The sequence below is a fragment of the Limnohabitans sp. T6-20 genome, assembly GCF_003063505.1.
GTDB lineage: Bacteria > Pseudomonadota > Gammaproteobacteria > Burkholderiales > Burkholderiaceae_C > Limnohabitans_A.
On sequence record NZ_NERW01000001.1, the window covers coordinates 302,501 to 360,171 of the forward strand.

General features: G+C 60.7%; 48 protein-coding genes, 2 tRNA genes and 2 rRNA genes (2 of these 52 running past the window's edge). 26 read left to right on the plus strand and 26 right to left on the minus strand.

Annotated features, from left to right (window positions below; all coding sequences use genetic code 11):
* The 4 genes from B9Z33_RS01505 to B9Z33_RS01520 all read right to left on the minus strand — a co-directional run.
* Window positions 1-2,530, minus strand: a 23S ribosomal RNA gene (locus B9Z33_RS01505) (it extends 350 nt beyond the left edge of the window).
* A gap of 429 nt (window positions 2,531-2,959) precedes the next feature.
* A tRNA-Ala gene (locus B9Z33_RS01510) sits at window positions 2,960-3,035 on the minus strand.
* Between the two features lie 45 nt (window positions 3,036-3,080).
* Window positions 3,081-3,157: transfer RNA gene (locus B9Z33_RS01515), tRNA-Ile, on the minus strand.
* A 101-nt stretch (window positions 3,158-3,258) separates the two neighbouring features.
* Window positions 3,259-4,789, minus strand: a 16S ribosomal RNA gene (locus B9Z33_RS01520).
* Together the 16S and 23S rRNA genes with 2 tRNA genes alongside form the textbook arrangement of a ribosomal RNA operon.
* Window positions 4,790-5,240: 451 nt before the next feature.
* Here B9Z33_RS01520 and B9Z33_RS01525 point away from each other — a divergent pair.
* Entirely contained in the window at window positions 5,241-7,163 is a 1,923-nt protein-coding gene (locus B9Z33_RS01525) for an ATP-binding cassette domain-containing protein (protein ID WP_108285263.1), read from the plus strand.
* A gap of 49 nt (window positions 7,164-7,212) precedes the next feature.
* On the opposite strand, the gene B9Z33_RS01530 is transcribed toward B9Z33_RS01525, so the two are convergent.
* Window positions 7,213-8,619 (minus strand): PLP-dependent aminotransferase family protein, encoded by a 1,407-nt coding sequence (locus B9Z33_RS01530; RefSeq protein ID WP_199220292.1) that lies wholly within the window; start codon window positions 8,617-8,619, stop codon window positions 7,213-7,215.
* A gap of 114 nt (window positions 8,620-8,733) precedes the next feature.
* On the opposite strand from B9Z33_RS01530, the gene B9Z33_RS01535 reads away from it, so the two are divergent.
* From B9Z33_RS01535 to B9Z33_RS01565, 7 genes are all read left to right on the plus strand, one after another.
* Entirely contained in the window at window positions 8,734-9,351 is a 618-nt protein-coding gene (locus B9Z33_RS01535) for a LysE family translocator (protein ID WP_108285265.1), read from the plus strand.
* Between the two features lie 10 nt (window positions 9,352-9,361).
* Window positions 9,362-10,285, plus strand: coding sequence for a DMT family transporter (locus B9Z33_RS01540; RefSeq protein WP_108286079.1), 924 nt, complete (start codon window positions 9,362-9,364; stop codon window positions 10,283-10,285).
* 22 nt (window positions 10,286-10,307) lie between these two features.
* Complete coding sequence (locus tag B9Z33_RS01545; protein ID WP_108285266.1) at window positions 10,308-11,501, plus strand: PLP-dependent aminotransferase family protein; 1,194 nt, start codon at window positions 10,308-10,310, stop codon at window positions 11,499-11,501.
* Between the two features lie 2 nt (window positions 11,502-11,503).
* A complete protein-coding gene (locus B9Z33_RS01550; protein ID WP_108285267.1) occupies window positions 11,504-12,118 on the plus strand; it encodes a glutathione S-transferase family protein in 615 nt (204 codons plus the stop codon).
* 14 nt (window positions 12,119-12,132) lie between these two features.
* Entirely contained in the window at window positions 12,133-13,056 is a 924-nt protein-coding gene (locus B9Z33_RS01555; protein ID WP_108285268.1) for a PhzF family phenazine biosynthesis protein, read from the plus strand.
* 49 nt (window positions 13,057-13,105) lie between these two features.
* The gene (locus B9Z33_RS01560) at window positions 13,106-13,780 is read left to right on the plus strand and encodes a histidine phosphatase family protein (RefSeq protein WP_108285269.1); all 675 of its coding nucleotides are present in this window, start codon (window positions 13,106-13,108) and stop codon (window positions 13,778-13,780) included.
* 78 nt (window positions 13,781-13,858) lie between these two features.
* On the plus strand, window positions 13,859-15,106 hold the full coding sequence (locus B9Z33_RS01565; RefSeq protein WP_233252690.1) for a hypothetical protein: 1,248 nt from the start codon (window positions 13,859-13,861) through the stop codon (window positions 15,104-15,106).
* Here the strand turns inward: B9Z33_RS01565 and B9Z33_RS01570 are convergent.
* Window positions 15,029-15,856 carry a creatininase family protein gene (locus B9Z33_RS01570; protein WP_108285270.1) on the minus strand — a complete coding sequence of 276 codons (828 nt, stop codon included), beginning with the start codon at window positions 15,854-15,856 and terminating at the stop codon, window positions 15,029-15,031. The two genes, B9Z33_RS01565 and B9Z33_RS01570, sit on opposite strands and share 78 nt — an antisense overlap.
* Window positions 15,857-15,951: 95 nt before the next feature.
* Between B9Z33_RS01570 and B9Z33_RS01575 the strand changes: the two genes are divergently transcribed.
* The 3 genes from B9Z33_RS01575 (at window position 15,952) to priA (ending at window position 21,977) form a co-directional block, all read left to right on the plus strand.
* Window positions 15,952-18,204 (plus strand): thioredoxin family protein, encoded by a 2,253-nt coding sequence (locus B9Z33_RS01575; RefSeq protein ID WP_108285271.1) that lies wholly within the window; start codon window positions 15,952-15,954, stop codon window positions 18,202-18,204.
* Window positions 18,205-18,352: 148 nt separating this feature from the next.
* Entirely contained in the window at window positions 18,353-19,471 is a 1,119-nt protein-coding gene (gene hemE / locus B9Z33_RS01580) for a uroporphyrinogen decarboxylase (RefSeq protein ID WP_108286080.1), read from the plus strand.
* Between the two features lie 400 nt (window positions 19,472-19,871).
* Window positions 19,872-21,977: a primosomal protein N' gene (gene priA / locus B9Z33_RS01585; RefSeq protein ID WP_108285272.1), complete on the plus strand. Its 2,106-nt coding sequence runs from the start codon at window positions 19,872-19,874 to the stop codon at window positions 21,975-21,977.
* Window positions 21,978-22,202: 225 nt separating this feature from the next.
* Here priA and B9Z33_RS01590 read toward each other — a convergent pair whose 3' ends face one another.
* Window positions 22,203-23,171 (minus strand): AEC family transporter, encoded by a 969-nt coding sequence (locus tag B9Z33_RS01590; protein ID WP_108286081.1) that lies wholly within the window; start codon window positions 23,169-23,171, stop codon window positions 22,203-22,205.
* A 396-nt stretch (window positions 23,172-23,567) separates the two neighbouring features.
* Here B9Z33_RS01590 and cas2 point away from each other — a divergent pair, with 396 nt between their 5' ends.
* The 7 genes from cas2 to B9Z33_RS01625 all read left to right on the plus strand — a co-directional run bounded on the left by cas2 (window position 23,568) and on the right by B9Z33_RS01625 (window position 29,369).
* Window positions 23,568-23,873 carry a CRISPR-associated endonuclease Cas2 gene (gene cas2, locus B9Z33_RS01595; RefSeq protein WP_108285273.1) on the plus strand — a complete coding sequence of 102 codons (306 nt, stop codon included), beginning with the start codon at window positions 23,568-23,570 and terminating at the stop codon, window positions 23,871-23,873.
* Window positions 23,874-24,304: 431 nt separating this feature from the next.
* Complete coding sequence (locus B9Z33_RS01600; protein WP_108285274.1) at window positions 24,305-26,392, plus strand: ATP-dependent helicase; 2,088 nt, start codon at window positions 24,305-24,307, stop codon at window positions 26,390-26,392.
* Window positions 26,389-26,811 carry a hypothetical protein gene (locus B9Z33_RS01605; protein ID WP_108285275.1) on the plus strand — a complete coding sequence of 141 codons (423 nt, stop codon included), beginning with the start codon at window positions 26,389-26,391 and terminating at the stop codon, window positions 26,809-26,811. Before B9Z33_RS01600 ends, B9Z33_RS01605 begins: the two co-directional genes overlap by 4 nt.
* Before the next feature lie 92 nt (window positions 26,812-26,903).
* Window positions 26,904-27,572: an energy transducer TonB gene (locus B9Z33_RS01610; RefSeq protein ID WP_108285276.1), complete on the plus strand. Its 669-nt coding sequence runs from the start codon at window positions 26,904-26,906 to the stop codon at window positions 27,570-27,572.
* Window positions 27,573-27,637: 65 nt separating this feature from the next.
* A complete protein-coding gene (locus tag B9Z33_RS01615) occupies window positions 27,638-28,462 on the plus strand; it encodes a MotA/TolQ/ExbB proton channel family protein (RefSeq protein ID WP_108285277.1) in 825 nt (274 codons plus the stop codon).
* A 31-nt stretch (window positions 28,463-28,493) separates the two neighbouring features.
* Complete coding sequence (locus B9Z33_RS01620) at window positions 28,494-28,922, plus strand: biopolymer transporter ExbD (protein WP_108285278.1); 429 nt, start codon at window positions 28,494-28,496, stop codon at window positions 28,920-28,922.
* A gap of 18 nt (window positions 28,923-28,940) precedes the next feature.
* Window positions 28,941-29,369, plus strand: coding sequence for a biopolymer transporter ExbD (locus B9Z33_RS01625; RefSeq protein ID WP_108285279.1), 429 nt, complete (start codon window positions 28,941-28,943; stop codon window positions 29,367-29,369).
* Between the two features lie 122 nt (window positions 29,370-29,491).
* Here B9Z33_RS01625 and B9Z33_RS01630 read toward each other — a convergent pair whose 3' ends face one another.
* The 8 genes from B9Z33_RS01630 to B9Z33_RS01665 all read right to left on the minus strand — a co-directional run bounded on the left by B9Z33_RS01630 (window position 29,492) and on the right by B9Z33_RS01665 (window position 39,084).
* Window positions 29,492-30,478, minus strand: a complete 987-nt coding sequence (locus B9Z33_RS01630; protein WP_108285280.1) for a tripartite tricarboxylate transporter substrate-binding protein — start codon at window positions 30,476-30,478, stop codon at window positions 29,492-29,494.
* Between the two features lie 172 nt (window positions 30,479-30,650).
* Window positions 30,651-31,904: a phenylacetate--CoA ligase family protein gene (locus tag B9Z33_RS01635; protein ID WP_108285281.1), complete on the minus strand. Its 1,254-nt coding sequence runs from the start codon at window positions 31,902-31,904 to the stop codon at window positions 30,651-30,653.
* 120 nt (window positions 31,905-32,024) lie between these two features.
* Window positions 32,025-32,834 (minus strand): ABC transporter ATP-binding protein, encoded by an 810-nt coding sequence (locus B9Z33_RS01640; RefSeq protein ID WP_108285282.1) that lies wholly within the window; start codon window positions 32,832-32,834, stop codon window positions 32,025-32,027.
* 108 nt (window positions 32,835-32,942) lie between these two features.
* Window positions 32,943-34,274: an ABC transporter substrate-binding protein gene (locus tag B9Z33_RS01645; RefSeq protein WP_108285283.1), complete on the minus strand. Its 1,332-nt coding sequence runs from the start codon at window positions 34,272-34,274 to the stop codon at window positions 32,943-32,945.
* Window positions 34,275-34,315: 41 nt separating this feature from the next.
* Complete coding sequence (locus B9Z33_RS01650) at window positions 34,316-35,392, minus strand: branched-chain amino acid ABC transporter permease (RefSeq protein WP_108285284.1); 1,077 nt, start codon at window positions 35,390-35,392, stop codon at window positions 34,316-34,318.
* A gap of 9 nt (window positions 35,393-35,401) precedes the next feature.
* Window positions 35,402-36,331 carry a branched-chain amino acid ABC transporter permease gene (locus tag B9Z33_RS01655; protein ID WP_108285285.1) on the minus strand — a complete coding sequence of 310 codons (930 nt, stop codon included), beginning with the start codon at window positions 36,329-36,331 and terminating at the stop codon, window positions 35,402-35,404.
* 27 nt (window positions 36,332-36,358) lie between these two features.
* A complete protein-coding gene (locus B9Z33_RS01660; RefSeq protein WP_108285286.1) occupies window positions 36,359-37,141 on the minus strand; it encodes an ABC transporter ATP-binding protein in 783 nt (260 codons plus the stop codon).
* Window positions 37,138-39,084: a long-chain fatty acid--CoA ligase gene (locus tag B9Z33_RS01665; RefSeq protein ID WP_108285287.1), complete on the minus strand. Its 1,947-nt coding sequence runs from the start codon at window positions 39,082-39,084 to the stop codon at window positions 37,138-37,140. The genes B9Z33_RS01660 and B9Z33_RS01665 overlap by 4 nt, the downstream gene beginning before the upstream one ends.
* Before the next feature lie 167 nt (window positions 39,085-39,251).
* Here B9Z33_RS01665 and B9Z33_RS01670 point away from each other — a divergent pair, with 167 nt between their 5' ends.
* From B9Z33_RS01670 to htpG, 4 genes are all read left to right on the plus strand, one after another.
* Window positions 39,252-39,962 carry a Crp/Fnr family transcriptional regulator gene (locus B9Z33_RS01670; protein WP_108285288.1) on the plus strand — a complete coding sequence of 237 codons (711 nt, stop codon included), beginning with the start codon at window positions 39,252-39,254 and terminating at the stop codon, window positions 39,960-39,962.
* Window positions 39,963-40,115: 153 nt separating this feature from the next.
* Window positions 40,116-41,024 (plus strand): pseudouridine synthase, encoded by a 909-nt coding sequence (locus B9Z33_RS01675; protein ID WP_108285289.1) that lies wholly within the window; start codon window positions 40,116-40,118, stop codon window positions 41,022-41,024.
* 12 nt (window positions 41,025-41,036) lie between these two features.
* Window positions 41,037-42,062 (plus strand): ABC transporter substrate-binding protein, encoded by a 1,026-nt coding sequence (locus B9Z33_RS01680; RefSeq protein ID WP_108285290.1) that lies wholly within the window; start codon window positions 41,037-41,039, stop codon window positions 42,060-42,062.
* An 83-nt stretch (window positions 42,063-42,145) separates the two neighbouring features.
* Complete coding sequence (gene htpG, locus B9Z33_RS01685) at window positions 42,146-44,113, plus strand: molecular chaperone HtpG (protein ID WP_108285291.1); 1,968 nt, start codon at window positions 42,146-42,148, stop codon at window positions 44,111-44,113.
* Between the two features lie 71 nt (window positions 44,114-44,184).
* Here htpG and B9Z33_RS01690 read toward each other — a convergent pair whose 3' ends face one another.
* The gene (locus tag B9Z33_RS01690; RefSeq protein WP_108285292.1) at window positions 44,185-44,763 is read right to left on the minus strand and encodes an HD domain-containing protein; all 579 of its coding nucleotides are present in this window, start codon (window positions 44,761-44,763) and stop codon (window positions 44,185-44,187) included.
* A gap of 130 nt (window positions 44,764-44,893) precedes the next feature.
* Here B9Z33_RS01690 and B9Z33_RS01695 point away from each other — a divergent pair, with 130 nt between their 5' ends.
* Window positions 44,894-46,138 carry an MFS transporter gene (locus B9Z33_RS01695; RefSeq protein WP_108285293.1) on the plus strand — a complete coding sequence of 415 codons (1,245 nt, stop codon included), beginning with the start codon at window positions 44,894-44,896 and terminating at the stop codon, window positions 46,136-46,138.
* 243 nt (window positions 46,139-46,381) lie between these two features.
* On the opposite strand, the gene B9Z33_RS01700 is transcribed toward B9Z33_RS01695, so the two are convergent.
* The 4 genes from B9Z33_RS01700 to B9Z33_RS01715 form a co-directional block, all read right to left on the minus strand.
* On the minus strand, window positions 46,382-47,449 hold the full coding sequence (locus B9Z33_RS01700; RefSeq protein WP_108285294.1) for an ABC transporter ATP-binding protein: 1,068 nt from the start codon (window positions 47,447-47,449) through the stop codon (window positions 46,382-46,384).
* An 11-nt stretch (window positions 47,450-47,460) separates the two neighbouring features.
* Window positions 47,461-48,276 carry a carbohydrate ABC transporter permease gene (locus B9Z33_RS01705; protein ID WP_369916502.1) on the minus strand — a complete coding sequence of 272 codons (816 nt, stop codon included), beginning with the start codon at window positions 48,274-48,276 and terminating at the stop codon, window positions 47,461-47,463.
* Between the two features lie 50 nt (window positions 48,277-48,326).
* Window positions 48,327-49,205, minus strand: coding sequence for a carbohydrate ABC transporter permease (locus B9Z33_RS01710; RefSeq protein ID WP_108285296.1), 879 nt, complete (start codon window positions 49,203-49,205; stop codon window positions 48,327-48,329).
* Between the two features lie 116 nt (window positions 49,206-49,321).
* Window positions 49,322-50,569, minus strand: coding sequence for an ABC transporter substrate-binding protein (locus tag B9Z33_RS01715; RefSeq protein WP_108285297.1), 1,248 nt, complete (start codon window positions 50,567-50,569; stop codon window positions 49,322-49,324).
* A gap of 197 nt (window positions 50,570-50,766) precedes the next feature.
* Between B9Z33_RS01715 and B9Z33_RS01720 the strand changes: the two genes are divergently transcribed.
* Genes B9Z33_RS01720 through B9Z33_RS01730 form a run of 3 tightly spaced genes read left to right on the plus strand, consistent with a single transcriptional unit; the run spans window position 50,767 to window position 53,958 of the window.
* On the plus strand, window positions 50,767-51,435 hold the full coding sequence (locus B9Z33_RS01720; protein WP_108285298.1) for a response regulator transcription factor: 669 nt from the start codon (window positions 50,767-50,769) through the stop codon (window positions 51,433-51,435).
* A 30-nt stretch (window positions 51,436-51,465) separates the two neighbouring features.
* On the plus strand, window positions 51,466-52,965 hold the full coding sequence (locus B9Z33_RS01725) for a sensor histidine kinase (RefSeq protein ID WP_108285299.1): 1,500 nt from the start codon (window positions 51,466-51,468) through the stop codon (window positions 52,963-52,965).
* 9 nt (window positions 52,966-52,974) lie between these two features.
* On the plus strand, window positions 52,975-53,958 hold the full coding sequence (locus B9Z33_RS01730) for a glucokinase (protein WP_108285300.1): 984 nt from the start codon (window positions 52,975-52,977) through the stop codon (window positions 53,956-53,958).
* Between the two features lie 122 nt (window positions 53,959-54,080).
* Here B9Z33_RS01730 and B9Z33_RS01735 read toward each other — a convergent pair whose 3' ends face one another.
* From B9Z33_RS01735 to B9Z33_RS01760, 6 genes are all read right to left on the minus strand, one after another.
* A complete protein-coding gene (locus B9Z33_RS01735) occupies window positions 54,081-55,100 on the minus strand; it encodes a serine/threonine protein kinase (protein ID WP_108285301.1) in 1,020 nt (339 codons plus the stop codon).
* A gap of 31 nt (window positions 55,101-55,131) precedes the next feature.
* Window positions 55,132-55,938, minus strand: a complete 807-nt coding sequence (locus tag B9Z33_RS01740) for a crotonase/enoyl-CoA hydratase family protein (RefSeq protein ID WP_108285302.1) — start codon at window positions 55,936-55,938, stop codon at window positions 55,132-55,134.
* A gap of 120 nt (window positions 55,939-56,058) precedes the next feature.
* Window positions 56,059-56,724: a microcompartment protein gene (locus tag B9Z33_RS01745; protein ID WP_108285303.1), complete on the minus strand. Its 666-nt coding sequence runs from the start codon at window positions 56,722-56,724 to the stop codon at window positions 56,059-56,061.
* Window positions 56,725-56,753: 29 nt separating this feature from the next.
* Window positions 56,754-57,026 carry a BMC domain-containing protein gene (locus B9Z33_RS01750; protein ID WP_019427480.1) on the minus strand — a complete coding sequence of 91 codons (273 nt, stop codon included), beginning with the start codon at window positions 57,024-57,026 and terminating at the stop codon, window positions 56,754-56,756.
* Between the two features lie 80 nt (window positions 57,027-57,106).
* Window positions 57,107-57,376 (minus strand): EutN/CcmL family microcompartment protein, encoded by a 270-nt coding sequence (locus B9Z33_RS01755; protein ID WP_108285304.1) that lies wholly within the window; start codon window positions 57,374-57,376, stop codon window positions 57,107-57,109.
* Window positions 57,373-57,671, minus strand: the 3' portion of a protein-coding gene (locus B9Z33_RS01760; protein WP_108285305.1) for a nuclear transport factor 2 family protein. 658 nt of this gene lie beyond the right edge of the window; only the last 299 of its 957 coding nucleotides appear in the window; its start codon lies off the right edge, out of view; its stop codon occupies window positions 57,373-57,375. The genes B9Z33_RS01755 and B9Z33_RS01760 overlap by 4 nt, the downstream gene beginning before the upstream one ends.

The following is a 57,671-nucleotide window of genomic DNA, read 5'->3' on the forward strand; positions in this document are numbered from 1 at the left end:
CAGCCATACCCTTGGGACCGGCTACAGCCCCAGGATGAGATGAGCCGACATCGAGGTGCCAAACACCGCCGTCGATATGAACTCTTGGGCGGTATCAGCCTGTTATCCCCAGAGTACCTTTTATCCGTTGAGCGATGGCCCTTCCATACAGAACCACCGGATCACTATGTCCTACTTTCGTATCTGCTCGACTTGTCAGTCTCGCAGTTAAGCACGCTTATGCCATTGCACTATTATCACGATGTCCGACCGTAACTAGCGTACCTTCGAACTCCTCCGTTACGCTTTGGGAGGAGACCGCCCCAGTCAAACTGCCTACCATGCACTGTCCCCGATCCAGATAATGGACCTAGGTTAGAACCTCAAACACACCAGGGTGGTATTTCAACGTTGGCTCCACCGAGACTAGCGTCCCGGCTTCAAAGCCTCCCACCTATCCTACACAGATCTGTTCAAAGTCCAATACAAAGCTACAGTAAAGGTTCATGGGGTCTTTCCGTCTTTCCGCGGGGAGATTGCATCATCACAAACATTTCAACTTCGCTGAGTCTCAGGAGGAGACAGTGTGGCCATCGTTACGCCATTCGTGCAGGTCGGAACTTACCCGACAAGGAATTTCGCTACCTTAGGACCGTTATAGTTACGGCCGCCGTTTACTGGGACTTCAATCAAGAGCTTGCACCCCATCATTTAATCTTCCAGCACCGGGCAGGCGTCACACCCTATACGTCCACTTTCGTGTTTGCAGAGTGCTGTGTTTTTATTAAACAGTCGCAGCCACCGATTTTTTGCAACCCCGTTCGGCTCCCTTTGTTCAAGTTCACCTAATAGGGGCATACCTTCTCCCGAAGTTACGGTATCAATTTGCCGAGTTCCTTCTCCTGAGTTCTCTCAAGCGCCTTAGAATACTCATCTCGCGCACCAGTGTCGGTTTGCGGTACGGTCAATGACAAGCTGAAGCTTAGTGGCTTTTCCTGGAAGCAGGGTATCACTCACTTCGTGTGCAAGCACACTCGTTATCACCCCTCATCTAAGCCCGGCGGATTTGCCTACCGAGCACGACTACAGGCTTGAACCAACATATCCAACAGTTGGCTGAGCTAACCTTCTCCGTCCCCACATCGCACTTGTCATCGGTACAGGAATATTGACCTGTTTCCCATCAGCTACGCATCTCTGCCTCGCCTTAGGGGCCGACTCACTCTACGCCGATGAACGTTGCGTAGAAAACCTTGCGCTTACGGCGAGGGGGCTTTTCACCCCCTTTAACGCTACTCATGTCAGCATTCGCACTTCTGATACCTCCAGCAGGGTTTACACCACCACCTTCACAGGCCTACAGAACGCTCTCCTACCACTTGCAATAAATTGCAAATCCGCAGCTTCGGTAACTGGCTTAGCCCCGTTACATCTTCCGCGCAGGACGACTCGATCAGTGAGCTATTACGCTTTCTTTAAATGATGGCTGCTTCTAAGCCAACATCCTGACTGTTTTAGCCTTCCCACTTCGTTTCCCACTTAGCCAATTTTAGGGACCTTAGCTGGCGGTCTGGGTTGTTTCCCTCTTGAGTCCGGACGTTAGCACCCGGTGCTCTGTCTCCCAAGCTGTACTCATCGGTATTCGGAGTTTGCCTTGGTTTGGTAAGTCGCCATGACCCCCTAGCCAAAACAGTGCTCTACCCCCGATGGTAATACTTGAGGCACTACCTAAATAGTTTTCGGAGAGAACCAGCTATTTCCAAGTTTGTTTAGCCTTTCACCCCTATCCACAGGTCATCCGCTAATTTTGCAACATTAGTCGGTTCGGACCTCCAGTACCTGTTACGGCACCTTCATCCTGCCCATGGATAGATCACTTGGTTTCGGGTCTACACCCAGCGACTGATCGCCCTATTCGGACTCGATTTCTCTACGGCTTCCCTATTCGGTTAACCTTGCCACTGAATGTAAGTCGCTGACCCATTATACAAAAGGTACGCAGTCACCCCTTTCGAGGCTCCTACTTTTTGTAAGCATGCGGTTTCAGGATCTATTTCACTCCCCTCCCGGGGTTCTTTTCGCCTTTCCCTCACGGTACTTGTTCACTATCGGTCAATGATGAGTATTTAGCCTTGGAGGATGGTCCCCCCATATTCAGACAGGATTTCTCGTGTCCCGCCCTACTTGTCGTTAGCTCAGTACCACACATTTGTTTTCGCATACGGGACTATCACCCACTATGGTCGGCCTTTCCATGCCGCTTTGCTAACAATTGTGCTATCACTAACAGGCTCTTCCGATTTCGCTCGCCACTACTTTCGGAATCTCGGTTGATGTCTTTTCCTCGAGCTACTGAGATGTTTCAGTTCACCCGGTTCGCCTCGCATGACTATGTATTCATCATGCGATACCCCTAAGGGTGGGTTTCCCCATTCAGAAATCTCCGGATCAAAGCTTATTTGCCAGCTCCCCGAAGCTTATCGCAGGCTTTCACGTCTTTCGTCGCCTATCATTGCCAAGGCATCCACCACATGCTCTTATTCACTTGACCCTATAACTTTGAACTCTCTTGCGAGAACCCATCGTTATTTTCAAGGAATGTCTGTCAGGTCTTTCACCTGACGCGTTATGCCGTAAATGAATAATTCCTCAACACCGGATGTCTCCATCCAATATCAAAAGAACAATTCGTCTTTACTTGAATTTCAAACGTAGTTTGAATATTCGTTTTGACGCAATCAAAAAATTGTCACCAGGGGCACGGTCCGCACTAAACCTTTACGAATGTGCGGTTTCCCCTGGCAACTCTGATTCGACTCTATGAATTTTTAAAGAACAGCCGTGTGCCTTTCGACACTTGTTAATCGATCAATATCAATCAACACAAAAACAGCCTTCACAATCTTCTTGCAAAGCAGCTTTTGTTTTGAATGATTAATCTCTGGAGCCTTTTCAGACACCATTAACACTCGATAAGTGATGGTGGAGGATGACGGGATCGAACCGACGACCCCCTGCTTGCAAAGCAGGTGCTCTCCCAGCTGAGCTAATCCCCCGTTGTCTTACCCTTGGCACCTTTCAGCACCTGTCTTCAGAAGGATTGGTGGGTCTGGTTGGTCTCGAACCAACGACCCCTGCGTTATCAACACAGTGCTCTAACCAACTGAGCTACAGACCCAAGTCGTTGCTCAACAAACCAGGCTTTATGCCCAAGCCGTCAGCGACTTGCCTTCCAACAACCGATAAGTGTGAGCGTTCAATTTAGATTGCAGTTTCCAGAAAGGAGGTGATCCAGCCGCACCTTCCGATACGGCTACCTTGTTACGACTTCACCCCAGTCACGAACCCCGCCGTGGTAATCGCCCTCCTTGCGGTTAGGCTAACTACTTCTGGCGAGACCCGCTCCCATGGTGTGACGGGCGGTGTGTACAAGACCCGGGAACGTATTCACCGTGACATTCTGATCCACGATTACTAGCGATTCCGACTTCACGCAGTCGAGTTGCAGACTGCGATCCGGACTACGACTGGTTTTATGGGATTAGCTCCCCCTCGCGGGTTGGCAACCCTTTGTACCAGCCATTGTATGACGTGTGTAGCCCCACCTATAAGGGCCATGAGGACTTGACGTCATCCCCACCTTCCTCCGGTTTGTCACCGGCAGTCTCATTAGAGTGCCCAACTGAATGTAGCAACTAATGACAAGGGTTGCGCTCGTTGCGGGACTTAACCCAACATCTCACGACACGAGCTGACGACAGCCATGCAGCACCTGTGTTACGGTTCTCTTTCGAGCACGAAGCTATCTCTAGCGACTTCCGTACATGTCAAAGGTGGGTAAGGTTTTTCGCGTTGCATCGAATTAAACCACATCATCCACCGCTTGTGCGGGTCCCCGTCAATTCCTTTGAGTTTCAACCTTGCGGCCGTACTCCCCAGGCGGTCAACTTCACGCGTTAGCTTCGTTACTGAGTCAGTGAAGACCCAACAACCAGTTGACATCGTTTAGGGCGTGGACTACCAGGGTATCTAATCCTGTTTGCTCCCCACGCTTTCGTGCATGAGCGTCAGTACAGGTCCAGGGGATTGCCTTCGCCATCGGTGTTCCTCCGCATATCTACGCATTTCACTGCTACACGCGGAATTCCATCCCCCTCTACCGTACTCTAGCTATACAGTCACAAATGCAGTTCCCAGGTTGAGCCCGGGGATTTCACATCTGTCTTATATAACCGCCTGCGCACGCTTTACGCCCAGTAATTCCGATTAACGCTTGCACCCTACGTATTACCGCGGCTGCTGGCACGTAGTTAGCCGGTGCTTATTCTTACGGTACCGTCATGAGCTCCTAGTATTAATAGAAACCTTTTCGTTCCGTACAAAAGCAGTTTACAACCCGAGGGCCTTCATCCTGCACGCGGAATGGCTGGATCAGACTTTCGTCCATTGTCCAAAATTCCCCACTGCTGCCTCCCGTAGGAGTCTGGACCGTGTCTCAGTTCCAGTGTGGCTGGTCGTCCTCTCAGACCAGCTACAGATCGTTGGCTTGGTGAGCCTTTACCCCACCAACTACCTAATCTGATATCGGCCGCTCCAATCGCGCGAGGTCTTGCGATCCCCCGCTTTCATCCTTAGATCGTATGCGGTATTAGCGTAACTTTCGCTACGTTATCCCCCACGACTGGGCACGTTCCGATATATTACTCACCCGTTCGCCACTCTCGAGGGGTTGCCCCCTCTACCGTTCGACTTGCATGTGTAAAGCATTCCGCCAGCGTTCAATCTGAGCCAGGATCAAACTCTATAGTTCGATCTTGATTTTTTTCGCTCTTTCGAGCAACTCATAAATTGGAATCGACGCGAACATCATTTCTGATATCCACATCTTTTTTACTTCATGAGCGTTTGTTAGCTAATTAAAGCTAAGTTCCGAAGAACTTGGCAATCACCATCAAACGCCCACGCTTATCGGCTGTATATTTTTAAAGAACCTAGGCAACTCTCATCACCTTATCTTGCTACGCTGCGATCAGCGAAGCCTTGAATTATGACACAGTTTTCAGCGCTGCGTCAAGTTTTTGAAAATTTCTTAGATCACCAAGATCATTTCATCAACCTCTTCGCTGTGCTTGTTTGGCCTCTTTCGAGAGCCTCACTTGTGTGCAGCGAAGCCCTCGATTATGGCACAGCTTTTTAGACCTTGGCAAGTTTTTTGAAGTCTTTGTGGAAGTTTCGTGCTTCCTCACCCGGATAATGGGCCCATGGCTTTACTCACACTCTTGAACGCTTCTCTGGCTTTTGGCCATGTCGCACTCCTCGATCACGCCGACTTCTCTTTGGAGACGTCCGAGCGCATCGGCTTGATTGGTCGCAACGGCACGGGCAAATCGTCGCTGCTCAAGATATTGGCAGGCATGGAGCGGCCGGACGACGGCAACCTGCACCTGCAGCAAGGCGTTCGCATCGCTTATGTGGCTCAGGAGCCCATCCTGGTGCCTGAACATACTATTTTCGAATCCGTTCGCGAAGGCTTGGCCGAAGTGGTGCAATGGATCGACGATTACACACACAGCAGGGGTGACCTTGACACTTTGCAAGGACAAATCGAATCTCGCGATGGTTGGGGCTGGGAGCAGCGACTGGATGAGACTCTGCAACGCCTGCAACTGGACCCGACTGCGGTGGTGCAATCGCTGTCTGGCGGCATGCGCAAGCGTGTGGCCTTGGCACAAGCCTTAGTGACCCGACCTGACGTGCTCTTATTAGACGAGCCGACCAACCACCTGGACCTGAACGCCATCACCTGGCTGGAAGACCTGCTGATCGACTTCAAGGGCAGCGTGATCGCCATCACCCACGACCGGGCGTTTCTGGACCGCATTGCAACCCGGATCGTCGAACTGGACCGCGGCAAGCTGCGCCCTTATCCGGGCAACTACGCCGCCTACCAAGTGCAAAAAGAAGAGCAACTCGCTCAAGAAGCCGTGATTCAGGCCAAGGCCGACAAACTGCTGGCCCAAGAAGAGATCTGGATTCGCAAAGGCGTGGAAGCGCGCCGCACCCGCAGCCAAAGCCGGATCACCCGGCTGCAAAACCTGCGCGGCGAACGTGCGGCACGCCGTGAAAAAGTGGGCAACGTGAAGATGGAAGTCGCCTCGGGCGTGCCAAGTGGCAAGCTGGTGGCCGAGCTGACCGATGTGAGCAAGAGCTTCACCCAACCCGACGGCACGGTGCGCACCGTGATCCAGAAATTCACGGGCACCTTGCTGCGTGGCGACAAGATCGGCCTGTTGGGCCCCAACGGCGCAGGCAAAACCACCTTGCTCAAACTGATTTTGGGCGAACTCGAAGCCGACAGCGGTGAAGTGCGCCGCGGCAGCAAGCTCGAAGTGGCCTACTTCGACCAGATGCGCGACGCCCTGGACCTGAATGCCACGCTGGAAGACTTCATCAGCCCCGGCAGCGAATGGATTGAGATTGGCAACAAGCGCCAGCACGTCAAGAGCTATCTGGGCGACTTTTTGTTCTCGCCCGCACGCGCCACATCGCCTGTGCGGTCTTTGTCGGGTGGCGAGCGCAACCGTCTGCTGCTGGCCCGCTTGTTTGCCCGTCCGGCCAACGTGCTGGTGCTCGACGAACCGACCAACGATCTGGACATCGAAACCCTGGAGCTGCTCGAAGAGCTGCTGCAAACCTACGAAGGCACCGTGTTCCTGGTCAGCCACGACCGCGCCTTCATGGACAACGTGGTCACGGGCATCATTGCCTGCGAGAGCGCCCCGGACCAGCCCGGCTTCTGGCGCGAATACGAAGGTTCAGTGCAAGACTGGCTGATCCAGTCGCAACGCAGCCAGGCCATCCGCGCCCAGGCTGCGCAGCGCAGTGGCACGCCGTCTGCTGCCGTCGCCTCTACAGCCCATGCAGCCCCTGTTGTCGCCACACCCGCTGCTGCGACCCCAGCACGCAGCAAGCTCAGCTACAAAGAGCAGCGCGAGCTGGCCGAATTGCCCGCCAGGATCGAGGCGCTGGAAAAAGAACAGGCCGAAGCCCGTGCGCAACTGGCGGACGGCAGCATCTACCAACGCGATCCGGGACTGGCGCAGCAACTGTTCAAGCGCGACGCCGAGATTGACGACCTGTTGCTGGCCGCCATGGAGCGCTGGGAAATCCTGTCCGCACGCTGAGCCAGCCCAAGGGCTGAACACGCACCGGGACAGTTCTGCCCATGGACAGCTACAACAAAGCCTGACGCGTGCTGGCCAGGGCTCGCCAGAATTTGTCATCTTGCGTGCTGGCAAAGTTCACCCGCATGAACGAACCCGGCCGCCGATCGGCATGGAACAGCGAACCGGGGGCCAGCAGGTAACCGGCATCGTGCATGCGCAGTGCCAACAGATCGGTGTCCACCCCCGCATCCACCCAGCCAAACAGGCCCTGCGGCGGCGCCACGAACTGGCAGCCGTGTGTCAGCGCCAGCTTCACGCTGCGGCTGCGGGCGGCGTCCAGCAACTGCGACAAGCGCTCGGTGTGCCGCCGGATGGCACCTTGCTCCAGGCACAGCGCCAGCGCCTTTTCAAACAAGACAGGCGTGGTGAGCGTGGACAAAAGCTTGGTGTCCAAAAACGCGTCTTTCAAATCCGCCGGGGCCGCCATGTAGCCCACGCGCCAACTGGGCGCGAGGATCTTGGCGTAGCCGCTGACGTAAATGGTTTTTTGCAGGCCATCGAGCACCGACAAGCGCACCGCATGCGCCGGGGCCATGTGCCCATAGGTGTCGTCTTCGACCACATGAAAGTTGTAGCGGTGCGCAAGGTTCACCAGCTGGTGGGCAACGGGTAACGACAAGCCGTAACCCGTGGGGTTGTGCAAGACCGACACGCTGACCATCATCTTGGGCGCATGCAACTGCGCATAGCGCTCCACCACGTCGAGGTCAGGCCCAGTATCCAGACGCGGCACAGGCAAGATGCGCACGCCCAGGTTTTGCAGCCGGGCAAATTCGATCGCCCAGCCGGGCTCCTCCACCATCACGCAGTCACCGGGGCGCAACAAGGTGCGGCTGATGATGTCGAGCGCATGGGTTGCCCCCACGGTGGTGATCAGTTGGCCAGGCGTCGCATGCAGCCCCAAACTCGCGAGCTTGGACGACAAAACTTCGCGCAGACTGGTGTCGCCCTGCGGCTCGCCGTAACGCAAAGACGACTCGCGCAAAGCCGGGCTGGCCACCACTTTGCGCAAAGCCGCCGACAAAAAATCGGCGTCCAGCCAGTCGGGTGGAAACACGCCCATGCCCGGCTGCGGCTCGGCGCTGGGCTGATGAAACATGCCACGAATCAGGCTGGAGGCATTCACCGGCGGCGGGTTGGACACCACACCCCCGGCAGCGGCAGATGTGGGCGGCGTGCGTTGCACCCGGTCACGCACAAAAAAGCCCCGGTTCGGGCGCGCCTCGACCCAGCCCTGCGCCACCAGCCAGTCGTAGGCGGCCACCACAGTCGAGGCACTCACACCATGCATCTGGGCGCATTGCCGCACCGACGGCAAGCGTGCGCCCGAGACCAGCAACTGGTCACGCATGCGTGTCGCAAAACGCTGCGCGAGCTGTTCGGTCAGGGGCTGGCTGGATTCGCGGCTGAGCAAGGACATGGGCGGCCTTCAAACAAAAGTGTGCGGTCAAACGGGGCAATACAGTTTTCAAAATGATCTTGCAAACTGTACCGATACTGTACTCATTTCAGCACTACATTCAAGGGCATGACCTCTTCCGAACTCAGCGCGTTGTTGGTGCTGGCCACCGTGAGCAGCTTCACGCCCGGGCCGAACACCACCTTGTCCACCGCCATGGCCGCCAACCACGGCTTGCGGCGGGCCATGCGCTTTGTGCTGGCGGTGCCGGTGGGCTGGGGCATTTTGTTCACCCTGTGCGCGACGGGGCTGGGCGGCTTGGTGGTGGCCTGGCCACCGCTGCGCTGGGGCATCGTGGTGCTGGGCAATGCTTATTTGCTGTGGCTGGCCTCGCGACTGTGGGGCAGCGGCAGCTTGCAACAAGCCGACAGCGCCAAGCTGCAAGTGGGTTTTGTGCAGGGTGTGAGCTTGCAGTTCCTCAACATCAAGGCCTGGATGTTGGCGCTCGCCATCGTGGCCGGATGGGTCGCCGGGCGCGAAGACGCCGCCGAGCGCACGCTGATGCTGCTGCCCATCATGGTGGCCTATGGCTTCGTGAGCAACCTGACTTATGCGGTGGCAGGCTCGATGCTGCGCCACTGGCTGGCACACGGCCGCCGTTTGCTGGTGTTCAACCGTTGTATGGCCGGAGCGCTGTTGGCCACGGTGGTGTGGCTGTTGAACGGCTTGCGCGCCACGGGTGCATGAAGGCGCACGCATGCACGACATGAAAGCCGAAACCAAGGGCCTGTGGCTCGGTCTGCTGGGCGTGGCGATCTTTGCGCTCACCTTGCCCATGACGAGGCTGGCCATCGGCACGGTGGAAGCCCCGCAGCTGTCGCCCTGGTTTGTCACGTTCGCACGCGCTGCGCTGGCGGGCGGTTTGTCTGCCGTCTATCTCCTGGCGGTTCGTGCGCCTTGGCCGCATGCAACACAACGCAACTCACTGTGGCTTTCACTGGCAGGCAACGCCATCGGTTACCCCTTGCTGCTGGGCTGGGCCCTGCGGCACGTCACGGCCAGCCACGCGGCCGTCATCACCGCTTTGCTGCCCCTGGCCACCGCTGCGGCTGCCGCCTGGCTCATGCACCAGCGTGCACGTCTGGGGTTTTGGGTGTTTGCGGGTTTGGGCAGCGCATTGGTGGCGGTCTACAGCGTGCTGCGGGCGATGCAAATGGGAAATGACTTGGGGCACGGCTTTGGCCTGGCCTGGGCCGACACCTTGCTGCTGGGCGCGGTGGTCGCCGCCTCGCTGGGCTATGTGGCCGGGGCAAAAGTCACCGCCAGCCTGGGCGCTGAAAAAGTCATCAGCTGGGTCTGCGTCATGGCGCTGCCCATCACTTTGCCCGGTGCCTGGCTCACCTGGCCGGAGCACGCCATTGCCCCGTCATCGTGGCTGGCCTTGCTGTACGTCGGGGTGTTCTCGATGTGGGCCGGGTTTTTCGCCTGGTTTCGGGGCCTATCGCTGGGTGGGCCGCTGCGCGTGAGCCAAACCCAATTGCTGCAGCCCTTCATGTCCATTCTGGCAGCCGTCCCTTTGCTGGGAGAATCGCTGGATGCGATGACGCTGGGCTTTGCCTTGCTGGTGGTGCTGACCGTCTTCATGGGGCGGCGCATGGCCAACGCCCCAGCCACCCGATAAACACACATCACGGAGCAAAAACATGAACTGGACCCTGGCCCAACGCGCCGAAAAAATGAATCCCTCAGTGATCCGCGAGATCCTCAAGGTCACCGAAAAGCCCGGGATCATCAGCTTTGCGGGCGGCCTGCCCTCGCCCCAGACCTTCCCGATCGACGCCATGCGCGAAGCCAGCGAACGCGTGCTGCGGGATGACGGCAAAGCTGCCCTGCAATACGCCGCCAGCGAAGGCTACGCCCCCTTGCGCGAATGGGTCGCACAAGACCTGCTCAAACAAGGCATGAAGGTCAGCCCCGACCAAGTGCTGATCACCACCGGCAGCCAGCAAGGCCTGGACCTGGTCGCCAAGATCCTGATCGACGCGGGCAGCCGCATCTTGGTGGAAACGCCCACCTACCTGGGCGCACTGCAAGCTTTCACCCCGATGGAGCCGGTGGCTGTGGCCGTGAACAGCGATGACCACGGCGTGGACCCCGATGACCTCCGCGCCAAAGTGGGCACCGGGGCTGACAAAGCCCGCTTTGTGTATTTGTTGCCCAACTTCCAGAACCCCACCGGCCGCACCATGACCGAAGAACGCCGCGCCGCCGTGGCCCAGGTGGCCATCGAAACCGGCCTGCCGATCATCGAAGACAACCCCTACGGCGACCTGTGGTTTGACGCACCCCCCGCACCCTCGCTCAGTTCGCGCCACCCCGAAGGCAGCGTGTACCTCGGCTCCTTCTCGAAGATCCTGGCCCCCGGTTTGCGCCTGGGCTATCTGGTCGCGCCCAAGGCGCTGTACCCCAAGCTGCTGCAGGCCAAACAAGCGGCCGACCTGCACACGCCCAGCTTCAACCAGCGCGTGGTGGCCGAAGTGCTCAAAGACGGCTTCATCGAGCGCCATGTGCCCACCATCCGCGCTCTGTACAAACAGCAATGCGAAGCCATGCTGGCGGCGATGGACCGTGAAATGGCGGGCCTGGGCCTGAGCTGGAACCGCCCGGTTGGCGGCATGTTCTTATGGGTGCAGCTGCCCCAAGGTCTCAAAGCCGTGCCCCTGCTGGAAAAGGCAGTGGCCAAAGGCGTGGCCTTTGTGCCCGGCTTCGCCTTCTACGCGCAGGGCGCCAACGAAAGCACGCTGCGCCTGTCGTTTGTGACCGCCACCGTCGACCAGATCAACACCGGTATGGCCGCGCTGGCCGCAGCGATCCGGGAATCTTTGCCCGGCCAATAAGCATGCTCAAGATTTGGGGGCGCATCAGTTCCATCAATGTGCGAAAAGTGGTGCTCTGTGCACAAATGCTGAACATCCCTTTTCAGCGCATGGACGCTGGCATGAGTTTTGGTGTGGTCAACACACCAGACTATTTGATGCTCAACCCCAATGCCATGGTGCCCACCATCCAAGATGGCTCATACACACTGTGGGAATCCAACGTGATCGTGCGCTACCTTTGCGCACGGGAAAATCGGCTCTACCCTTCAGATTTACACACCCGCTTCACGGCAGAGCAATGGATGGACTGGCAGCAAACAAGCCTCAATCGCGCCAGCGGGCCTGCCTTCGTGCAATGGATTCGAACGCCTGAAGCCCAACGCAACCACGACCTGATTGCACAATCGGTCGCGGCCACAGAGCCCTTGCTGGACTTGCTCGATCAAAGGCTGCAAAAGCAAGCTTTTGTTGCAGGTGAGCAAATGAGCATGGCTGACTTGCCCATCGCGTGCGAAGTGCACCGCTGGTGGGGCCTGCCGCAAAACCGTCCCCATTGGCCACATTTGGAACGCTGGTACGCACACATGCGCCAGCATGAAGGCGCAGTGGGTGTGTTGGATTTACTTTTGTCCTGAAAGACTTGTCCGCCATGAAAACCCGCTCTTTCCAACAAGTCGACGTCTTCACCGACACGGCCTTTCTAGGCAACCCGCTGGCCGTGGTGCTGGACGGCGAAGGCCTGAGCGATGCACAAATGCAGGCCTTTGCCCGCTGGACACAGCTGAGCGAAACCACCTTTGTACTACCCCCCACGCCCGAAGGGGCCGCTGGCGGTGCCGACTACCGGGTGCGCATCTTCACGCCCGGCGCTGAGCTGCCGTTTGCAGGCCACCCCACGCTGGGCACCGCCCACGCCTGGCTGAACGCAGGCGGAAAGCCTCGCCAAAGCGGCCAGCTGGTGCAGGAATGCGGTGTCGGTCTGGTCAGCTTGAAATCGGTCGACGGCCGCTGGGCATTTGCAGCGCCCCCCTTGCAACGCCAAACACCTGCGCCAGCCCTGCTGGCCGAGGTGCTGGCGGCGTTGGGCCTGCACGCCGACGAGGTGCTGGCCGCGCAAGACCTGAACAACGGCCCGCACTGGCTGGGCCTTTTGATCGACTCGGTGGACAGCCTGCTCGCGCTGGAACCTGACCACGCGGCGCTCAAGCGCCTGAACACCAAGGTCGGCGTGGCGGCCAAACGTGAGACGAATCCCAGCGGCCTGATCCGCCGCGCCAACCGCGAAGCCCGCGCATTTGCGTCTTCCACCCGCATCGCCAACGACCCCACCGACCTGGAGGTGCGCGCATTCGCTGCCCCGGTCGGCATCGCCGAAGACCCGGTCACTGGCAGCCTGAACGCGTCGCTGGCGCAATGGCTGATGGCCGAAGGCCACATGCCTTCGCGCTACAGCGCCCGCCAGGGCACGGTGCTGGGCCGAGCAGGCCAGGTGTTCTTGTCGCAAGACGCGCAAGGCCAAGTCTGGGTGGGTGGCGACGTGGTCGGCTGCATCCAGGGTTCCGTGACCCTCTGATCACCCCAGCGACAGGCGGCAAGCCCCGGGCTGCGCACAATCGCCGCCTATGGGAACACTTTATTTGGTCCGCCACGGACAAGCCTCTTTCGGGGCCGATGACTACGATCAACTCAGCCCGCTGGGCCGCCAGCAGGCGGTGCGCCTGGGAGAATATTTGCGCCCCAAGCTGCAGAACAAACCCCTTGAAGCCGTGCTCATGGGCAGCTTGAAGCGCCACCGCCAAACCTGGGAAGGCATTGCCGAAGGCGCGGGCCTGCCGCACACCCCATCGGTGTGGCCTGGCTTGAACGAATACGACAGCCACGCGCTGATCGAAGCCATCCACCCCGAACCGCTGGCCAAGCCGGACACACCCGAGCTGTACCGACATCACTTCAGGCTGCTGCGCGACGCCTTGCAAGCCTGGATGGCGGGCAAGACCCAACCGCGCGACATGCCCAGCTATGCCGACTTTGTCGGCGGCATCGAGGCGGCGCTCGACCATGTGCGGCAAAACCACTCGGGCGATGTGATGATCGTCTCCAGTGGCGGCCCCATCTCGACGGCGGTGGGCCGCGTGCTGGGCACCCCACCAGAGACCACCATTGAGCTGAACCTGCGCATCCGCAACACCGCCCTGACCGAGTTCGTGTTCAACCCGAAGCGGCACATGATGCTGACCTACAACACACTGCCGCACCTGGACAGCGACGCGCACAAAGACTGGGTCACTTTCGCCTGAACCAGCCCTGAGGTTTTTGCACAATCTTGGTGCAATCCCTGACATGAAGTGCGGTCCATCTCCTTCAGAATGGTTGGCATGAATTGTTCTGCCGCACGCGCGGCGTGTCTGTCGTCACTGGGCGGCATACAGGTCGTCCTTTCTGCTTTCGCCAACACGACACAAGTCCTGAAAGACTTGTCCGATCTGCTGGCGCAACACCAATTGGCCTCTGTCTGCACGGTCACAGCAAACCCGGGGGCGCAGGCCACCATCGTTCAGGGCCGCTTGAATGCCGAGGCCATGAACACCTGGGTTCCCGGCCATGACACCCTGGGCTTGCACCAGCGGCTCCCGCCTTCGGGTCTGAGCGCGGACAAGGCGCTGATGCAAGAGATTTTGGTGGCGCTGCTGGCCTCTCCCGCCGGACTCGCCTTTCCCAGCGTCGCAGCGCTGGCCTCGCACATCCGGGTTCGTCGGCACATCGCCCAGGCCGCACAAAAGACCGCGCTGGCCTTCAAGACCGAAGCCGCCGAGCGCCCGCAAAACTATTGGCGCGACGGCGGCGACGAAGCTGGTTTCATCCTGCAGCCCGGGCGGTGCCTGGTGGATGCGCTGATCGCCGCCACCCAACCCGATGCCACAGGCAAGCTTTACGACTTTTCCTGCTACCGGGCCACTGAGTACGTGATTTTGCTGGGCATCGCCCAAGAGCTCAAAACACACCACCCCGAATTGCTGGCCCAGCTGCAAAGCCTCAACGAAGTCCACGCCGTTCGCTCGGGCCAGTTCCACGAGGTCTACCTGGTCGAGTACGGCAGCATGGAAACCCCCTTGCCCGCCCGTTTTTATGTCCCCGGTGACCGCCTGTGGTTTCGCAACCCCGACGAGCGCTCATCGGATGTGACCGGCTACGAAGGCTCTTGGGTCATCTACATGGGGGGCGGCTTGTTCAGCAACTTCTGGCAAATTGAACGGCCTTACACCCTTGAATCCAAAGCCATCGAGATCTTTCACTGGAAAGATGGCGTCTACACCGATGCCCAAGGTGAGTTGCAAATGGACGAATCGGTGGTTGAAGCGCACGTGGCGCAAACCCTGTCCGATCCGAAGGTCACCGCCCAAGTGCTGGAGCGCATGCTGCGCATGCGCGACCCGAAAGGCGTTTACGCGGAAGGCGGCTGCATTGACACCACCCGTGAATACCACCGCAACGTGAGCCGAGGCCAGTGCGAACTGGCGCTGCCCCAATTCGAAAGGGCTGCCAACTCAGGCCACTTGATCGGTCAGGGTGTCGGCTGGCAAGCGGTCGATTTCGGCCAACAACTGCGCCAGCGCGCGGCCTGACGCGTCCAGCAAAGCCTGCCCCTTGGCCACTGTGGCCGCCGCCGCATGGCCCGCTGCGCCGTGGCGGTTGTAGTCCTGCATTTGCCAGCCCAGCTTGGCGCTTTTGCCATTGCCCAAAATCGCAAAACGCTCGGCGCGGTCTTGCGCGGTGGAGCGGAAGTTTTGCGCCTTGTCCATGCGCACGTTGTCTGGCCGCAGCGCCAGCATCATTGAGGTTTCGGTGTCCCCCGCGTGCACGCCAAAGCGGTGCTCTTCGGCGCTGAACAACGCGTTCACATCGCGGCCTTGCGCATCGACCAAAGGCAGGTTGAACCAGCTCACGCTGTACACCAGCATGCCCAGCCGGGTGCGCAGGTCACGCGCCACGATGTCCATCACGCTCACTTGTCCGCCGTGGGCATTGAGCAGCACCAGTTTTTTGATGCCGCTTGCCGCGACCGACTCGCCGATGTCGGTCCACAAGCGGATCACGGTTTCGGCCTTGAGCGTCAGGGTGCCTGCAAAGCGGGCGTGCTCGGGGCTCAGGCCCACGGTTTGGGTGGGCAAAAACAAAGCCGGCACATCGGCGGGCAAGTGGGGCACACAAGCGGCCACCACGCCATTGACCAGATCGGTGTCCACCGACAGCGGCAGGTGCGGGCCGTGTTGCTCGGTGGCGGCCACTGGCAAGACCGCGATGGTGCGGGCCAGGTCCAGACCGGCAAAGTCGGTGGTGCTCAGATCGGCCCAGAAGCGGACAGGTGTGTTCATGTCCGGCATCTTAATGGAGCGCCGTGCCTGGGGGTTTGGGTGCGGGTGTACAGTGCCAGCTGTTTTTGACCGGTTCATTGAAACTATTGCACTGCATGCCGACCTCGTTCATCCGTTTTGCCCTGACCGCCCTGCTGCTGACGCTGGGCCTGACCAGCCATGCCCAGATCGGTGGGGCCACCGTCAAAACCGAGCAGGTGCGCGCAGAACTGATGGCCCACGCCCCGCAAGGCGTGCAAGCGGGCCAGACCTTTTGGCTGGGCTTGCAGATTGCGCACCAGCCGCACTGGCACACCTATTGGCAAAACCCGGGCGATTCGGGCCTGCCCACCCAGCTGCACTGGACCTTGCCCGCAGGCCTGAGCGCAGGCGACATCGCCTGGCCGCTGCCCAAAAAGATCCCGATCGGCACCTTGGCCAATTACGGCTACGAGGGCACGGTGCTGTTGAGCGTGCCCATCGCGGTGGGGCCGGACTTCAAGCCCCCGGTGGTCGGTCCCCTCAAAATTGCGCTGCAAGCCGAATGGCTGGTCTGCCGCCAGGAATGCATCCCGCAAGAAGGCCAGTTCAGCCTGAGCTTGCCTGTGCAAAGCGCCACCGCACTGGATGGTGGCGCTTTTGAAGCTGCGCACCAGCTCACCCCCCCAAAACTGCCGCAACTGCAGCAAGCAGGCACTTGGATCACCGGGGGCCAAACCCGTTTGAGCGAGGACGGCAAGCAACTGCATTTGCGACTGCACGGGCTGCCCGTGAAGTGGCGAGGCCAAACGCTCAGCGCCTTTCCAATCACGGCAGGGGTGGTCAACAACGCCGCCGCCCAAGGCCAAGGGTGGACGCAAAACTGGCAAGGGGCGGTTTGGAATGCCAACATCCCGGTGTCTGAAGAACGCACCGAATCCCCCCAAAACATGCGCTGGGTGATCGCCACGGGCCCCGAATCGTCCCCCCAAGCCCCGGCTTTTGAAATTGAATCCCCCGTCCAGGGCACCTGGCCCGCGCTGACGCAAGCAGCGCCTGCGGGTGTGTCGCCCGAGCTGGCCAAAGCGCTGGCCCTCAATGCCGAAAACGCCTCAACCGTGCCCATGCCCGCCGCCAGCGCCAGCCCGCTGAACATCTTGCTGGCCGTGTTGGGCGCGTTTTTGGGTGGGCTGCTGCTCAACCTCATGCCGTGCGTGTTTCCGGTGCTGGCCATCAAGGTGATGGGTTTTGCGCAAGGTGGCCATGACCGCGAACACCGCGCCGCAGGCCTGGCTTACACCGCAGGTGTGGTGCTGTCTTTCTTGCTGCTGGGCGGCCTGATGCTGGGCTTGCGGGCCGCTGGTGAGCAACTCGGTTGGGGCTTCCAGTTGCAATCGCCGCCCGTGGTGGCGGGTCTGGCGCTGCTGTTCACCCTGCTTGGCTTGAACCTGGCGGGCGTTTTTGAATTTGGCCAAATGCTGCCCAGCCGACTGGCATCCTGGCAAAGCAGCCACCCCACCGTGAACGCCGGCTTGTCGGGCGTGCTGGCCGTGGCCGTGGCATCGCCCTGCACCGCCCCCTTCATGGGCGCATCACTGGGGCTGGCGATTGCGCTGCCGGTTTGGCAAGCCCTCATGGTGTTTGCGGCCATGGGCTTGGGCATGGCCTTGCCATATCTGGCCGCCAGCGCGTGGCCGGGCATCGCGCGCGCGCTGCCGCGCCCAGGGGCGTGGATGGTGGTGTTCCGCCAGGCCATGGCCTTCCCCATGTTCGCCACCGTCATCTGGCTGTTGTGGGTGTTGGGGCAACAAACCGGCATCGACGGTGCCAGCGGCTTGCTGGCCATGTTGTTGACCGTGGCCGCGCTGGCTTGGGCGCTGGGGCTGTCCGGCCGTGCCCGGTGGGTATTCAGCAGCTTGAGCCTCGCGGGGCTGTTCTGGCTGGGTGCCAACGTGTTGCCCGGGGCCTTGCACGAAGCACCAGCCGAAACACCCGTTGCAACCACCAACTCCCCAACAAACCAGCCCGCCAGCCACACACCGCGCTGGCAAGCGTGGAGCGCGGCTGCCCAGCAAACCCAGCTGGCCGCTGGCCGCCCGGTGTTTGTGGACTTCACCGCCGCCTGGTGCGTGACCTGCCAATACAACAAGAAAACCACCCTGGCCAATGCGCAAGTCCTGGCCGACTTTGACACCCGCCAGGTCGTGCTGATGCGCGCCGACTGGACGCGCCGCGACCCGGCCATCACCCAAGCGCTCACGGCCCTGGGCCGCAGCGGCGTGCCGGTGTATGCGCTGTACGCGCCAGGCCAGGCCCCGGTGCTGCTGTCCGAGCTGCCCAGCGTGGCCGAAGTGCAAGCGGCTTTGCAAAAACTCCCGACCGCCAAATAAGGGCCCCATGTGGGAGGCCGCCCCTGCGGCCGAATGCGCGCAGTAGCGCGTCGCCCTTCGCGAGCAGGGGCTCGCTCCCACAAAAAGCCTCTGCCTGTGGCAAGCTCACCGCTCGCAAATGCCCGGTTCGGCCTGCGACAATCGGGGCATGAGCACCTCTTCTTTTGCCCCCCTTCAAAACGACACCTTCTTGCGCGCCTGCCTGCGCCAAGCCACCGACTACACCCCCTTGTGGCTGATGCGCCAAGCGGGCCGCTACCTGCCCGAATACCGCGACACGCGAGCCAAGGCCGGCAGCTTCATGGGCCTGGCCACCAACGTGGATTACGCGACCGAAGTGACTTTGCAGCCGCTGGAGCGCTACCCGCTGGACGCCGCCATTTTGTTCAGCGACATCCTGACGGTGCCCGACGCGATGGGCCTGGGTTTGTCGTTCGCGCTGGGCGAAGGCCCCAAGTTCGCCAAGAACGTGCGCGACGAAGCAGCCGTCAACGCGCTGGCCGTGCCCGACATGGACAAGCTGCGCTACGTGTTCGACGCCGTCACCAGCATCCGCAAGGCGCTGAACGGCCGTGTGCCCTTGATCGGCTTTTCAGGCAGCCCCTGGACGCTCGCGTGCTACATGGTCGAAGGCGCGGGCTCGGACGACTACCGCCAGGTCAAGAGCCTCATGTACAGCCGCCCCGACCTGATGCACCGCATTCTGGAAATCAACGCCGACGCGGTCGCGCAGTATCTGAACGCGCAGATCGAAGCCGGTGCCCAGGCGGTGATGATTTTTGACAGCTGGGGCGGCGTGCTGGCCGATGGCGCGTTCCAGCAGTTCAGCCTGGCCTACACCGCCCGCGTGCTGGCCCAACTCAAAACCGAGCACGAGGGTGCCCGCATCCCGCGCATCGTCTTCACCAAAGGCGGTGGCCTGTGGCTGCCAGAAATGAACGGTCTGGACTGCGAAGTGCTGGGCCTGGACTGGACGATGAATCTGGGCAAGGCCCGTGCGCTGGTGGGCGGCCAGGTCGGCGGCCCCGGCAAGGCGCTGCAAGGCAACATCGACCCCAACGTGCTGTTTGCCCCGCCAGACCAGATCGCCAAAGAAACCCGCCGCGTGCTGGACAGTTTTGGCCAACCCCACACCGACCGGGCCACCACCGGCCCGACCCACATTTTCAACCTGGGCCACGGCATCAGCCAGTTCACGCCACCCGAGCATGTCTCGGCCCTGGTCGAAACGGTGCACAGCCATTCACGCGCCCTGCGCCAAAAATGAGCCGATGGGCCTGGGGTCGTCAAGGCCTTTAGCATAAAAAAGCGGCGTGCCAAGCACTTTTTTTTGCAAAAAATAGGCTTCAAGGCGCTTGACTTATGCACAAAAGTAAATCTCCACCCAAGCCTGCTCCGCTTGTTGCAAAGCAGCAAAACCGGTGTATCACCCATTTTGCAAGTCATTGATTTCATTGAACTTTTTAACTTGCACATTGGATGGGCAATTTAGCGGAAGGCTTGATTTTCAAGGCTTCCAGCCCATCCAGACCGAGTTTTCAACAAAGTTATCCACAGATTTTCTGAATCAAGCTCAAAGTACTGTGAAATCAACAACTTACATCTTGTTTCAAGATTTCAGCTAACCTCTAAAACTGGTAATTTCTCCCAAAAATCCCGGAAACAATGTGAGCACCCACCACTGGATCGATGTTGCCGTCCAGACCCCGGCCCACAGCCAAGTGGGGGGGCTGCTGAGCTACCGCAGCCCTTTTGAGGTGCAGCCGGGGCAACTGGTGCGCGTGCCCCTAGGCAAGCGGGATGTGCTGGGCGTGGTCTGGGCGCTGCACGATGCGGCCCCCTCCGACATGCCCGAATCGGCGGTGCGCGACGTGCTGGGCGTGCTCGAAGGCCTGCCGCCGCTGGATGCGGCATGGCGGCAACTGGTGCAGTTTTCGGCCCAGTATTACCAGCGCTCTTTGGGCGAGGTGGCTTTGTCGGCCCTGCCACCGCAACTGCGCGACCTGAGCAACGAACAACTGGCCCGCCGCCTCAAAAAGCAAAACACCGAGCGCACCGTCCACACCACGCCCGGCCCCGCCCTTTCGGACGAGCAAAGCGCCGTGTTGGCGCAAATGGCCAGCGGCACCGGGCCATTTTTGCTGTTTGGCAGCACCGGGAGCGGCAAGACCGAGGTGTATTTGCAGGCGGTGGAGCGCATGCTGGCCTCCGATCCGCAGGCCCAGGCCCTGCTCATGGTGCCCGAGATCAACCTGACGCCCCAGCTCGAAGAGCGGGTGCAGGCCCGATTCGGGGCCGAGGCCGTGGTCTCGATGCACAGCGGCATGACGCCCGCCCAGCGACTCAAAGGCTGGCTGGCCGCCCACGCGGGCCACGCCCGCATCGTGCTGGGCACGCGCATGGCCATTTTTGCGTCCATGCCGCACCTGAAGCTGATCGTGGTCGACGAAGAACACGACCCCAGCTACAAACAACAAGAAGGCGCACGCTACTCGGCGCGCGACCTGGCCGTGTACCGGGGCCGCTTGCATAACGCCCCGGTGCTGCTGGCCTCGGCCACGCCCTCGCTCGAAAGCTGGCACCTGAGCCGCCCGGCCAATGCCGACGATGCTGGTGGCCGATACCAGCGCTTGTTCATGCCTTCGCGCATTGGCACCGGCCTGCTGCCCAAGGTACGGCGCGTGGACATGAACAAACAGCCGCGCCGCACCGTGCTGTCGGCCCCGCTGGTGGCCGCCCTGCAAGAGCGGGTGGAGCGCGGCGAGCAATGCATGCTGCTGCTCAACCGGCGCGGCTACGCTCCGGTGCTGCACTGCGCCGACTGCGGCTGGAAAAGCGAATGCAAGCACTGCAGCGCCTTTCGGGTGTTCCACAAGATTGACCGCACCCTGCGCTGCCACCACTGCGGCCTGACCGAGCGTGTGCCCCGGGCCTGCCCCGAGTGCGGCAACGCCGACATTGCCCCGATTGGACGGGGGACAGAACAACTGGAAGAACATTTGGGCGAACTGCTGGCCCATGTGAAGCGCCCCGATGGCGGCCCCATCCGCATCGCCCGCATTGACGCCGACACCACGCGCCTGAAAGGTGCGCTGGAAAGCCAATTGGCGTCCGTGCATTCGGGTGAGGTGGACATTTTGGTGGGCACACAAATGATTGCCAAGGGGCACGACTTCCGGCGCATCACGCTGGTGGCGGCCGTCAACCCCGACACGGCGCTGTTTTCGAGTGACTTCCGTGCGCCCGAGCGGCTGTTTGCCCTGCTCATGCAAGCCGCAGGCCGCGCCGGGCGCGACGCCGCCCAAAGCGCCAGCAGCGAGATGTGGGTGCAAACCTTTCACCCGCAACATGCGCTGTTTGAAGCGCTCAAAAAACACGACTACCCGGCATTTGCCGCCAGCGAACTGGCCGAGCGCACCGCCGCCGACCTGCCGCCCATCAGCCACCAGGCCCTGCTGCGCGCCGACGCCCGCACCCAAGAAGCCGCCCAGGCGCTGCTGAACGCCGCCCGCGAAACGCTCGAAGCGCAACTGAGCGCCGACCCCGCCACCGCGGACTTGGTGATGCAAGTGAGCGTGTACCCCGCCGTGCCCATGAGCATGCAGCGCGTGGCCGATGTGGAACGCGCCCAAATGCTGCTGGAAAGCCCCAGCCGCATGGCGCTGCAAAAAATGCTGTGGCACCTGCACAGCGTGCTGCACCAGGTGCGCAGCCAGCCTGAACACAAAGGCGTGATCCGCTGGCTGGTGGACGTGGACCCGCAGGCCATCTGACATTGGCTGGCAGGTTTCCTGTGGGAACGAGCCCCCGCTCGCAAATCTACGCACTGCCACCGCCACCATTCGGCTGCAGGGGCAGCCTCCCACAGAGAAAATGACGCAGCGATTCAGCGTCCGGGCATTTGTAGGAGCGAGCCCCTGCTCGCGAATCTGTACAGGGGCGCCGCAAACATTCGGCCGCAGGGGCAGCCTCCCACAGAGACTCCCCAGCACCCGCCCTCAGGGCTTGAGCAAGGCCACCGCGCCAGAGAAGGTCAAAAACGCGGTCGACGTGGTGACCAAAATGATGCGCGCAATGCGCCCGTTGTCGGCCCCCAAACGCTCGGCCAGCAGCGAGACATTGCTGGCACTGGGCAGTGCCGCCACCAGCACCATCACCATCAAAGCAAACCGGTCGATGGGCACCCCCATTTGCACCGCTGCGCCACCCAACAGCAGCACCAGCAGCGGGTGCAGCAACAGTTTGATGAACGAGATCGGCAAAAAATCAACCCAGCGCAGCGGCCCATGCGGCCGTTCGTGGGCCAGCATTTGCGACCGGGCCAACACCGCACCGATGGTGAACAAGGCCACAGGTGAAGCCGCATCGGCCAGCAAACCCACGGTTTTGGCCACGGGGCCGACCAAGGCCAAATTCCAGAAAGAAAAAACGCCCCCAAAAGAAATGGCCCAGGGCATGGGGTTGCGCACCACGCCCGCCAAGGCCTTGCGTGCGGCCACAGCCGCGCCGTGCTCACCCGCAGCGTCCATGCGCGACAAAGCCACGCAAAGCGAGGTGGTGATGACCATGTCCACGAGGATGGTGACGATGGTCGGACCTGCGGCCTCCGGCCCCAGCAAGGCCACCAAAAGCGGCACCCCCATGAAACCCGTGTTGGGAAAAGCCGCAACCAAGGCCCCCAAAGAAGCATCGTTCCACCGGATGCGCTCGTTCAGGCTGATGGCGATGCTGAACGCCACCATGACCATCGCACACAAGGAATAGGTGAAGAACACGCCCGCATCCAGCAACTGGGCAATCGGCGTGCTGGCCCCAAAGCGGAACAACATGCACGGCAAGGCAAAAAACAGCACAAACCCGTTCAAGCCTGGAATGGCCTCCAGCGGCAACAGCCGTTTGCGGGCTGCCGCGTAGCCACACAAAACCAAAGCAAAGAAGGGAAAAGTGACACGCAAAACTTCAAGCATGGGTGGATTGTCGTGGCATTTGGGGCGGGTAGCAGGTCGCAGCGCAGACAAAACCATCGGCGACTCCGCATGAACTCGGTGGTTCGGTCATGCGCTGGACAACGCGCAGTCAGGACGGAGAAAAGACGAAAGGCCGCATATAGCGGCCTTTCCATTTGGTGCATCTTTCTGCTTGTTAGCGTCCAGAGCGCATTTCCCAATCGTCGAAATGTGGCGCAAATATAGCACAATGGTATTCACCGAAAGATATAGAAATGACAGGAAATACTGTGTCAACCATGCGCTACCGATTGGCCCTTGATTTGGGCTCCACCTCCTTGGGCTGGGCGATGGTCAGACTCAACCCGCAAGACGAACCCTGCGCGGTGATCAAGGCTGGGGTGCGGATTTTCAGCGATGGGCGCAACCCCAAAGACGGATCATCCTTGGCCGTCACCCGAGCGTGCGGCGGCCACGCAGTTCAGACTGAGTTTGCTCGACATGGGTTTCAGCCGCGCCCAGCTCAGTGTGTACATGCGCTTTTGCACCAGCCATGCGCAGGTGCAAACCTATTGCCAGCGGGTGGAGGCGGCGCTGCCCAAAGGCGGGCAAGTCAACGTCCTGCAATTGACCGACAAGCAGTACGAACGGATCATCAGTTTTCAGGGCAGGCGCAAAGAGGCTGCGAAAAAAACACCCGATCAGTTCGATTTATTCGGGTAAAGCCGCGATTTTGTAGAGGCCGATTGCCAAAAAGTCCTTTTAAAACAAGGACTTGTCTTGGGTCTAGTCTAGACGATTGGGAAATGCGCTCTGACCGGAACACTGCCTGTGACGTTGACAGTTCGAGTAACAGTCTAGACGATTGGGAAATGCGCTCTGACCGGAACTCGGGGAAGCTGTCCAACGTCAAGCGGTACAGTCTAGACGATTGGGAAATGCGCTCTGAGCGGAACTATCTTGCTGACAAGGATGACAAGCAGGCCAGTCTAGACGATTGGGAAATGCGCTCCGACAAGAAACGCGCGCCCTTGCGACCAGGTGAATCGCTACAGCTTTCGTGGAGATTGGCAGATTGAACGAATGAAGCCGCCCTTTTTAAACCGCTATCATGGCCCGCTTTGCTCCGCTCCCCCGTTTTCCACACCCCCCCCATGTCAGCCGGACTCAACAACGCCCAACTCGAAGCCGTGAACTACGTCTCTGGTCCCTGCCTGGTACTGGCGGGCGCGGGTTCGGGCAAGACGCGGGTGATCACGCACAAGATCGGGCGGCTGATCGAGGCTGGGCTGGAGCCCAAGCGCATTGCGGCCATCACCTTCACCAACAAGGCCGCCGCCGAAATGCGCGAGCGCGCCAAGCAGCTGATTGGCCGCGCCGCCAAGGATGTGCTGATCTGCACCTTCCACGCTTTGGGCGTGCGCATCATGCGCGAAGACGGCCATGTGCTGGGGCTCAAGCCGCAGTTCAGCATCATGGATGCGGACGATGTGACCAGCATCTTGAAGGATTGCGGCGGCACCACCGACGCGGCCACCGCACGCCAGTGGCAGTGGGCCATCAGCCTGTGGAAGAACATGGGGCTCAATGCCGAGCAAGCTGCAGCGCAAGCGCCCGACGACAACGCGCGGGTGATCGCCCGCATCATGGCGCTCTACCAAGAGCGACTGACGGCTTACCAGAGCGTGGACTTTGACGACCTGATCGGCATGCCCCTGAAGCTGCTGGCCGACTACCCCGAGGTGCGCGAGCGCTGGCAAGCCAAGATGGGCCATGTGCTGGTGGACGAATACCAGGACACCAACGCCACCCAATACGAGGTGCTGAAACACCTGGTGGGCGAGCGTGCGCGCTTCACGGCGGTGGGCGACGACGACCAGTCGATCTACGGCTGGCGTGGTGCCACGCTGGACAACTTGAAGCGCCTGCCGCTGGATTTTCCGCAACTCAAGGTCATCAAGCTGGAGCAAAACTACCGCTCCACCAGCGCGATCTTGCGGGCCGCCAACAACGTCATCCTGCCCAACCCCAAGCTGTTCCCCAAAACCCTGTTTTCTGAATTGGGCGAGGGCGAACCGGTGCGCGTGGTCGATGCCGTGAACGAAGAACACGAGGCCGACCGGGCGATTGCGCGCATCCAGTCGATTCGCGGTGGCCAAGTCAACCCATCCAAGCACCGCGAGTTCAAGGACTTTGCCATCCTTTACCGCGCCAACCACATGGCCCGCCCGTTTGAGCAAGCCCTGCGCCGCGCCAACATCCCCTACAAGGTCTCGGGCGGACAGAGCTTTTTTGACAAGGCCGAGATCAAGGACTTGTGCGCCTGGTTTCGCCTGTGGATCAACAACGATGACGACCCGGCATTTTTGCGCGCCATCACCAGCCCCAAACGCGGCATCGGCCACCAAACTTTGGGCCAACTGGGCACTTTTGCCACGCAATACAAATTGAGCCTGTTTGAGGCCCTGTTTGCGGGCAGCTTGCCCAGCGCGGTGAACAGCCGCGCCCTGGATGGCCTGCACGAATTTGGCCGCTACATCAACGACCTGGAGCACCGCGCCCGCCACACCTTGGGCAAAACGGATGCGCTGGCGTTTTTGCTGGAATGGCTCAAAGAAATTGGCTACGAGTCGCACCTGTACGACGGCGAAGACAACGAAAAAGTGGCCGCTGCCCGCTGGACCAACGTGCTGGAGTTTTGCGACTGGATGGCCGGGCGCTGCGGTGGCGAGATTGAAGACGCCACCGGTGCCCAGGCCACCGAAACCAAAAACCTGCTCGATGTGGCGCAAACCATTTCACTGATCTCCACCCTGAGCGAACGCGAAAAAGACCAGAACGTGGTCACGCTGTCGACCCTGCACGCCTCCAAGGGTCTTGAGTGGCCGCATGTGATGTTGGTGGGCGTGAACGAAGGCCTGCTGCCCTTCAAGCTGGGCGATGACGGCTCGCACTCGGGCAAAGCCGACGGCCCCATGAGCGAAGGCATTTTGCAGCGCCTGCAAGAAGAGCGCCGCCTGATGTACGTGGGCATCACCCGCGCCCAGCGCAGCCTGGCCGTGAGCTGGACCAAGCGCCGCAAAAAAGGGCGCGAAACCGTGGCCGCCCTGCCCAGCCGCTTCATCGCCGAAATGCGCCTGGACGAAAACACCATCAAAGAAGACCCGCGCGAAAAGCTCAAGGCCTTGCGCGCCGAATTTGCCAAACGTGCCGCCGATGCGGCGGCGGAGGCCAAACCATGAACACACGCCCAACACTTGCCCGGCTGTGCAGCCTGATCGCCTTGCTGGCCCTGAGCGCTTGCCAACTGCTGCCCACACGCAGCGACTGCCCATCGGGCGCAGACCTGTCTGCCGAGATGCTGCAAGGTGAGTGGGTCGTTCAGGTGGCAGGCGAGGCCCCATGGGCCCTGCACCTGGGGCCACACCCGGAACACCCAGGCAGCCTGCGCGGCGAATTGATACAAGGCCAGCAGCGCCACGCCGTGGTCGCCGATCTGGACGATGGCGAGTTCACCCTCGAAGAATCGCACGATGGCAAGCGCATTGCCGCCACTTGGCTGGGCAGCTTGCCAGCGCAGGCTTGTGGGCGGCAAATTCAAGGCCAACGGATGCTTGCCGGTCAAGCCAGCCAAAGCTTTCAGATCACCCGAACACCCTGAGGCCACCATGTGCTGAGGGATTGCCCTTCTTGACCCAAGGGCAGGGGATTTATCCCGCAAAATACAGGCCCAACACTCAGCGCATTTGACCGATGAACGCAGCCACTTACAGTCCAACCCCACCGAAGCGCAAGCTGATCGGCTTGGCTGGCGTCGTGGTTTTGCACCTTGTGTTGTTTGGCGCCATTCAGGCTGGACTGAACCGCACGGCCCCGCCCAAAATGCCCACCGTGGTGCAGACGCTTTTGCTGGAAGAAAAGCGGTCCGAACTGCCACCCTTGCCGCCCCCTCCGGCACCGCCCACGCCACCCGCACCCACGCTGCCCAAGAACAGCCCGCCTCCGCCCACGACAGTGCCGCCCATCGAAGCACCTGTAGCGCCCGCCTCGCCCAACGCCATTGCGGCGGTGACCGCGCCCCCCCAGACGCCAGCGGCCCCATCTGCCCCTGCGCCCGCAGCAGCACCCAGAGCATCGGCCCCCACCCGCACAGCAGCGGGCGTCAACATCGCGCAGTGCGAAAAACCCGAATACCCCAGCGCATCCAGGCGCATGGAAGAAGAGGGCACTGTGGCACTGCGTTTTCTGGTGGGTGCAGACGGCAAGGTCATCCAGTCCGAGGTCGAGAAAAGTTCGGGCTACAAACGCCTGGACGACGCGGCCCGCGCGGGCCTGTCCAAGTGCCAGTTCCGCCCAGCCACAGTGGACGGCAAAGCCGAGCAAGCCTGGACCACCATCCGATACGTTTGGCGTCTGGAATGAGGCCACTTGCCCATCCAGCCACCGCAACACACACGCACATGACACAGCGCAAAGGAATTTCACCCATGTTCAACGCTTTTAAACACACCCTGGCGGGTGCCGCTTTGCTGACCGGCCTTTTGCTGGCAGGTCACAGCGAGGCGGCCCCCACCAACGAGCCCGCTGCGCCGACCACCAGCGCCGTGGCTGCACCCGCAGCAACCACGCTGACACCCGAAGCCACGGCCCTCACCGAGGACAACCCCTACGGCCTGGGCGCCCTGTGGTCGCAAGGCGATGCCATTGCCAAGGGCACGCTGTTGATTCTGGTGCTCATGAGCATGGGCAGCTGGTACGTGATCATCACCAAGTTTCGTGAGCAATCGAAATTGCAACAAATGGCCAAGGCAGCCCAAGCGAACTTCTGGAACGCGGGCTCGGTTCAGCAAGCGACCGAAGCGCTGGATGCCGCCAGCCCCTTCCGTTTCATTGCCGAAAAAGGCCTGGAAGGTGCATCCAAACACGGTGGCTTGCTGGGCGCGGTGGACTTCAACACCTGGGTGACGATGAGCATCCAACGGGCCATGGGCACGGTGCAAAGCCGCATGCAAGATGGCTTGGCGGTGCTGGCCACGGTCGGATCGACCGCGCCCTTTGTCGGCTTGTTTGGCACCGTGTGGGGCATCTACCATGCGCTGGTCAAAATCGGCATGTCGGGCCAGGCCAGCATCGACAAAGTGGCAGGCCCTGTGGGCGAAGCCCTGATCATGACCGCCATTGGTCTGGCAGTAGCCGTGCCTGCGGTGCTGGGCTACAACTGGCTGGTGCGCCGCAACAAAGCGGCCATGGAAGAAGTCAATGCTTTTGGTTCTGACCTGCACGCCGTGTTGCTGGCATCGGCCACGAAGTGAAGTCCCTCATGCCTTTGAACGGAAATTCACCATGGCCATGAACCTGGGCCCCAGCCTGGGGTCAAGCGATGAAGACGAGGTGATGGGCACCATCAACACCACGCCGCTGGTGGACGTGATGTTGGTGCTGCTGATCATTTTCCTGATCACCATTCCGGTGGTGACCACCTCCATCAAGGTGGACTTGCCCAAAGAGGCGAACGTGGTGCGGGAGACCCAACCCGAGAACGTGATCATCTCGGTCAACAAGGCGGGGCAGATTTTTCTGTACGACACCCCTATCAAAAACCCGGCCGATCTGCTAGGACGCATGAAAAAATTCTCAGCCATGAAGCCGCAACCCGAGGTTCAAATCCGGGGCGATGCGCAAAGTGACTTTGAATCCGTCGGACGGGTCATGTACGCGGTGCAACGTGCAGGCATCACCAAAGTCGGCTTCATCACCGACCCGGCCCACTGAAGCCCGAAGGACAAACACATGGCCATGAATCTGGGCACCGGCAGCCAAGACGAACCCGAAGTGATGATGGACATCAACACCACGCCACTGATTGACGTGATGCTGGTGCTGCTCATCATGCTGATCATCACCATCCCGGCGCAATTGCACTCGGTCAATCTGGACATGCCCGTGGCCGCCGCCACACCCCAGAAAACCGAGCCCTTGGTGATCAAGGTCGACATCGACGCCGACTCCAGCATGCGCTGGAACGGGCAAGCACTGCCCGACCGCCAGGCGCTGACAACCCGACTCACCGAAGCCGCGGCCTTGCAGCCACAGCCCGAGCTGCACATCCGCTCACATGCCAAAGCCAAATACGAAGCGGCAGTGGCGGTGCTGGCAGGTGCCCAACGTGCGGGTCTGACCAAGCTGGGCATTGTGGGCAGTGAACGGTTCGCGTATTGAATGTGATGGGTGCCCGGCCTCACCCTGCCTCAATCTGATGGTGCACCTGAAGCACTGGAGGCATTCACGAAGCAAAGAAAAAGCCGCTCCATGGAGCGGCTTTTTCATGAGAAGCACCGGGATCAGTCGGCGTATTTGCCTGCAGCGTCCACGGCTGTCTTGATCTTGACCATCTCGGCGGCCACAAATTTCTTGTGCTCGGCCGGGTCGGTGCGGTTGTCCGTCACCACCAAGGCACCCAAGCCTTCGTTCTTTTTGATGAACTCAGGGTCTTTCAGGGCTTTCTTCAAGGCATCGTTCAATGTCTTGGTGATGGCGGGGGGTGTGCCTTTGGGGGCATACAAACCATGCCAGATAGTCAGGTTAAAGCCCTTCACGCCCATCTCTTGCAAGCTGGGGTAGTGCTTGAGCACGGGGTGAGTGGCCAAAGGCTTGGCGGTGGTCACAGCAAAAGCCTTCACACGGCCCGACTCGATTTGTTGGGTGGTGTTGGTGGTCTGGTCACACATCACGTCGACCTGGCCGCCGATCAGTGCGGTCATGGCCGGTGCCGTGCCGCTGAACGGGATGGTGGTCATCGCGTCCTTGGTCTGCAAGCTGGATTGCCACAACAAACCACAAATGTGCGAGGCAGAACCCAGACCCGCGTGGGCGATGTTCAACTTGCCGGCGTTGGCGCGGATGTAGTTTTCAAAGTCGCGGTAGGTGTTGGCAGGCAGCTGGGGCTTGCCAATCAGCGTCATGGGCACGTCGTTGACCATGCCCAAAAATTCGAAGTCTTCCAGCGGCTTGTAAGAAATTTTGCGGTACAGCGCGGGCGTGGCCGCCATGCCGATATGGAACAACAACAGGCTGTGGCCATCGGGCGCGGCTTTGGCCACTTTGGTGGCACCGATCGTGCCGCCAGCGCCTGCGGCGTTTTCGACCACGAAGTTGCTGCCGGGAATCTGTTTGCGCATGGCTTCGGCCAAGTCACGGGCCACACGGTCCGTCGGGCCACCGGCCGTGAACGGCACCACGATGGAAATCGGTTTGGTGCCAGGGTAGGTTTGGGCTTGAGCCCCCACCGAGACAGCGGCCAACGCGGCCAGAGCAATCCATTGCTTCATTCTGAAACTCCTAAAAATGACAAGGTAGTCTAAACCTTGAGGAGTGTCGTCAAATCGCGGAAAGTACTTAGCGGCTTACCCTAGTTTGCCCCTGATTTTCAGAGGGAATTGATACCGTAAAAAGCCGGAAAAGCGCATCAGCAAGCCGATGCAGCCCCTTGCGGGGCCTGCATCACTGGTAACTGCGAGCGTCCTCAATGACCTTGCCATCGTTGGCCAGACTGCCCTGCGCCACCAGATGCACTTCACCGCGCAATTTGGTCACATCGCGCACGGCTTCGGACACACGCGCCTTCAGCGCGTCATCGGCCAAACGATCGGTCTCGACGTGTAGTGCCATCTGGTCGTTGGCCATCTCGCCCGTCACCACCAGGCGAGCCTTGGTGACTTCAGGGAAGCGTTTGACGATCTCGGCCACCTGACCGGGGTGGACAAACATGCCCCGGATTTTGGTGGTCTGGTCGGCTCGGCCCATCCAGCCCTTGATGCGCTGGCCCGTGCGGCCTGTGGGGCAGGTGCCCGGCAAGATGGCCGACAAATCGCCTGTGCCAAAACGGATCAAAGGGTAATCGGGGTTGAGCGTGGTGATGACCAACTCGCCCACCTCGCCTTCGGGCACAGGGTCGCCCGTGCCGGGGCGCACGATCTCGACGATCACGCCTTCGTCCAGCACCAGGCCTTCACGCGATGCGGTCTCATAAGCGATCAGGCCCACATCGGCCGTGGCGTAACACTGGTAAGCATCGACCCCGTGCGCGGTCATCCAGTCGCGCAGGCTGGGCGGAAAGGCCTCGCCCGACACCAAGGCCTTGCGCACGCTGGGCAAGGCCACGCCCATCTCGGCGGCTTTTTCGATGATGATTTTCAGGAAGCTGGGCGTGCCGATGTAGCCTGCAGGCTGCAACTCGGCCATGGCCCCCACTTGCTGCTCGGTCTGGCCGATGCCACCCGGGAACACGGTGCAGCCCAAGGCATGCGCGCCGGTTTCCATCATCGAGCCCGCAGGCGTGAAGTGGTAGCTGAAGCAGTTGTGGATCAACTCGCCCGGACGAAAGCCCGCCGCAAACATGGTGCGCGCCATGCGCCAGTAATCGGCGCGGGTGCCTTCGGGTTCGTAGATGGTGCCGGGGCTGGCAAAGACGCGGGTCATGCCCTTGCCAAAGCCGAGGGTGCTGAAACCGCCGAACACATTGCCGCCCGCTGCGCGCGCGGCCTTCTGGCGTTCGAGCAATTCGTATTTGCGGATCACAGGCAATTGGGCCAGCGCTGCGCGGCTGTTCACGCTGGTGGCATCCACGTCTTTGAGCAAGTCGGCAAAGGCCGGGGCCTTGGCCTTGGCATGCGCGACCTGCGCGGGCAAAGCGGCCATCAAGGCGGCTTCACGGACTTCAGGAGCGCGCGTTTCAAGAGCGTCGTAGTGCTTCATGGGTGCTGGACAGATCAATGTGGGAGCGCGCCCCTGCGCGCGAAAAAACGGTTGTGCGGGTGATCCATTCGCGCGCAGGGGCGCGCTCCCACAGGGAAGAGATTTTCGGCGTCCGGAGCCTCAAGCCAACCAGCGCTTGCGGCGCTTGTAGCTCTTGACGTCTTTGAAACTCTTGCGCTCACCGCCGCCCACGCCGAGGTAAAACTCTTTCACGTCTTCGTTGGTGCGCAGGTCTTCGGCAGCGCCATCCATCACCACGCGCCCCGACTCCATGATGTAGCCGTAGTCGGCGTACTTGAGCGCCATGTTGGTGTTCTGCTCGGCAATCAGGAAGGTGACTTTTTCTTTCTCGTTCAAATCTTTCACGATGTTGAACACCTCTTCCACGATCTGCGGCGCCAGGCCCATCGAGGGCTCGTCGAGCAACACCATGTTGGGGTTGGACATCAGGGCTCGGCCAATGGCGCACATCTGCTGCTCACCGCCCGAGGTGTAGGCCGCTTGCGAGGTGCGGCGCGTTTTAAGGCGCGGAAAGTAGTTGTAGACCTTTTCCAGGTTGGCCGCGATCTCGCCCTTGTCGGTGCGGGTGTAGCTGCCGGTCATCAGGTTTTCTTCGATGGTCAAGTGGGCAAAGCAGTGGCGGCCTTCCATGACCTGCACCACACCCCGGTTCACCAGGTCGGCTGGTGACAGGTTTTCGATGCGCTCACCGCGCAGCTCGATGCTGCCTTTGGTGACCTCTCCGCGCTCACCCTTGAGCAAGTTGGAGATCGCACGCAGCGTGGTGGTTTTGCCTGCGCCGTTGCCGCCCAGCAAGGCCACAATGCCCCGCTCGGGCACTTGCAAGGAAACGCCCTTGAGCACCAGGATGACGTGGTTGTAAATGACTTCGATGCCATTGACGTTGAGAATGATGTTTGAATCGTTCATGTGCGGCCTGTTTGAATCAACTGAAAGACAAGTCACCAAGGCTGGTCTTTCAGTTGACGGCTCACGCGTCAGCGCGAGCCATCAACTTCAGTCACTGAGCGGGGTCAATCAAGACTGGCAATCCGCAGGCGTGCGGCGTGTCATTTTCTTGTCGGCCAGGTACTTGTCTGCACCAGCTTTGACCATGGGCTTCAGGATCTGCTCATCGGCTTGGATGAAGTCAGAGCTGAAGCTCCACTTGCTGCCGTCCCACGTTTGAACGCGGGCTGCAGTAGAACCCATGTGGTCAGCGCACGATGTGGACAGCGGCTGCATGATGCCGGTGAAGCCCATGGCGTCCAGACGCTTTTGGTCCAGTGCCAGGTTTTCCAGGCCCCAACGCACTTGCTCGCTGGTCATGACCTTGCCTTTGCCGAAACGCTCTTGCGCACGGCGCACAGCCTCGACGCTCAGCATCGAGATGATCACACCACGGGTGTAGAGCACTTGGCCGACTTCGTCTTTGGGGCCAGAGCCTTGGCTTTTGCCGTGCACGTGTTTCAGGATGTCCTGGATCACTTTGGGCTGTGTGCCCGATGTGTTCAAAGCCAAGGCGTTGTAGCCCTTGGCACCTTCGCCGACGTCTTTGACATCAGGCTCGGCACCCGCCCACCACACGCCATACATCTTGTCGCGGGGGTAGCCCGTGGCTTGTGCTTCTTTCAAGGCGGTGGAGTTCATCACGCCCCAGCCCCACAGCATCACGTAGTCAGGACGGCTTTGACGCACTTGCAACCAAGCCGACTTCTGCTCCACGCCAGGCGCTGTCACGGGGATCAGTTGCAGCTCGAAACCGTGCATCTTGGCGCGCTCTTGCAGCAGGGGAATCGGCTCTTTGCCAAATGGCGAGTCGTGGTACACCAAGGCAATTTTCTTACCCTTGAGCTTGTCGAGGCCGCCTTCTTTTTTGCCCAGATGCTGCACCAAAATGTCAGCGCCCGTCCAGTAGCTGCCCATCAGTGGGAAGTTCCATTTGAAGGCCATGCCGTCTTGTGCGATCGACAAGCCGTAGCCCAGCGTAACAAGAGGCACTTTGTCGGCGGTCACTTTTTCGGTCAGGGCAAAGGTGATGCCTGTGGCCTGTGGATCGAACAGGGTCACGCCAGGACGGCCTTTCAGGCGCTCGTAGCATTCGACACCGCGGTCGGTGGCGTAGCCGGTTTCGCACTCTTCAAAAGTGATCTTCACGCCATTGATGCCGCCATCGCGGGCATTGATCAGCTTGAGGTAGTCCTGCTTGCCGTTGGCCCATGGAATGCCGTTGGGGGCATAGGGACCGGTGCGGTAAGACAGCAACGGGAAAAACTGTTCTTTGGCTTGCGCCTGAACGGATGTCGCCAGCAGCGACGATGCAGCAGTTGCCACAGCGGCCACGGCCAAAATCAAATCACGCATCTTCATGTTTGTCTCCTTAGAAAAAATTAACACTCACACAAAACAACTCAATGGGGGAAGGGCCACAAGCGCAACTTCTGCTTGGCGATCGACCACAACTTGGCCAGGCCATGCGGCTCCACGATCAGGAACCACACGATCAAGCCACCAAAGATCATCAACTCGGCATGCGACACACCGGCGGTAGAAATTTCAAAACCGGCCAAGCCTGCCAAGGCTGGCAACACTTGGCTCAGGGCAATCGGCAGCAAAGTGATGAAGGCCGCGCCCAAAAAGCCACCCAGGATAGAGCCCAGACCGCCGATGATCACCATGAACAACAGGCGGAAGGAGATGTCCACCGAGAAAGCCGCTGGCTCCCAGGCACCCAGGTAAACAAAGGCCCACAGACCACCCGCCACACCCACGATGAAAGAGCTCACCGCAAAGGCGCTCAGCTTGGCGTACATCGGGCGAATGCCGATCACGGCCGCGGCCACGTCCATGTCACGGATGGCCATCCACTCGCGGCCCACGGCGCTGCGCACCAGGTTCTTGGCCAGCAAGGCGATCACCACCAGCACCCCCAGGCACAACCAGTATTTGCTCAAGGCACTGTCAATCGGCAGACCGAACACTTGCAACTCGGACACCGACACCGAGCCCGAAGGCGAATCGTTGGTCAGCCACTTGATGCGCAAGAACATCCAGTCGCTGAAGAACTGAGCGGCCAGCGTGGCCACGGCCAGGTAGAGGCCTTTGACCCGCAAGCTGGGCAAGCCAAACAAAATGCCGAACACCGTGGCGCACAAGCCGCCCAGAATCAAAGCCGGGATCAAGGGCAGACCGGGCATGCGCACAAAGAAGTTGTAAGCGCCATAAGCCCCTACCGCCATGAATGCACCTGAGCCCAGCGAAATCTGACCGCAGTAACCCACCAGGATGTTCACGCCCAGCGCGGCCAGCGACATGATCAAAAAGGGGATCAGGATCGCACGGAAAAAGTAGTCTGAGGCGAGCATGGGCACCACCGCAACGGCGAACACCAGCAGCAGAGCCATGACGATCCGGTCTTGCCGGATCGGCAGGATTTGCTGATCGGCCCGGTAAGTGGTTTTGAATTGACCGTTTTCTCTGTAAAACATATTTTTTCCTTACACGCGGTCGATGATCTTTTCGCCAAACAGCCCCTGAGGACGGATCAGCAAGAAACCCAGCGCCAGCACATAGGCAAACCAGATCTCGATACCACCGCCCACATAAGCGCCCAGATACACCTCGGAGAGTTTCTCGCCGACACCGATGATCAAGCCGCCGATGATGGCGCCCGGCACCGACGTCAAGCCACCCAAAATGACGACGGGCAAGGCGCGCAAAGCCACTGTGGCCAGCGAGAACTGCACACCCAACTTGCTGCCCCAGATCATGCCGGCCACCAAGGCCACAATGCCTGCGACACACCAAACGATCACCCAGATGCGGTTGAGCGGAATGCCAATGGATTGCGCAGCCTGGTGGTCATCGGCCACCGCACGCAAAGCGCGACCTGTCGAAGTTTTTTGGAAGAAGACGGTGAGCAAAGCGACCAGCGCCGCAGCAATCAAGGCTGCGTAGAAGTCTTCCTTGTTGACCAGTACGCCGCCCTGGAACATGCCTTCGAGAATGAAGACCGGATCCTTGGGCATGCCAATGTCGATCTTGTAGATGCTGCTGCCAAACAGGGTCTGGCCGAGGCCTTCGAGGAAATAGGCAATGCCCAAGGTGGCCATCAGCAAGGTCGCGCCTTCCTGGTTGACCAGGTGCCGCAACACCAGATACTCGACTGCCCAGGCCACAATGAACATGACCGCTGCGGCCATGATGAAGGCCAGCACGTTGGCCATCAGCAGGCTGTCCACGCCCGTCCACTGCGGAATCCATTCGGAAAACCGCGCCATCGACAAAGCGCCAAACAGCACCATCGCGCCCTGAGCGAAGTTGAAAACGCCCGAGGCTTTGAAAATGAGCACGAAGCCCAAAGCCACCAGCGAATACAACATGCCCGCCATCAGGCCGCCGAGCAATGTTTCAAGAAAGAATGCCATCTTTAAATCCTTGTTCGTGCGGGTTCGTTAGTGCGAAGTGCCCAGATAGGCACTGATCACTTCTTCGTTGTTGCGCACCTCATCGGGCGTGCCGTCGCCAATTTTCTTGCCGTAGTCCAACACCACCACACGGTCCGAGATGTCCATCACCACGCCCATGTCGTGCTCGATCAAGACCACGGTGGTGCCGAATTCGTCGTTCACATCCAGAATGAAGCGGCACATGTCCTGCTTTTCTTCCAGGTTCATACCGGCCATGGGCTCGTCGAGCAGCAACACTTGCGGCTCCATCGCCAGCGCGCGACCCAAGTCAACACGCTTTTGCAAACCGTAAGGCAACTGGCCCACGGCGGTCTTGCGGAACGCCTGAATCTCCAGAAAGTCGATGATGTGTTCGACTTTTTGACGGTGTTCTTCTTCCTCGCGCTGGGCAGGGCCGATGCGCAAGGCTTGCATCAGCAAGTTGCTTTTGATCTTGAGGTTGCGGCCCGACATGATGTTGTCGATCACGCTCATGCCCTTGAACAAGGCCAGGTTCTGGAAGGTGCGGGCAATGCCCATCTCGGCCACCTGACGGCTGTTCATGTGGTCAAAGGTCTGGCCACGGAACGTGATCGAGCCCTCTTGCGGTGTGTAGACACCGTTGATGCAGTTGAGCATCGAGCTTTTGCCTGCACCGTTGGGGCCAATGATGGCGCGCACTTCGTGCTCGCGCACATTGAACGAGATGTCGGTCAGCGCTTTCACGCCACCGAATCGCAAACTGATGTTCTTGACGTCGAGGATGACGTCGCCGATTTTCTTGGTCATGCTGCTGCCTTCACGGGTGTGAATGTCTTGGCGTCGGAAATCTTGAGCGTGGCGCTCACGCTGCCTGTACGACCATCTTCGAACTTGACGACGGTCTCGATGAACTGCTCGGCCTTGCCTTCGTACAGGCCATCGACCAGCGGTTTGTATTTTTCGGCAATGAAGCCACGGCGGACCTTGTTGGTGCGGGTCAACTCGCCATCGTCAGCGTCCAGCTCTTTGTGCAGCACCAGGAATCGGCTGACCTGGCTGCCCGCCAGCAAAGCGTCTTCGGCCAGGTCGGCGTTGACTTTTTCCACGCACTCCTTGATGAGCTGGTAGACCTCGGGCTTTTGCGCCAGATCGGTGTAACCGGCGTAAGGCAGGTTGCGGCGCTCGGCCCAGTTGCCCACGGCATCAAAGTCGATGTTGATCATCACGCAGACTTTTTCGCGCTGGTCGCCATAGGCCACCACTTCCTTGATGTACTGGAAGAACTTGAGTTTGTTCTCCACGTACTTGGGCGCGAACATCGCGCCATCGTTGGCACCGCCCTTGATGCGACCCACGTCTTTCACGCGGTCGATGATCTTGAGGTGACCATGTGAATCGATGAAGCCCGCATCGCTGGTGTGGTACCAGCCGTCGGCCGTCAGCACTTCGGCAGTGGCTTCAGGGTTCTTGTAATAGCCCTTGAGCAACCCAGGCGACTTGACCAGGATTTCACCGTTGTCAGCGACCTTGATTTCCACGCCCTTGCAAGGCACGCCCACGGTGTCGGCGCGTGCTTCGTTGTCGGGCTGCAGGCACACGAACACCGCAGTTTCGGTGGAGCCGTACAGCTGCTTGATGTTCACACCGATAGAGCGGAAGAAGGTGAACAGGTCCGGGCCAATCGCCTCACCCGCGGTGTAGGCCACGCGCACACGGCTGAAACCCATGTTGTTGCGCAAAGGGCCATAAACCATGAAGTTGCCCACGGCATAGACCAAGCGGTCCAACAGGCCCACGGGGTGACCGTCCATCAAGGCTGGACCGACCTTTTTGGCGACAGCCATGAAGGCATGGAACATCTTGCGCTTGAACGCACCCGCGTCTTCCATGCGGATCATCACGCTGGTCAGCATGCCTTCAAACACGCGAGGGGGCGCGAAATAATAAGTCGGGCCGATTTCTTTCAGGTCGATGGTCACGGTGGCTGCCGACTCGGGGCAGTTGACCACGTAGCCACACACCAGCCACTGCGCGTAGCTGAAGATGTTCTGGCCAATCCAAGCGGGGGGCATGTAGGCCAGCACGTCTTCGGTGTTGGTCAGCTTGTCAAATTCAGCGCCTGCATCGGCCCGGTCGATCAGCGAGCTGTGGGTGTGCACCACGCCCTTGGGGTTGCCTGTGGTGCCCGAAGTGAAGAACATCGCGGCCACATCGGTGTGGTCGGCTTTTTCGACTTCTTCGGAGAAAAATTGCGAATGCTGCTTGGCAAACACCGCGCCTGCAGCGATCAGCTCTTCGAGCGAGCCCAAGCCATCTTCGGTGTACTTGCGCAGACCGCGTGGATCGTCGTAGTAAATGTGGGTCAGCTGCGGGCACTTCTCGCGCACTTCCAGCATCTTGTCGACCTGCTCCTGGTCTTCGACCACGCAAAAACGCACTTCGGCATTGGTGATGGGAAACACGCACTCTGCGGCAGCGGCATCCTGGTACAGCGGCACAGGGATCGCCCCCAGCGACTGGGCGGCCAGCATGGTGGCATAAAGACGTGGGCGGTTGGAGCCCACCACGATCAGGTGCTCACCGCGCTGCAACCCCGCTTGGTGCAAGCCGCAAGCCACCGACTCGACCAAGCTGGCCAGGTCAGCCCAATTCGTGGTTTGCCAGATGCCGTATTCCTTTTCGCGCAGCGCAGGCGCACTCGGGCGCTCTGCAGCATGCTTGAGCATCAATCGGGGAAACGTTGTTTGCATGACCGGACCTGTCTCCAAAACTTGAACTGAAACGGCACACCCACACGGATGCGTCTTGATTCGAGAACGGATGCTATGGGCCAGTTTGACGTCAAGTTGTCGTTTCGACGACAATTTAGGGAAGACCCCTAGCACAACTGACCACTTCCTGACGCGAACGCCCCGCCATGACCACCGAACCCAGCGTTTACCAGCGCCGACGCGCGCCCACCCCCACCGAACTGCAAGAAATCCCCTGGTTGGCCTTGCTGCGAAGCGAGGAACGTGAGCGGATCGTGCCCCAGTTGGTGGTCAGCGACCCCCAAACGGGCGACCACGTTTGCCGCGTCGGACGCCCCGTCACGTATTGGTTTGGTGTCATCTCAGGCTTGCTGAAGATGAGCACCGACAGCGAAAGCGGCCAAACCATGACCTTCACGGGCGTGCCGCCGGGTGGCTGGTTTGGTGAGGGCACCGCCCTCAAGCGCGAGGTCTACCGCTACAACATCCAGGCCCTGCGCCCCAGCGTGGTGGCCGGACTGCCGCTGGAGACCTTTCATTGGCTGATTGACCACTCGCTGGGCTTCAACCGATTCATCATGCACCAGCTCAACGAACGCCTGGGTCAGTTCATCGCTGCCCGCGAACTGGACCGCATGAACAACCCCGAACTCCGCCTTGCGCGGCACTTGGCCACGCTGTTCAATCCGGTGCTGTTTTCGGGCGTAGGCGAAGTGCTGCGCATCACGCAGCAAGAGCTGGCCTATCTGGTGGGCCTGTCGCGCCAACGGGTCAACGAAGCGCTGCGCGTGCTCGAAGCACGCCAACTCATCCGCGTGGAATACGGCGGGCTGCGCATTCTGGATCTGAATGGGCTGCGAACCGCTCAATTTTCTTGACGCAGGTTGTGAGAGCGAGCCCCTGCTCGCGAATGCGCGCACGACACAACAACGGTTTGTCACATTCACCATTCGGCCGCAGAGGTGGCCTCCCACAAAAGAGGGACAATTGGCGACCTGCCCATTCGGCTCTTTTCTGACACCGCAAACCCCATGACCCAGCCCCCCGTTTTCAAACGCGCCCCCCGCCCTGAAGGCAAAGGCGAAGCCGCAGCCCCCAGCGGCACCTCGCGCCTGAACAAACGCATGGCCGAGTTGCGCATGTGCTCGCGCCGTGAAGCCGATGCCTGGATCGAACAAGGCTGGGTCCAGGTCAACGGCCTGCCCGCCAGCATGGGGCAACAAGTCACGCTGTCGGACCGCATCACCATCGACAAAGCGGCCGAACAACAGCAAGACCGGCAAGTGACTATTCTTTTGCACAAGCCCATGGGCTATGTGAGCGGCCAGGCCGAAGACGGGCACGAGCCCGCCATCACCCTGATCAACCCGCGCAGCCACTGGGGCGGCGACCCGTCCAAGCTGCGTTTCACACCGCCCCACCTGCGCGGCCTGGCCCCGGCGGGGCGCCTCGACATCGACTCCACCGGCCTCTTGGTGTTGACGCAAGACGGCCGCGTGGCGCGTCAGCTGATCGGCGAAGACTCGGAGATGGAAAAGGAATACCTGGTGCGCGTGGCCTACACCGGCCACGAGAACACCGCTGCGGCGTCTGCGGCGTCGGCCACCTATGGCGGCAAGGCCAACCAGCTGACAGCCATCGGTGACTTCGACCGCGTGAGCGCCAACGTGCAAGCGGTGTTTCCGGCAGCGCAACTGGAACGCCTGCGCCACGGCCTGAGCCTGGACGGCAAGCCCCTCAAGCCCGCCAAAGTGGAATGGCAAAACCCCGAGCAGTTGCGCTTTGTGCTGACCGAAGGCAAAAAGCGCCAGATCCGCCGCATGTGCGAGCAAGTTGGCCTGAAAGTCGTCGGCCTCAAACGCATCCGCATGGGCGGTGTGCAATTGGGCCAGATGCCTGCAGGGCAGTGGCGGTATTTGGGGCCGAACGAATCGTTCTGAAGGAGACATCAGATGAAGCTGAAACTCACCGCAGCCTGTTTCGTCGCAGCCGCATTGGCCACGAGCGCAGCATCGGCCCAGACTGGCACGGTCAATGCCATTTGCAGCACCGACCAGAGCTGGTGCGAAATGGCGGCCAAAGAATTCACCCAGGCCACCGGCATCACCGTCAACCAGACCCGCAAGGCCACGGGTGAAGCACTGGCCCAGATCCGGGCCGAAGCCGCCAACCCCAAGACCGACATCTGGTGGGGCGGGACAGGTGACCCGTTTTTGCAGGCGGCCGAAATCGGTTTGCTGGCCCCCTACCGCCCGGACTACCTGAACGACCTGCACGGCTGGAGCGTGCGCCAATACGCCATGACACAAAACATGGTCGGCGGCTTTTACACCAGCGCCATCGGCTTCGGCTGGAACACCGAACTGCTCAAGAAAAAGAAGCTGCCCGAACCCAAGTGCTGGTCCGATGTGGTCAAGCCCATCTACAAAGGCGAGGTAGAAATCTCGCACCCCGCATCCAGCGGCACGGCCTACACCATCCTGGCGGGTCTGGTGCAACTCATGGGCGAAGACGCCGCCTTTGAGTACATGAAAGCACTGCACAAAAACGTGACGCAATACACCCGCAGCGGCACCGCGCAAGCGCCCAACGTGGCCAAAGGCGAAGTGGCTGTCGGCATCAGCTTCATCTTTGGCTTTGACGGCTGGCGACACAACAAATACCCCGTGGCGACTGTCGCACCCTGCGAAGGCACCAGCTACGAAATCGGCGGCATTGCACTGGTCAAAGGCGCACGCAACGCCGCCAACGCCAAACGCTATTACGACTGGCTCATGAGCCCTGCAGGCCAGAGCATCGGCGGCAAAGCCGACAGCCTGCAAAGCCCGGCCAACAAAACCTTCAAGCCCGATCCGCGCATCCCGGCCATGGACAATGTGCGCCTGATCAAATACGACTTTGAAAAATACGGTAAATCGGCAGAACGCCGCCGTCTGCTGGACCGCTGGAACAAGGAAGTGGGCGCCTTGTCCAAATAAACACCTCTTGAAACTCCGCCAGACGCCCCCAACTGCGGGGCGTTTTGGTTTTTGATCTTTTGTTTTTTACCCATCGAATTGATATGAGCAAACAAACCCATGCCTTTCAGGCCGAAGTCGCGCAACTGCTGCACCTGGTCACCCACTCGCTGTATTCCAACCAGGAAATCTTCCTGCGCGAGCTGATCTCCAACGCCTCGGACGCCTGCGACAAGCTGCGCTTTGAAGCGCTCAACAACACCGCCTTGTACGAAGATGCGCCCGAGCTGCAAGTGCGCTTGTCTTTTGACAAAGCCGCCAAAACACTGACCATCACCGACAACGGCATCGGCATGACGGCGCAAGAAGCCATTGACCACCTGGGCACGATCGCCAAGAGCGGCACCAAGGACTTCATGAGCAAGCTGAGCGGCGACCAGAAGTCCGACGCGCAGCTGATCGGCCAGTTCGGTGTGGGCTTTTACTCGGGCTTCATCGTGGCCGAGAAGATCACTGTCGAGACCCGCCGTGCAAGCGCTGCCGCAGCCGATGGCGTGCGCTGGATCAGCGGCGGTACGGGCGACTTTGAGGTCGAGACCATCACCCGCGCCGAGCGCGGCACCAGCGTGATCCTGCACCTGCGCGAAGAAGCGCTGGAGTACGCCAACACCTGGAAGCTCAAGGAAATCGTCGGCAAATACTCCGACCACATCAGCCTGCCCATCCTGATGGAAAAGGAAGAGTGGCAAGACGGCGAGCTGATCGACCCCAACGATGAAAAAGCCGGTCGCAAACCCGGCGGCATGGTCAAGACCGGCGAGTGGGAAACCATCAACAAAGCCAGCGCCTTGTGGACCCGCCCCAAGAAAGACATCAGCGACGAGCAATACGCCGACTTCTACAAACAGATCAGCCGCGACTTTGAAGCCCCGCTGACCTGGACGCACAACCGCGTGGAAGGCAGCACCGAATACACGCAGCTGCTCTACATCCCGTCCAAGGCCCCACAAGACCTGTGGAACCGCGACAAGAAAGCCGGCATCAAGCTGTACGTCAAGCGCGTGTTCATCATGGACGAAGCCGAAGCGCTGATGCCCAGCTACCTGCGTTTTGTGAAGGGCGTGGTGGACTCGGCCGACCTGCCCCTGAACGTGAGCCGCGAGCTGCTGCAAGAAAGCCGCGATGTGAAAGCCATCCGCGAGGGCTGCACAAAGCGTGTGTTGTCGATGCTGGAAGACCTGGCCAAACACGATAAAGCCCCCGAGAGCACAGACGGCGTGACCGATGTCCTGAGTGACGAAGACAAAGCCAAGCTGGGCCAATACACCAAGTTGTACGCCGAGTTCGGCGCGGTGCTCAAAGAAGGCCTGGGCGAAGACTTTGGCAACAAAGACCGCCTGTCCAAGCTGCTGCGTTTCGCGTCCACCACCAGCGACACTGTGAGCGTGAGCTTTGCCGACTACAAAGCCCGCATGAAAGAAGGCCAGGACGCGATTTACTACATCACCGCCGACACCCTGGCCGCCGCCAAGAACAGCCCGCAGCTCGAAGTATTCAAGAAAAAAGGCATCGAAGTCTTGCTCATGACCGACCGCGTGGACGAGTGGGCGCTGAACTTTGTGCACGAGTTTGACGGCACGCCGCTGCAAAGCGTGGCCAAAGGCGCTTTTGACCTGGGCAAGCTGCAAGACGAAGAAGAAAAGAAAGCGGCCGAAGACGCCGCAGAAACCTTCAAGCCTGTGCTGGCCAAACTGAAAGAAGCCCTCAAAGACAAAGCCGAAGACGTGCGCGTGACCAGCCGTCTGGTGGACAGCCCCGCCTGCCTGGTGGTGACCGACGACGGCATGAGCATGCAACTGGCCCGCATGCTCAAGCAAGCTGGGCAACAAGCGCCTGAAGTCAAGCCCGTGCTGGAAGTCAATCCCGAGCACGCGCTGGTCAAAAAGCTCGACGGCTCGGTCCACTTCCACGACCTGGCCCACATCCTGTTTGACCAGGCCCTGCTGGCCGAAGGCGGTTTGCCTGCGGACCCTGCGGCCTATGTGAAGCGGGTGAATGCGTTGTTGAGCTGAACGACACACACTTCAAATAAAAAGGGGCGGCACCTGCGGGTGCCGCCCCTTTTTATTTGGCGCGCAGAGTTTTAGGCCTTCAAAGCGTCCTTGTAGACCGAGTTCACCGGCTGGGCCATCACCTTGCGCAGCATGGGCTCAAAGGTTTCGATCGGCAGCGTGTCGTAGCTCGCGTCAAACGCCGGATCGTCATAGAGCGCGATGAACTCTTCGGTGCGGACGTAGTGCGGGTGGCCTTTGAACATGTCGCGCATGTGGCGGTCCATGCCGATGTGGTGGAAGAAGTTGTAGCCCTGAAAAATTCCGTGGTTTTGCACCATCCACAAATTGGCCTCAGACACAAAGGGCTTGAGGATGGCGGCGGCGATGTCGGGGTGGTTGAAGGTGCCCAAAGTGTCGCCAATGTCGTGCAGCAATGCGCACACCACGTACTCGTCGTCGCGGCCATCCCGCAATGCCCGCGTGGCGGTTTGCAGGCAGTGGGTATAACGGTCCACCGGAAAGCCACCGTAGTCACCGTCCAGCAGTTTCAAGTGCGCGATCACCCGATCGGGCAAGGACTTGGTGAACTGCATGAACTCGCCAGCGATCAGCTTCCAGTCTTCTTGGGTGCTGTCCTTCATACGGATAAATTGGGCTCGGTCGTTCATGGGCGCTCCTGCATCACAGAACACCAGCTTACAGGTCAAGGCGCGCAAGAACTGTCCAGTAGATGACTGCCCGACGATGCGAGTAACCCATAAGACAAGCCTGCACCTGACCATCGGCTAGATTGCGGCCATGCACACCACACCCGCCGACCCATCCCTCATCGATTCCCGCCAAGCTGCCTGGCGCTTGCTGGCCACGCTGGGGCTGGTGGTGCTGGGCAACAGCAGCATGTACATCGTCTCGGTGGTGCTGCCTGCGGTGCAGACCGAGTTTGGTGTGGGCAGGGCCGACGCTTCGCTGCCCTACACCCTGATGATGATTTGCCTGGGGCTGGGTGGCCTGATCACCGGCCGCCTGGCCGATCGGCGCGGCCTGATGCCGGTGCTGTGGGTCGGGGCTTTGGCGGTGTGCGGTGGCTTTGTGTGGGCGGGTATGTCGGGCAGCATTTGGGCCTTTGGCCTGGCGCACGGGCTGATGGGCCTGATCGGCAGTTCATCTACCTTTGCGCCCCTGATGGCCGACACCGCCTTGTGGTGGAACCGCCGCCGAGGCATTGCTGTGGCCATTTGCGCCAGCGGCAACTACATCGCGGGCACGATCTGGCCACCGATTGTTCAGCACGGCGTCGAAACTTTGGGCTGGCGACAGACCTACATCCTGTTGGGCATTTTTTGCGGGGTGGGCATGTTGCTGCTGGCCACGCGCATGCGCCAGCGCCCACCACTGGTGACCCTGGCACCCGCCAACGCCAGTACCGTACAGGTGGATCGCAGCCGCCCATTTGGTTTGCAACCTGCCCATGCCCAAGGTCTGCTGTTTGTCGCCGGTGTGGCGTGCTGTGTGGCCATGTCCATGCCGCAGGTGCACATCGTGGCCTATTGTTCTGATCTGGGTTTTGGGGCGGCACGCGGGGCCGAAATGCTCTCACTCATGTTGGCCAGTGGCATCGTCAGTCGCCTGGTTTTTGGCGTGATCAGTGACCGCATTGGCGGCATCCGCACCTTGCTGCTGGGCTCGTTTTTACAAGGCGTGGCGCTGCTGATGTTTTTGCCTTTTGACGGCATGGTGCCGCTGTACATCGTCTCGGCCATGTTCGGGCTTTTTCAGGGCGGCATCGTGCCCGCCTACGCCATCATCATCCGCGAACACTTCAACCCCAAAGAGGCTGGTGCCCGCGTGGGCTCGGTGATCATGGCCACCTTGCTGGGCATGGCGCTGGGCGGCTGGATGTCGGGCTGGGTGTTTGACATGACGGGCAGTTACCACGCGGCCTTTTTGAATGGCATCGCGTGGAACCTGCTGAACCTGAGCATTGCCAGCTGGTTGTTCTGGCGGGTGAGGAAGGCGGAGCAAGGGGCGCACCGGCCGACCTGAATCTGAGGCTGACCCGAATGGGCTTGCAAGCGTCTTCGGTGGTGCGCACATTCGGCCGCAGGGGCGACCTCCTACAAAACAACGCCCCCCCGCTGAGTGTCAGACTCCGCGCAGGAGGTCTGCGCTTCGCCTGACTTCGTGGGAGCGAGCCCCTGCTCGCGAATGCCTGCCCGCAGCAAGCACCCGCCGAAACTCACACCCCCCAGGCAGGCTCGCGCCTCTGCTCAAGCTGCGCTTGCAGCATCACCCCACGCGCACGCCGCTGGCCCGGTCAAACAGGTGCGACTGATCGGCCGACCACTGCAGGTGCACCGCATCGCCCACAGCGGCTTGCAACACGCCGGGCACGCGGGCAGTCAGCTTGCCAGCAGGTGTATCCACCGTGGCGTAGGTTTCGGGGCCGGTGGGCTCGATCATGCTGAGCGTGCCGGGCAAGCCTTGCGCAGCAAAACTGATGCTCTCGGGGCGCAGGCCATAGACCAATTCGGCATTGCCATGCGCTTGCACGGCGGCACGTTGCGCGTCGGTGATGGCCAGTTCCACGCCGTGGGCCGTCAGGGCCTGACCCGTCCGCTGTGCATCCACCATGTTCATGGCGGGTGAGCCGATGAACTCGGCCACAAAGCGGTTGGCCGGGTGGTTGTAAATCTGCGCGGGCGTGCCGAACTGTTGCACCAAGCCGTCTTTCATCACCGCAATGCGGTCGCCCAGCGTCATGGCTTCTACCTGGTCGTGTGTGACGTACACGGTGGTGGTTTTCGTGCGCTGGTGCAGCAGCTTGATCTCGGCGCGCATTTCCACGCGCAGCTTGGCGTCGAGGTTGGACAGCGGCTCGTCAAACAAAAACAGCTTGGGGTCACGCGCCAAGGCACGGCCCATGGCCACGCGCTGACGCTGGCCGCCCGAGAGCTGACCGGGCTTGCGGTCGAGCAGGTGGCCGATTTGCAGCATGGCCGACACGCGGTCCACCGCCGCTTTGCGCTCGGCCTTGGGCACTTTGCGAATTTCCAGACCAAAGGCGATGTTTTGCGCCACGGTCATGTTGGGATACAGCGCATAGCTCTGGAACACCATGGCGATGTCGCGGTCCTTGCTGGGCAAGTTCGTCACATCGCGCTCACCAATGTGGATGCTGCCGCCGGTCGGGTGGTCCAGGCCCGCGATCATCGACAGCAAGGTTGATTTGCCGCAGCCCGAGGGGCCCACCAAAATCAGAAATTCTCCGGCGTCGATCTCCAGATCAATGCCCTTGAGGATATGGACCGTCTCGTTGTAGGTCTTGTGGATGTTGCGAATGGCGAGTGCGCCCATGATCTTTTCCTTTAGCCCTTGACCGCGCCAGCCGTCAGGCCGCGCACAAAATATTTACCCGCCACCACGTACACAAACAGGGTGGGCAATGCCGCGATCAGCGCAGCCGCCATGTCGACGTTGTATTCCTTGACGGCGCTCGATGTGTTGGCCAGGTTGTTCAGGCCCACGGTGATCGGCTTGCTGTCTGCGCCAGAGAACACCACGCCATACAAGAAGTCGTTCCAGATGTTGGTGAACTGCCAAATCAGCGTGACCACCAGAATGGGCAGCGACAGCGGCAACACAATGCGACGGAAGATCATCCAGAAACCCGCACCATCGAGCTGCGCGGCCTTGATCAACTCGTCTGGCAAGCCGATGTAGTAATTGCGGAAAAACAGCGTGGTCGACGGAATGCCCGCCACGACGTGCACAAGCATCAGGCCCCAGATAGAGCTGGCCACGCCCAGCCAGCCCAGCACCTGGCTCATGGGCAAGAGCACCACCTGCATGGGCATGAACACGCCAAAGAGCATGAAGGCGAACAGGGTTTCGCTGCCACGGAACTTCCATTTGGACAGCACATAACCGTTGAGCGAGCCAATCAGTGTCGATGCCAGCACCGCAGGCACCACCATCACGACCGAGTTCCAGAAAAAAGGCTTGAGGCCTTCGCACTGCACCCCGGTGCAAGCGCTGCCCCAGGCTTTGAACCAGGCGTCCAGCGTGGGCGCGGTGGGCAGGCTCAGCAGGTTGCCCGCACGCAGTTGCTCAGCGTCTTTGAGCGAGGTGGTCAGCATCACATACAGCGGCACCAGAAACCAGGCCGCAAACAACAGCAACATCGACCACAAGATCAGGCGATGAAAATGAAGAGAAAAAGGCTTCGCGGGGTTCATCGTTTGCTCCGCAATTCAGAATAAAGGTAGGGCACCACAATGGCGGCCACTGTCGCCAGCATCACGGTGGCACTGGCCGCGCCCACGCCGATCTGGCCGCGTGTGAAGGCGGTGGCGTACATGAAGGTGGCCGGCAAATCGGTCGCATAACCGGGGCCTCCGGCGGTCAGGGCCATCACCAGGTCAAAGCTCTTGATGGCCAGGTGCGCCACCACCAGCAAGGTGCTGAAAAACACCGGGCCTAGGCTGGGCAAGATGATGCGCCAGTAAATCACGGGCAAACTCGCACCATCGACTTGCGCGGCCTTGATGATCGAATCGTCGATGCCCCGCAGTGCCGCCAGAAACAGCGCCATGACAAAGCCCGCGCTTTGCCACACACCGGCAATCACCACGCAGTAAATCGCCATGTCCTGCTGGATCAGCCAGTCAAAACTGAAACTGGTGAACCCCCAGCTGTGCATCAGGTGTTCGAGTCCGAGGCCCGGGTTCAATATCCATTTCCAGGCGGTGCCGGTGACGATGAACGAGATCGCCATGGGGTAGAGGTAAATGGTGCGCAGGACGCCTTCGCCGCGCACCTTCTGATCGAGCAAGATGGCCAGCAGCACACCCAGCGCCATGGCACCGCCAATGAACAAGGTGCCAAACACGGCCATGTTGCGCATGGCCACCTGAAAACGGTCGCTGTCCATCAGGGACGCGTAATGCTGCAAGCCCACAAACTCGTAGTTGGGCAAGATCCGCGAGGCGGACATGGACAGGTAGCCGTTCCAGGCCATCAGGCCATAGATGAACAGCAGCGACAGCACAAAGCTGGGCGCAATGACCAGCCGGGGCAGCCACGCGGCTTGCTGGGGGGAAGATGCAGACATGGGTGATCCAATCGAGACCGACTCGGGCTGCAAGCTCGTGACCTGCAGCCCGGCGGCTAAAGAAAGAACAAGCCCGAGAGGCTTGTGCGAGCCGACCGCAGGGTCGGCTCAAAGACTTACTTGACCTTGGCGGCCGAAGCGATCTTGGCTTGAGCGTCTTTGGTGCTCATCTTGTCGTCGTTCCAGAACTGGCTGACCGCGTCCTGGATCGCGCCGGATGTAGCCGAACCGATGGCCATGCCGTGAGCGACCGAAGGCACCAGACCGCCGTTTTTGGCCGTGGCCACGAAGTCGTTGGAGCTCAGCTTGGCGCAGTCGTCAAACTTGGCCAGGTTCATGTTCAGGCGCACAGGAATCGAGCCCTTGTTCAGGTTGAAGACTTCCTGGAAGTCGTTGGACATGATGGCCGAGGCCAGGTCTTTCTGGGCCTTGACGTTGTCTTCGTTCTTCAGCTTGAACATCGCAAACGAGTCCACGTTGAAGGTGAAGGACTTGGCGGTGCCAGGCGCGGCCACGCAGCTGAAGTCAGTGCCGGGCTTTTTGCCTGCGGCCACGAATTCGCCCTTGGCCCAGTCACCCATCAGTTGCATACCGGCTTCGCCCTTGATGACCATTGCGGTCGCCAGGTTCCAGTCACGGCCGGGTGCGTTTTTGTCGGTGTAGGTCTTGACCTTCTTGAAGGTGTCGAGCACCTTGGTCATGGTGGCACCGGTCAAAGCTGTTTGGTCCAGTTGCACCAAAGCTTTTTTGTAGAAGTCGGCACCGCCAACACCCAGGGCCACGCTCTCAAAGGTGGTGAAGTCTTGCCAGTTCTGGCCACCATGCGCGACGGGGATGATGCCGGCTTTCTTCAAGGCCTCAGCAGCGACAAAGAACTCGTCCCAATTGGTCGGCACTTTGGCACCGGCTTTTTTGAACGCGGCGTTGCTGGCCCACAGCCAGTTCACGCGGTGCACGTTCACGGGCGCGGCAATGTAGTTGCCCTTGTACTTCATGACGTTGGCGACCACGGGGGGCAGCAGGCTGTCCCACTTCTCGGCTTTGGCCACATCGTCGATGTTGGCCAGCACGCCCTCAGCCGCCCACTCTTGCAGTGCTGGGCCCTTGATTTGTGCGGCAGCCGGGGCATTGCCCGAAACCACACGCGACTTGAGCACGGTCATGGCGTTGTCACCGCCACCACCGGCCACGGCAAAGTCTTTCCAGGTGTGGCCCTTGCCTTGCAGGGTGGCTTTCAGGGCTGCGGCCGATTTGGCTTCACCGCCGCTGGTCCAGTAGTGCAGGACTTCGACTTCACCGGCATGGGCCGTTGTCGCCGTAAAAGCCAGCACTGCGGCTGTGGCCAAGATCGAACGCTGGAACATTTGGATTGCTTTCAAGAGAGTCTCCCGTTTGGGGCCACGCTGGGCCAATGTGGATGTGCGAGGCGGCGAAATGGCCACATGAACCTCGACGGACCAAATGTTAATATTCTATTAATAAATTAACACTAGGTTAAACCCCAATGCCAAAATAAGCCGAATTGGGGTCAAAGCCTGAACAATCCATTAAGCTTCCGGCCATGAAATTGCTGCTTGCTGAAGACGATGCCATGCTGGCCAATGCCCTGCAAACCCAATTGGGCGGGGCCGGATTTGAGGTGGAACACGCGCCCAATGGGGCCGTGGCCGACTATTTGCTGCAAAAGCACAGCTTTGACATCGCGGTGCTCGACATCGGTCTGCCCATGATGGACGGCCTGGCCGTGCTCCAGCATGTGCGGCAAACCCACCCCACACTGCCCGTGGTGCTGCTGAGCGCCCGCGATGCACTGGACGACCGGGTCGCGGGCCTGCAAGCCGGGGCCGATGATTACGTGACCAAACCGTTTGATTTTCCCGAGCTGCTGGCCCGATTGCAGGCCTTGCTGCGGCGCACCCAGCCGGTCAATACATCGGCCTTGTTGGGCCAGCTGACGCTGGACCACAGCTCGCGCCGCGCCACGGTGTCGGGCCTGGTGCTGGACTTGAGTGGACGCGAGTGGACGCTGCTGGCCTTGCTGGCCAGTCAGCGTGACCAAGTGGTGACCAAAGAACAAATCACCCAAGCCTGGAGTGCCGAAGGCGGTGAAACCAGCGGCGGCAATTCCATCGAGGTCTATATTCACCGTCTGCGCCGCAAACTCGAAGACGCAGGCTTGGTCATTCGCACGGTGCGTGGCTTGGGCTACCTGATGGAAGCGCAGGCGTGACGCGCCACGGTGCCGCTTGAATCCGCACACATGACGAACACCGTGAACCCACCCACGTCCTCGGGACAAGCCGGCGTCTCGCTGGCCCGGCAGCTGTTGCTGTGGGTTTTGCTGCCGCAGCTGGTGCTGTGGATGGCGGGAGGCGTGGCCGCTTACAAGTTTGCGGCGGGCTACGCCAACCAGGCCGTGGACGCGAGTTTGTTGCAGGCCAGCCGGGCGCTGGCCCGGCAGCTCAAGCCGATTGGCAATGGCTTGTTGATCGACTTTCCGCGTGCCGCACAAGACGTGCTCGAAGCCGATCCGGCCGACAAACTGCTTTACATGGTCAGCTCGCCCCCCGGGCAATTCATTTTGGGCAACCAATCTTTGCCCGCACCAGTCCTGCCCACCGAAGACACCGTTCCGATCGACCCCGAACTGAACACGCCTTATTTTTACGACGGTGCCATGCCCGTGACTGGTCGTGCTGCGCTGCACGCGCCTCAGGGTCAGCCTCTTCGCTTGGTGGCGCTGTATCTGCGCTTTGGCGATGACGGCACGGCCCCGCAAACCATGTTGGTGCAAGTGGCCCGCAGCAGTGCCAACCGCGAAGAACTTGCGCGCCGCATCCTGGTCGACATGCTGCTGCCCATGTCGAGCCTGGTGCTGTTGATGACGCTGATCGTGTGGCTGGGCATCCGTGCAGGCTTGGCACCGCTGGCCCGCCTGCGCCAGCAAGTCGAAGGGCGCAACCCGACCGATCTGGCCCCTTTGCAGTTGGCGTCTGCCCCCCGCGAGCTGTGGTCGCTGGCGACGGCACTCAACACCTTGCTGTCTGCCGTGCAAAACAATGTGAGCACACAAAAACGCTTCATCGGCGATGCGGCACACCAATTGCGTACCCCCTTGGCGGGCCTCAAAAGCCAGACCGAAATCGCCCTGCAATCGACCACCGACCCCGAACTGCGCGCCCGTTTGCAGCGCGTGCACGACAGCGCGACCCGCAGCGCCCACCTGGTCAACCAGCTGCTGACACTGGCACGGGCCGAGCCCGAGTCTCTGATGGCCCAGGACCGCAAGCGCTTTGATCTGCAGCGCATGGCGCAAACCCTGACGGCCGAATGGGTGCCCCGGGCGCTGCGTGTGCAGATTGATCTGGGTCTGGACGACAGCGCCCATTCACCGGTGTGGGTCGAAGCCAACGAGCTGCTGATGCGAGAAGCATTGACCAACCTGATCGACAACGCGCTGCACTACGCAGGTCCCGACAGTCAGGTCACGGTGCGGGTGACGACGGACAACGCCAGTGCCACGCCGTACGCCTTGCTGCAAGTGTCGGACAACGGACCTGGCCTGGCCCCAGCCGACCGCGAGCGGGTGTTTGAGCGTTTTGTGCGCGCCAGCGACGTGGGCCAAGGCTGCGGCCTGGGCTTGGCCATCGTCAAGGAAATCGTGGAGCGTCACCAAGGCACCGTCCAGCTCGATGAAGCCGCACCCCATGGCCTGTGTGTGTCGATCCGCTTGCCTTTGTCGCCAACACCTCCCCATTAAATCCATGCCATGAACCCCATCCACGACACAACCCCTCGCCTGCTGGGCGACATCGGCGGCACCAATGCCCGCTTTGCTTTGGTGCAAGGCGACGGCTCGCCCATCACACAAGAAGTCACCTTGCCCACCGGGCAATTCCCTGATCTGGCCGCCGCAGCCCAAACCTATCTGCAAAGCGTGGGGCAAACCGATGTGCGCCAAGCCTGCATCGCGATCGCCAACCCCATCGATGGCGATGTGCTCAAGATGACGAACAACCACTGGCAGTTCTCGATCGAGGCCACGCGACAGCAGCTGGGGCTGGACAGCCTGCTCATGCTCAACGACTGGGAAGCCATGGCCATGGCCGCCCCCGCGCTGAAAGGCAGCGATCTGGAACAAATTGGTTCGGGCGAGCCCGTGCCCGATGCGCCCAAAGGCCTGATCGGCCCCGGCACCGGGCTGGGCGTGTCCTCGCTGGTGCGCTCGCGCCGGGGCGACTGGGTGCCCATTGCAGGCGAAGGCGGCCATGTGAGCCTGTCACCCACCTGTGAACGCGAAGCCGACATCTTGCGCATCCTGTGGCGCACGTACCCGCATGTCTCGGCAGAGCGGGCCATCTCGGGCATGGGGCTGGAAAATTTGTACCGCGCCATTTGCGAACTCAACGGCACCGATGCCGAACCTCTGGCCGCCGCGCAAGTGACCGAACGTGCCCTGGCTGCCAAAGACACCGCGTGCGAAGAAGCGCTTGACCGCATGTGCCGCCTGCTGGGCAACGCCGCCGCCAACCTGGCCGTGACGCTGGGCGCACACGGCGGCATTTACATCGGCGGCGGCGTGATTGGCCGCTTGGGCGACTACTTTGCGCAGTCGGGTTTTCGGGCCGCGTTTGAGGCCAAGGGCCGTTTTGAAAACTACATGAAGCGCATCCCGACCTATGTGATACGCGCCGAACAACCCGCACTGATCGGCTGCGCCATGGGCCTGGGGGTGCAGCCCGCAAGGGGCTGACACGTTGATGCCCTGCGAGCATTCGGCCGCAGGGGCGGCCTCCTACAAAGCGCTGTGGCGGACAGTGTGACAGCGAGCCCCTGCTCGCGAATGCTCGCGAGACGCAAGCGGCAAAACAAGGCTCACACGCTGAGCGGGTCTTCCCGCATCTGCTCGACCTGCTCTTGCAGCATCAACACCTGGCCGCGCCAATAGTCAGGGGAGCCAAACCACGGGAAGTTGATCGGGAAGATCGGGTCTTCCCAGCGCCGGGCCAGCCAAGCGCTGTAATGGACCAGGCGCAGCGTACGCAGCGGCTCGATCAGCTTCAACTCGGCGCGGTCAAAATCGCGCACCTGTTCATAGCCGTCCAGCAGCGCCGACAGCTGCTGCGTGCGCTGGGCGCGGTCGCCAGAGAGCAGCATCCACAGGTCTTGCACGGCAGGGCCCATGCGGGCATCGTCCAAATCCACAAAGTGCGGGCCACCGCCGGGCAGCTCGGCAGGGGTCCACAAGATGTTGCCGGGGTGGCAGTCGCCGTGCAGGCGCAGCAGGTGGCGGTCTGCCGCGCCTTGGGCAAAGGCCTCTTCGATCAAAGCCAGCGCGGGCACCAGAGCTTCGCGCCACTCGCGCTCCACCTCCAGCGGAATCATCTGGTGCGTTTGCAGCCACTGGGCAGGCTCCAGCGCAAAGGTCTGCACATCGAGCGTGGGCCGGTGCATAAAAGGCCGGGCTGCGCCCACGGTGTGGATGCGCGCCAAAAAACGGCCAATCCATTCCAGCACCTCAAAATCATCCAGCTCGGGCGGGCGGCCTCCGCGCAAGGGGCTGACCGAAAAATCAAACTCTGCCGTGTGGTGCAAGGTCTGCCCGTGCAGCGCCATGGGGGCCACTACCGGCACTTCGGCGGCCACCAGCTCGGCGGCAAAGTCGTGCTCTTCCTGAATTTGCGCACGGCTCCAACGGCCAGGCCGGTAAAACTTGAGCACAACCGCCGACGCGCCTTGCACCGGCTCGTCCAGGTGGGCGCGGTACACGCGGTTTTCGTACGAGCTGAGCGCCAGCAAGCGGCCATCGGGCCACAGGCCCAGGTCGGTCAAGGCATCCATCACCCGGTCCGGGGTGAGATCAGCGTAAGGATGCAAAGCGTTCGGTTCGGTCATGCGCCGATTGTGACCGAGCGCTTGACGCGATTCAGCGTCCGGTAAAACGGGCTGCGCGCTTTTCTACGAACGAGCGCACGCCCTCGGCTGCATCGTCGCTGTTGGACAGCGTTGTTTGCACTGGAATGAAGTCGTGCATCGCCACCAGCGGGCCATGCTCGACGGCCTTGAGCACGTTCTGGCGCGTGGCCACCACGGCCAGCGGCGCTTGCGTGGCGATCTGCCCGGCAATGCGCATGGCCTCCGCCAGCAGGCCGGTCGCAGGCACCACCTTTTGCACAAAGTTCAGGCGCAGGGCCTCGGCGCTGTCGAACACATCGGCCGTGAGCAAATGCAAGAGCGCATTGCCCGTGCCCGCGCGCTCGGCCATGCGCAGCGTCGCGCCGCCCGTGGCCATGATGCCGCGCTGCACCTCCAGCTGCGAGAACCGGCAGTCGTCTGCCGCCACCACAATGTCGGCCGCCAGCATCAGCTCGATGCCCAACGTGTAGGTGATACCCTGCACCGCAACCACCATGGGCTTGACGCGGCGGCGGTAGCCCTCCATGCCCAGGTTCAGCGGATCCACCAGGCCCAGCGGCACCGACTTTTCACCACGCTTCATCAGCGGCGCAATGGTGGGCAAATCCAGCCCAGCGGTGAAATGGTCACCCGCCGCGCACAACACGCCCACGCGCAGCGCGGGGTCGTCGTCGAGCCGGGTGTAGGCCTCGCCCAGCTCACGGAACATCTTGGGCGTGAAGCCGTTGCGCTTGGCGGGGCGGTTGATGCAAATCTGAAGGACTGCACCGTGGACGGTGCAGTCGATCTGGCCTTCGGGGTGGTGAGTGGTGTTCATGGCCTCATGGTAGGCCCATGGCCAAGACCGGCGATTCACCGACGTGACAAATGAAAAACCGCACACGCCGAACACCCTGTCCAGCGTTGTGCGGTCAGGGCTTGCGCCAACACCTGGCGCTCAAGCGCGACCTGGAATCTCCGACAGCAGTTGTTCGACATGCGCCTTGGCTTTTTCAAGCGAAGCCATGCTGCCTGTCAGATACATGCGGCCACTGGCACCGATCATGCTGCACTCGACCAGGGTCAGGTCGGGTGCGACTTTTTCGGCTTCGTTGGCCATGTGGGCACCAAACAGGGCTGGGGCCACTTCCATCAGCAGCATGTTGTCGCCGGGCAGCACCATGCTGGCTTGGCGCGTGCGGTTCATCAGCACGGCGTGCTGATCGGTCACGTTTTCCAGAATATCGCTGTACAGCAGGTGCGGGCGCAGCTGGTCTTCGGCCTTGGCCCCCATCCAGTCCAAGATGACCTGGCCTGCGCGCTGCAGCGCCGCGCCGTCGTTGCTGTGCAACTCCAGCACGCCAAACTGCCGCTCGACGGCCAGGATGCCCGGCTCCAGCGTGGGCTCGGCCTTCAGGGCCAGGTCGATCACGCGCTGGATGGACAGCCCGGGGGCGATCTCCACCAGCAGCGCGTTGGTGCCTTGCATCGCCACGTAGCCGCGAGCGCCCAGAGGCGAACTCATCCACGAGGAGAACTGGGGCTGCAGGTCGGTGAGCGTCAGGTAAACCCGAAGCTCAGCGGCCGGCTTGGCAGGCGCTGCGGTTTTTTTAGTTGTGGCCATGCGGCCTCCTTATCTGCAACGGCCTGCGATCACTTGCCGTCGAAGGCTTTGGACACGTCAGCGTGTGGACGTGGGATGACGTGGCAAGAAACCACTTCACCGATCGCGCCTGCGGCTTCTGCACCGGCTTCGGTGGCGGCCTTGACGGCACCCACGTCGCCCGAAACGATGATGGCGACGAGACCGCCACCGACTTCTTTTTTGCCAACGATGTTGACGTTGGCGGCTTTGACCATGGCGTCAGCGGCAGCGAAAGCAGCAACATAACCTTTGGTTTCGATCATTCCGATGGCTTGTGACATGAGAGTCTCCTTGAGGGGTTAAAAAAGAAAGGGTTGAAGAAAGGGGTTAACGGAAAAGGTGGGGGAAAAAGTCGTTGCGCTCAACGCATCGGCGTTGGGGTGTCGTAGCTGTCGAGCGAGGCGATGATGAGCGCATCGGCCACCACACGCGGGTGGGCCGGGGCGAACCACCAGGCCGCAGGTGCGCCGATGGTGATCATCACGCGCTCGCCAATGCCGCAGCCCATGGGGTCAAAGCAGACCACCACGTCTTTGGGATAGTCCAGCTGGACCTCCAGCAATGCGCCGGGTGGCAACTCGGGCAGGCGTTTGCTGGCCACGATGCGGCCGATCACGGTTCCTGTTTTCATGGGGTAGTTCCTCGGTCAATGGTGATGCCGCGCTTGCGCAGGGCTTCTTTGCCCAAGGGGGTCATGACCGCCTTGGGGTGCAGCCGAACGGTTTTCACGCTCGGCGGCAGAGTTTTGAGCAGCTTCTCGCCGATCACGCCCTTGAGTTCGGGCACGTCTTCTGGGTGATCGTGCAGCGCGCAGGTGTCGCCCTTGCACTCGCAGGCTTTGCCCGCCTTGCACGACGAACAGCAGGCGGCCGGGTCGATGGTCGTGGTGGCGGCCATGGCCGACGTGGTTGGAGTAGCGGCAGCGG

Coding starts and splice junctions, on each gene's coding strand:
- B9Z33_RS01700 (WP_108285294.1), bottom strand. CDS start 47,449: ATGGGCGCACTCGCCATTCGCAACATCCACAAGACCTACAACGAGACG.
- B9Z33_RS01605 (WP_108285275.1), top strand. CDS start 26,389: ATGAACACACGCCCAACACTTGCCCGGCTGTGCAGCCTGATCGCCTTG.
- B9Z33_RS01560 (WP_108285269.1), top strand. CDS start 13,106: ATGGGAACACTTTATTTGGTCCGCCACGGACAAGCCTCTTTCGGGGCC.
- B9Z33_RS01610 (WP_108285276.1), top strand. CDS start 26,904: ATGAACGCAGCCACTTACAGTCCAACCCCACCGAAGCGCAAGCTGATC.
- B9Z33_RS01680 (WP_108285290.1), top strand. CDS start 41,037: ATGAAGCTGAAACTCACCGCAGCCTGTTTCGTCGCAGCCGCATTGGCC.
- B9Z33_RS01640 (WP_108285282.1), bottom strand. CDS start 32,834: ATGAACGATTCAAACATCATTCTCAACGTCAATGGCATCGAAGTCATT.
- B9Z33_RS01695 (WP_108285293.1), top strand. CDS start 44,894: ATGCACACCACACCCGCCGACCCATCCCTCATCGATTCCCGCCAAGCT.
- B9Z33_RS01600 (WP_108285274.1), top strand. CDS start 24,305: ATGTCAGCCGGACTCAACAACGCCCAACTCGAAGCCGTGAACTACGTC.
- B9Z33_RS01715 (WP_108285297.1), bottom strand. CDS start 50,569: ATGTTCCAGCGTTCGATCTTGGCCACAGCCGCAGTGCTGGCTTTTACG.
- B9Z33_RS01565 (WP_233252690.1), top strand. CDS start 13,859: ATGAATTGTTCTGCCGCACGCGCGGCGTGTCTGTCGTCACTGGGCGGC.
- B9Z33_RS01545 (WP_108285266.1), top strand. CDS start 10,308: ATGAACTGGACCCTGGCCCAACGCGCCGAAAAAATGAATCCCTCAGTG.
- B9Z33_RS01720 (WP_108285298.1), top strand. CDS start 50,767: ATGAAATTGCTGCTTGCTGAAGACGATGCCATGCTGGCCAATGCCCTG.
- B9Z33_RS01575 (WP_108285271.1), top strand. CDS start 15,952: ATGCCGACCTCGTTCATCCGTTTTGCCCTGACCGCCCTGCTGCTGACG.
- B9Z33_RS01635 (WP_108285281.1), bottom strand. CDS start 31,904: ATGAAGCACTACGACGCTCTTGAAACGCGCGCTCCTGAAGTCCGTGAA.
- B9Z33_RS01650 (WP_108285284.1), bottom strand. CDS start 35,392: ATGTTTTACAGAGAAAACGGTCAATTCAAAACCACTTACCGGGCCGAT.
- B9Z33_RS01570 (WP_108285270.1), bottom strand. CDS start 15,856: ATGAACACACCTGTCCGCTTCTGGGCCGATCTGAGCACCACCGACTTT.
- B9Z33_RS01535 (WP_108285265.1), top strand. CDS start 8,734: ATGACCTCTTCCGAACTCAGCGCGTTGTTGGTGCTGGCCACCGTGAGC.
- B9Z33_RS01615 (WP_108285277.1), top strand. CDS start 27,638: ATGTTCAACGCTTTTAAACACACCCTGGCGGGTGCCGCTTTGCTGACC.
- B9Z33_RS01555 (WP_108285268.1), top strand. CDS start 12,133: ATGAAAACCCGCTCTTTCCAACAAGTCGACGTCTTCACCGACACGGCC.
- B9Z33_RS01745 (WP_108285303.1), bottom strand. CDS start 56,724: ATGGCCACAACTAAAAAAACCGCAGCGCCTGCCAAGCCGGCCGCTGAG.
- B9Z33_RS01690 (WP_108285292.1), bottom strand. CDS start 44,763: ATGAACGACCGAGCCCAATTTATCCGTATGAAGGACAGCACCCAAGAA.
- htpG (WP_108285291.1), top strand. CDS start 42,146: ATGAGCAAACAAACCCATGCCTTTCAGGCCGAAGTCGCGCAACTGCTG.
- B9Z33_RS01710 (WP_108285296.1), bottom strand. CDS start 49,205: ATGTCTGCATCTTCCCCCCAGCAAGCCGCGTGGCTGCCCCGGCTGGTC.
- B9Z33_RS01725 (WP_108285299.1), top strand. CDS start 51,466: ATGACGAACACCGTGAACCCACCCACGTCCTCGGGACAAGCCGGCGTC.
- B9Z33_RS01625 (WP_108285279.1), top strand. CDS start 28,941: ATGGCCATGAATCTGGGCACCGGCAGCCAAGACGAACCCGAAGTGATG.
- B9Z33_RS01750 (WP_019427480.1), bottom strand. CDS start 57,026: ATGTCACAAGCCATCGGAATGATCGAAACCAAAGGTTATGTTGCTGCT.
- B9Z33_RS01665 (WP_108285287.1), bottom strand. CDS start 39,084: ATGCAAACAACGTTTCCCCGATTGATGCTCAAGCATGCTGCAGAGCGC.
- B9Z33_RS01630 (WP_108285280.1), bottom strand. CDS start 30,478: ATGAAGCAATGGATTGCTCTGGCCGCGTTGGCCGCTGTCTCGGTGGGG.
- B9Z33_RS01735 (WP_108285301.1), bottom strand. CDS start 55,100: ATGACCGAACCGAACGCTTTGCATCCTTACGCTGATCTCACCCCGGAC.
- B9Z33_RS01755 (WP_108285304.1), bottom strand. CDS start 57,376: ATGAAAACAGGAACCGTGATCGGCCGCATCGTGGCCAGCAAACGCCTG.
- B9Z33_RS01540 (WP_108286079.1), top strand. CDS start 9,362: ATGCACGACATGAAAGCCGAAACCAAGGGCCTGTGGCTCGGTCTGCTG.
- B9Z33_RS01660 (WP_108285286.1), bottom strand. CDS start 37,141: ATGACCAAGAAAATCGGCGACGTCATCCTCGACGTCAAGAACATCAGT.
- cas2 (WP_108285273.1), top strand. CDS start 23,568: ATGGGCGCAACCCCAAAGACGGATCATCCTTGGCCGTCACCCGAGCGT.
- hemE (WP_108286080.1), top strand. CDS start 18,353: ATGAGCACCTCTTCTTTTGCCCCCCTTCAAAACGACACCTTCTTGCGC.
- B9Z33_RS01730 (WP_108285300.1), top strand. CDS start 52,975: ATGAACCCCATCCACGACACAACCCCTCGCCTGCTGGGCGACATCGGC.
- B9Z33_RS01675 (WP_108285289.1), top strand. CDS start 40,116: ATGACCCAGCCCCCCGTTTTCAAACGCGCCCCCCGCCCTGAAGGCAAA.
- B9Z33_RS01620 (WP_108285278.1), top strand. CDS start 28,494: ATGGCCATGAACCTGGGCCCCAGCCTGGGGTCAAGCGATGAAGACGAG.
- B9Z33_RS01655 (WP_108285285.1), bottom strand. CDS start 36,331: ATGGCATTCTTTCTTGAAACATTGCTCGGCGGCCTGATGGCGGGCATG.
- B9Z33_RS01550 (WP_108285267.1), top strand. CDS start 11,504: ATGCTCAAGATTTGGGGGCGCATCAGTTCCATCAATGTGCGAAAAGTG.
- B9Z33_RS01590 (WP_108286081.1), bottom strand. CDS start 23,171: ATGCTTGAAGTTTTGCGTGTCACTTTTCCCTTCTTTGCTTTGGTTTTG.
- B9Z33_RS01645 (WP_108285283.1), bottom strand. CDS start 34,274: ATGAAGATGCGTGATTTGATTTTGGCCGTGGCCGCTGTGGCAACTGCT.
- B9Z33_RS01705 (WP_369916502.1), bottom strand. CDS start 48,276: ATGTTGCTGTTGTTTGCGGCCTGGTTTCTGGTGCCGCTGTATGTGATG.
- B9Z33_RS01525 (WP_108285263.1), top strand. CDS start 5,241: ATGGCTTTACTCACACTCTTGAACGCTTCTCTGGCTTTTGGCCATGTC.
- B9Z33_RS01670 (WP_108285288.1), top strand. CDS start 39,252: ATGACCACCGAACCCAGCGTTTACCAGCGCCGACGCGCGCCCACCCCC.
- B9Z33_RS01740 (WP_108285302.1), bottom strand. CDS start 55,938: ATGAACACCACTCACCACCCCGAAGGCCAGATCGACTGCACCGTCCAC.